Below are 53,444 nucleotides of genomic sequence, written 5' to 3'. Positions count from 1 at the left end.
TAACGGATCGGTGATATGAGCACCACGATCCACGACCACCTAAGTGTGGGCCGGGTCCGACATCGGACCCGGCCCTCACTTCTGACCGGTGAACTACATGGCCGATTGAGTCAAAGTCGTTCGAATCAGAACAACCGCAGTTTGTCGTCCTCGATGCCCCGCAGCGCGTCGTAGTCCAGGACCGTGCAGCCGATGCCGCGGTCCGTGGCGAGGACGCGGGCCTGCGGTTTGATCTCCTGGGCGGCGAAGACGCCCCGGACCGGCGCGAGGTGCGGGTCGCGGTTGAGCAGCTCCAGGTAGCGGGTGAGCTGCTCCACGCCGTCGATCTCGCCGCGGCGCTTGATCTCGATGGCGACGGTCTGGCCCTCGCCGTCGCGGCACAGGATGTCGACGGGGCCGATGGCCGTCATGTACTCGCGGCGGATGAGCGTGTAGCCCTCGCCGAGCGTTTCGATGCGGTCGGCGAGGAGCTCCTGGAGGTGCGCTTCCACGCCGTCCTTGATCAGGCCGGGGTCCACGCCGAGTTCGTGCGAGGAGTCGTGGAGGACTTCCTCCATCGTGATGATGAGCTTCTCGCCCGCCTTGTTGATGACGGTCCAGACGCCCTCCTCGTCGCCGGAGCCCTCCTTCAGGGTGCAGGGCGGCGACATCCAGTTGAGGGGCTTGTAGGCCCGGTCGTCAGCGTGGATCGAGACGCTGCCGTCCGCCTTCACCAGGATGAGGCGGGGGGCCGACGGGAGATGGGCGGTGAGCCGGCCCGCGTAGTCAACGGAGCAGCGGGCAATGACGAGACGCATGGTCCGCAACGCTACTCGACGGGCAGAGGTCCACGCGATTCGCCCTGGAAGACGCCTGTTCGGTCGTGGCTGATTGTGGGCCTACTGGGAGTTCGCTATGTGCGCATTCTCCTGGTGCCGTCACCGTACGTTGCTTACCGTATAAACGGGAGGTCGCGATGCGTGTACTCAGAGTGTTCGATATCGCGAATGTCCCTTACCTGTCCGGCAACCCCCGAGGTCTGGGGGTGCGAGAGGAGAACCCATGTCGCTCGACGTCTCACCGGCCCTACTCGAGAAGGCCGAGCGAGGCGAGGTCGACGAAGCAGAATTCGTCGACTGCGTCCGGACCTCCCTGCCCTACGCATGGGAGATGATCAGCTCCCTGGTGGCTCAGCTGAAGGTGGACGGCGGCAACTTCGCCGACAACCAGACGCCTCCGCCGGACGAGCAGGCGCGTGGCCAGCTGCTGCGTGCGCTCGCGAGTGACGCGATACGCGGCGCGCTGCAGCGGCACTTCGGTGTGCGGCTGGCCTTCCAGAACTGCCATCGGGTGGCGGTGTTCCCGCTGGACGCCTCAGTGGACGACACGCTGGCACGCTTCACCTCGGTGCGCAGTCAGCTGCTGAATCAGTCGCCGGAATTCCGAGACTGCTGACGTGACGCCGTGATGCCGCATCGCTTGCCGCTCCGTACGCGGGAGGTGCATCTGTACGGGGCGGCAGGCTCCCCCGGGTCCCCGGGCCGACGGCGGGACGTGGATCGTGGGTGGGTGGGTGTGAGCGTCGGGTCAGGGAGACCGAGTTGTCCGGGCCGCGGGGCGGGACAAGCCGGTCGTGGGGCCCTGGAGACCCTTGGTGGGCCCAGGGCGCCCGCACCCTCTCCCGGGCCCACGCCGTCCGCGGTGACCTGACTCAGCCGAGGTGGGGGAGTACCTCGGTGCCGAGCCGTTGGACGTTCTCCTCTGTCGCCGCCAGGTCGCCGGAGCCCTCGACGAGGAGGGCGAAGCGGGAGATTCCGGTGCGCTCCGAGGTGGCCGCGAGACGGTCGGCGCACAGGCGCGGCGTGCCCACCGGGTGCAGCCCGCACAGGAGTTCCGTGTACGCCAGCGGGTCCCGCATCGCGCGGGCGCGGCCGTCGACCGTCACATGCGCGTCCAGCCCCTGCCTCAGCCAGCCCGGCATCGCCTTGAGGAGAGTCTCGACGGCGTCGGTGCGACGGTCCGCGATCTGGCAGACGCCGGCCGACACATGGGCCGCGCCGAGGATCTCGTCCGTCGAACGGCCCGCCACACGCGCCAACTGTCGCCACAGGGACACCATTTCGGCCTTCTCCTCGTCACCGACATGCATACCGAGGAGCATCGGCAGCCCCCGCTCGGCGGCGAGCCGCACGCTCGCCGGTGAGGTGCAGGCGACGACGACCTCGGGGCCGGGGGAGCCGCTCAGCGCCTCCGACGGCCGGGGCACGACGGGCACTTCGCGGAACCTGAACCGCTCACCCCGCCCTTCCACGGACGGCTCGCGCAGCCAGCGCACCAGCAGATCGAGTGATTCCGGGAACCCCTTCTCGTACGCCTCCAGGCCCGCGCCGAAGACCTCCAGGTCCACCCAGGGCCCGCCGCGCCCCACGCCCAGTGTGAAACGGCCGCCGGACGTCACGTGCAGCAGCGCGGCCTGCTCGCCGAGGGCTACGGGGTGGACGGTGGGCAGTACGCTGACCGCCGTACCGACGCGGATGCGGCTGGTGCGGCCCAGCAGCAGGGCGGCCAGGGTGACCGCCGACGGGCACGTCCCGTACGACACGAAGTGGTGCTCGGCCAGCCACACCGCGTCGAGCCCGGCCTCTTCGGCGACCTCGGCCGTGCGCACCGCGCGGTGCAGGGCCTCCCCCTGGCCCTGGCCAGGGAACTGGGCCGCCAGTACAAAACTTCCAACGTGCATGGTGCTTTCCTGCTTCCTCGGCTCCGACGCGGAGCTCCCCCACCGGCATAACCGTCCGACACGTGCCGAGGACACGGCCTGTCGGGGAGATTTGCGGATTGTCTGCAGAATGGGCCGACGGGAGGGTGGTCTGAGGGGGTTGGTGGGGTACGGCTACCCCTGTCCGCTCCGCGTAGGCTGGAGAAGACCCTGCTCCCTGTATAGCTCCGTGAGGTGTCCTGTGTCCCCGCGTCGCAACCGTCCCAAGGGTTCCGACCCCTCCGACCGGAGCGCGGAGGACGACCGCTCCGGGCGGTACGGCGGCTGGCAGTCCACGGAGAGCTGGCAGGGCGAGGAGTGGAGCGTGCGTCATGTGGCGGGCGCCAGCGCCGAGGGCAAGACCTACCGCTGCCCGGGCTGCGACCAGATGATCCCCTCCGGCGTCCCGCACGTGGTGGCCTGGCCGGAGCACTCGGGCGTCGACGAGCGCCGCCACTGGCACAAGGCCTGCTGGAACGCGAAGGACCGCCGCACCTCAAGGGTGCAGCGGTCCCGTAACGCGCCCAGGTTCTAGGCGACTTCAGGTCGCAGCGGCCTCACACGTCCCGGCGCTCCAGCAGCACGAACGCGGCGGCGATCGCCGCCGCCGTCACTCCGGCGAGCAGGCCGAGCTGCGCGCCGCCGCTTCCGTTCCCGTTGTCCAGCGCGAAGACCCTGGCGAGGGCGTTGGGAGCGGCGTACTCCTGCATCTTCTCGCCGATCGTGCGCATGCTCTGCGACATCATCAGGAACGCGGGCAGGATCGCGGGCACCAGCACGAGGCCGAGCATCGTGGTGATCGCGCCTGCCGAGTGCCGCAGCATCGAGCCCACCGCGAGCGACAGGACGCCGAGCAGCGAGACGTACAGCGCGCCCTTGACGACCGTGCCGCCCCACGAGACGTGCGAGGAACCGCTGTGCATGGCCGAGGTCATGAGGCCGACCAGGCCGATGGAGAACACCGAGACGGTGAACGCCACCGCGAAGAAGATGATCAGCTTGGCGGTGAGCACCCGGTGGCGCTGCGGCGAGGCCGTGAAGGTCGTGCGGATCATGCCCGTGCCGTACTCGGAGGAGACGACCAGGACGCCCAGCGTGATCAGGCAGATCTGGCCCAGGATCAGCCCGAAGAAGGCCGGGATCGTGTACGGCACGTCGCCGAAGTCGGAGTCCTGGGTCTGCGCGGCGACCAGGAAGCCGATGCCGACCACCAGGAGCAGGAAGATGCCGAGCGTCCACAGCGTGGAGCGCACCGACTTGATCTTCGTCCACTCGGAGGTGAGCGCGTGGCCGAGGTGGGTGGGGGTGACCGGGATCGGCGAGCTGTACGAAGTGCCGGGCGCCGCCTGCCAGGTGGGGGCAGCGGCGGCCTGCTGCGGCATCGGGGGCGGGGGCGTGCTCATCGGGCGTCCTCGGGCTTGGTCAGGTCGGGGGCGGCGGGCGCGGCGGGCGCCGGGGGCGCGACGGGCGGCTGCGCCGGGGTCTGGGGAGCGGGCTGGGCGTACGGGTTGACGTCCGCGGCACCCGGCGCACCCGGGGTGCCCGGAGCGCCGTAGGGGCCCGCCTGCGGGGCGCCCTGCGGCATCGCGAACGGCTGCCCGCCCTGCTGGGGCGGCGGAGGCGCGTACCAGCCCGGCTGGCCCTGGCCCGCGACCGGCAGCTGCGGCGGCGGCATGGCACCCGGCGGCAGCTCCTGCTGGAGCCCGGCCTTCTGGTCGATGGTCGAGCGGTAGTCGACGGCACCCTGCGTCATCCGCATGTACGCCTCCTCCAGCGAGGCCTGATGCGGAGAGAGCTCCCACAGGCGTACGTCGGCGGAGTGCGCGAGGTCGCTGATGCGGGGCAGCGGCAGGCCCATCACGCGCAGCGCGCCGTCCTGCTCGGGCAGCACCTGGCCGCCCGCCTCGGTGAGCGCGGCGGTCAGCTTCTCGCGCTGCTGCGGCTCGGTCTCCGGGGTGCGGACCCGGGCGAAGTCGGCCGAGTTGTGCGAGATGAAGTCCTTGATGTTCTGGTCGGCGAGCAGCTGACCGCGGCCGATCACGATCAGGTGGTCGGCGGTCAGCGCCATCTCGCTCATCAGGTGCGAGGAGACGAAGACCGTGCGGCCCTCCGCCGCGAGCGCCTTCATCAGGTTGCGGACCCAGAGGATGCCCTCGGGGTCGAGGCCGTTGACCGGCTCGTCGAAGAGCAGCACCTGAGGGTCGCCGAGGAGCGCGGCGGCGATGCCGAGCCGCTGCCCCATGCCGAGCGAGAAGCCCTTGGAGCGCTTCTTGGCCACGTCCTGCAGCCCGACCACGCCGAGCACCTCGTCGACCCGGCGGGCCGGGATGCCCGACAACTGGGCGAGGCAGAGCAGGTGGTTGCGGGCGTGCCGGCCGCCGTGTACGGCCTTGGCGTCGAGGAGCGCGCCGACCTGGCGGGGCGCGTTGGGCAGCTTGCGGTAGGGGAAGCCGCCGATGGTGACCTGCCCCGAGGTGGGGTTGTCGAGGCCGAGGATCATCCGCATCGTCGTCGACTTGCCCGAGCCGTTGGGCCCGAGGAAGCCGGTGACGGCACCCGGCCGCACCTGGAAGGAAAGGTTGTACACGGCCGTCTTGGCGCCGTAGCGCTTCGTCAGGCCGACTGCCTCGATCATGCTCCGCACCCATCGAAAGGTTCAGGACGTCGGGGCGCACGCCCCCGTAAGGGTTAGGAGGATATCGGGGCGCTGACGGTTCCGCTCAAGAGAAAGTAAAAATGTGCAGGTCACGCGGGGGACGGTTGGGGTAAAGGTCTTACCTGGAGCCTTACTCGCACCCCAGTCTTTGTCAGGTACCCGTCCTGCCTGGTCAGGCTGGAAACGGAACCTCCGCACCCGATACCAAGCAGGCCTCACGCCCGACGGGGAAGCGAGTCGTCCAGCGGCGGCAGGTCGTCGTACAGCCGCAGCTCGGACGCGTCGTCGACGTACGGCAGGAAGTCCGTCTGCGGCAGTACCCAGCCCTCCTCACCGAAGACCAGCGTGCCCCGCTCGCGCAGCGCGCGGTCGGCTCCCGCACGCCGCACCCAGGTGGCCGGGTCGGGACCGAGCAGTTCGCGCAGCCGGGCGGACCCGGCCAGCAGCGCCGCGAGCAGCTCCGCCTGGTCGCCGCCGCCCGGACGCGGCTGCCCGGTGGCCGGATCGGCGAGCACCCCGTGCGCGCTGAAGTAGATGTACGCGCCGCCGAGCCGCTCCCCGGAGGGCATCGTCATCGCGAACGCGTCGCCCGGGAGTATCGCCCGCCGGTAGTCAGGGAACTCGGTGTCGTCGACCGCCTTCAGCTGCGTCGAGTCCAGCCAGGTGACGACGAGCGTGGTCTCGGCGCGCGGGTCGACGTACGGCGTCCCCGCCACGTACCCCGCCGGACTGATGTGCCCTGAGCAGCCCACCCCGATGCCGTGCACCCGCACCGGCACCATCGGCACCGTCGCCGGGATGCCGAGCCGGGTCAGCTTGTGGGCGACCTGCCCGGGGGAGGCGTTGGAGCCGACGGCGATCACCGGGTGGCGGTGCCCGGTGCCGACCTGGCCTAGGTCGGCGAGCGCCTCGTCGAGCCGCTGCTGCTCCTGGCGCTCCTCCACGTACCACTCGCCGAGCCGCAGCGGCCGCACGTCGAGCTGGAGCAGTTCGCCGCCGGTGAGCAGCGAGGGCTCGGTGGTGGGACGGCCGGGATAGGTGAGCGGCTGCTTCGCGGGCACGTCGTCCAGGCCCAGCGCCTGCAGGCTTCGGTCCTTCGTCGTCACGGTGACGCCCTTCGGGGGTGGTCGCGCGATAGGGGCAACAGCCTTCCACGCGAGGTGTACCCGGGGCGGGGCCCGGTCTCCCCGTCCGGACGGGGTTGGCCGGAACGGACACCGGGAATCATGCCGTCCCATTGTACGAGTGGGGGCGAAGTGGGTTACGGGGGAAGTGAGTTGAGGTTGATGAGACGCGGGTGGAGTCGGGTGGGGTCCTCGGGGCGGGGCCGGGCCCATCCGCGCTTCCGTACGTCCGTTCGCTGGTGGATCGCCGGACGTACCGTCCACGCCCTCCTTCTGATGACGCTGGGCGCGCTGGCCGGGCTCTCCGTCGTCATCGCGACCGCGTGGACGCTCACCGAGCACTCGCCGCGGTCGATGGCGCAGCGGTTCTCGAACGGGGAGCGTCTCTTCGACCTGAGTCTCGCGGTGCTGCGGGCGAGTGTCGGTACGGACAATCTCAGCCCCGAGCCGGACAGCACCGCGCACCAGTTGCTCGCCACGGTCGCCTCCGTCACGGGCTCCCTGGTGCCCGCGGTGCTGCTGGGCATCGTCCTGATCAAGATGTTCGCGCTGCGGCCGTTCGTCTGGCGGCAGCGGGCCAGCATCTCGCACGCCTGGACCGCGGACTTCCCCAGCTACTCGAGGCGCCACGCCGACAGCGAGGACGCGATCGTCGCCGTCCGCTTCTACAACCGCTTCGACAACCTGTCCGTCGTGGATCTGCGCGCCCGTGCCCATCTGCGCTACCTGGAGCGCTCCCCGCACGACGGCAGCCTGGTCATTTACAAGCAGTGGCTGAAGGTGCTGGACGCGCAGGGCGAACCGGCCGACGAGCGGTACTGGCTCGCGGTCGAGCGCGGGGCGCCGTTCACCGTGTGGATACCGGTCGAGGCACCGGTGGCCGAACTGCCGTTCCGGCGTATCCAGGGCAAGGAGCTGTCCGGCTCGTACGGCGTCAAGCTCCTCGTCCGGCTGACGGCACGGACGGTGGGCCTGGGCACCGAGGTCGCCGACGAGCGCTGGTTCGACCTGGAGGCGGGCGATTTCGAACTCGGCCGCTTCGTGCCGCTCCAGCCGGACCTGGACAAGGACGTGTGGCGCTGGGAGGGCTGGACGGACTTCGACGCCCTGGAACCCCACCCGAACGGCGAGGACCCCAGGCCCTGAATGACCAGAGGACCCGAGGCCCTGAGTGTGCTGAGGAATCCAGGCCCGGAGTGTCTACGCGTCCCGCCTCTTCAGCAGCACATAGCCGCCGAGGAGCGCCGCGACCACCCACAGCACCATGATCGCGAGGCCGCCCCAGGGGCCGTACGGGGTGTCGTCGCCGATCGGGGTCACCACCCGCATGATCTTGCTGCCGGCCTGGTCGGGCAGATAACGGCCGAGCTTCTTGGTCGCGGACACCGCGCCGAGGATGTTGGAGATCAGGAAGAAGAACGGCATGAGGATGCCGAGCGAGAGCATCGGGCTGCGCAGCATCGTCGCGACACCCATCGAGAAGACCGCGATCAGCGTCATGTAGAGGCCCCCGCCGATCACCGCGCGCAGCACCCCGGAGTCGCTGATCGACGCGCTGTGCGTGCCGAGCGCCGCCTGTCCGAGGAAGAAGGCGACGAAGCTGGTGATCATGCCGACGACGAAGGCGAGCCCCGTCGCCACCGCGATCTTGCTGAAGAGGAACGTGCCGCGCTGCGGGACCGCGGCCAGCGAGGTGCGGATCATGCCGGTGCTGTACTCGTTGCCGACCACGAGCACCCCGAACACGATCATCGCGAGCTGACCGAGGGTCATCCCCGCGAAGCTGATGAACGTCGGGTCGAAGGAGAGCCGGTCCTTCTCGCCCATCTTGTCGAACTCGTTCTTCGACAGCAGCGAGATCAGGATGCCCAGCGCGATCGTGACCACCGCGGCGAGACTGAGCGTCCAGACGGTCGACGCGACGGACCGGATCTTGGTCCACTCGGACTTGAGGACCTGGGTCGCCGCCATGCTCAGGTCTCCTTGTTCCAGCCGCCACCCCACTGCTGGGGCGGGGCGTCGGTGTGCGCGTGGTACTCCACCGACTCCGCGGTCAGCTGCATGAACGCCTCCTCCAGGGAGGCCTGCTGGGGGCTCAGCTCGTGCAGCACGATCTGGTGCTGCGCGGCCAGCTCACCGATCTGCTCCGACTTCGCGCCGTCCACCTCCATCGCCCCGCTGCCGCTCTCGACGACCGTGATCCCCGCCCCGTGCAGGACGTCGAGCAGCCGCTCGCGCTGGGGGGAGCGGATACGGACGTACGACCGCGAGTTCTGCGCGATGAAGTCGGCCATGGAGGTGTCCGCGAGGAGGCGGCCCTGGCCGATGACGACGAGGTGCTCCGCGGTCAGCGCCATCTCGCTCATGAGGTGACTCGACACGAAGACCGTACGGCCCTGGCCGGCCAGCGACTTCATCAGGTTGCGGATCCAGTGGATGCCCTCGGGGTCGAGGCCGTTGACCGGCTCGTCGAACATCAGGATCCGCGGGTCGCCGAGCAGCGCGCCCGCGATGCCGAGCCGTTGGCCCATGCCGAGCGAGAAGCCCTTGGCCTTCTTCCTGGCCACCGAGGTGAGGCCCACGGTGTCCAGGACCTCGTCCACCCGCGCCTTGGGGATGCCGTTGCTCTGGGCGAGACAGAGGAGGTGGTTGAAGGCGCTGCGGCCGCCGTGCATGGCCTTGGCGTCCAACAGAGCGCCGATGTACTTCAGCGGGTCCTTGAGGTGGTCGTAGTGCTGCCCGTCGATGTGTACGTCGCCCGCGGTGGGGCGGTCGAGGCCGAGCATCATCCGCATCGTCGTGGACTTGCCCGCGCCGTTCGGACCGAGGAACCCCGTGACGATGCCGGGTCTGACGGTGAAGGTCAGATGGTTGACCGCCACCTTCTCGCCGTACCGCTTGGTCAGCCCCTCTAGCTCGATCATGCGGACACGGTAGGACGCGCTCCGGGGCCGTGCCACTTGGGCGCCCGTGTGTTCGCCGGGTGTTCACCGTCTCCGACCGCCGCGCCGTCGTGGCTTGTCGCGCCCACGCGGCGGAGCCGCGAAATGTCACAGCCCCGCGCCCCTCACAGGGCACGCCAACGGCCCGCGCTCCCGAGAAGAGAGCGCGGGCCGGAGTGCTGCCGGAAACTGCCCGAACCTACCGGGACTGCTGGGCCGGAACCCCGCGGGAGATCGGCTCGTCCTCGGCCGGCGTGGTCGCGGCGGCCACCGCGGCGCCCGTGAGCGTCGCGAGCATCTCGCGGACGTTCGTGAGCTGAGCGTTGATCGAGTCGCGACGGTTCGTCAGCGCCGCCAGCTCGCGCTCGGATTCCGAGCGGATGCGGTCGGCCTTGGCGTTCGCGTCGGCCACGATGTCCTCGGCCTGGCGCTGAGCCGTCTCCACCGTCTGGCGGGCGCGGCGCTCGGCGTCCGTGCGCAGCTTCTCGGCCTCCAGGCGGAGCTGCTCCGCGCGGTGCTCGATCTCCGCGAGGCGCTTCTCGGCCTTGGCCTGACGCGACGCCAGGTCACGCTCGGACTGCTCGCGGCGCTTGGCGAGGTTCGTCTCGAAGTCGGCGGCGGCCTGCGCGGCCTTGGCGCGCGTCTCCTCGAAGAGGGCGTCCGCCTCCTCGCGCTTGGACTGCGCGTCCTTCTGCGCCTCCTGGCGCAGCTGGGAGGCGTCGCTCTTGGCCTTCTCGACGATCCGGACGCCCTCGTCCTCCGCCTTGGACTTGCGGTCTGCAGCGAACGATTCTGCGTCGTTGCGGACCTGCTGGGCGGCCGACTCGGCGAGCTCACGGTGCTGCTCGGACGCGCGACGGGCCTCCTCGCGCAGATCCTTCGCCTCCTCCTCGGCGAGGCGGAGGATCTTCTCGACGCGCGCGCCGAGACCCGCGTACGACGGTTCGGCGTCGGTGACCTGGGCCTGGGCGTTCTGCGTCTCGAGGTGGAGCTCCTCGATGCGCTTTTCGAGAGCAGTGATACGGGCCAGAGCGCTGTCACGGTCGGAGACGAGCTTCGAAATGCGTTCGTCCACCTGAGCGCGGTCGTACCCACGCCGCACAAGCTCGAAGCCGTAGGGGGAAGTGTCGCTCATGGGGTTCCTGTCGAATGAGACCGGTGAGGTGATAGGGGGAATCCTAGGGGCCAAAGCGGTGTGTCATCGAGCGGATACGTGTTTGATCTGGAGAATGAGACTCCTTTTGGGTGGCTAACTGTCAGAGGGCTTGCCAGAACCTGTGGCAAAGGTCCGTACAAAGCACGGAATGGGTGGTTCTGGCTAGCCCTCTGACGACTTGCCACTCGAACGAGTTGCGCCGGCGGTAGCGCCCGCTTTGATCCCACCGTCCTTGCCTGCGGACGGGGCCTCAAAGGACTCCAACGCCTCCAGAACGTCCTGGACACGGGAGATCTCGGCATTGATGTCCTCGCGCCGGCGGATCAGCACCTCCAGCTCGCGCTTGCCCTCCTCGACCGCGGCCCGCGCCTCGCGGATGGCCTCGGCCTTGATATCCGTCGCCTCCGCGATGAGCGAGCTCTTCTTCTGCTCGGCCTCCTTGAGGAGCCCCTCGGCCTTCTTGACCGCGGCGATACGGACCTTGCTCGCCTCGGAGTTGGCCTCCGAGACCAGGTCCTTCGCCTTCGCCTCGGCCTCGGCGAGCTGGCCCTCGGCGGCCCGCACCAGCGTGTCGCAGCGCTCGCCGGCCGTCTTCATCGCCTCGGCCGACTCGCGTCTGGCCCGCTCGTGCAGCTCCTCGATCTCGGTGGTGATGCGGTCGCGCAGCTCCTCCGCCCGCGCCCTTATGGCGGTCGCGTCCCGACGCGCGCCGACCAGCAGCTCGTCCGCGTCCGTACGGGACCGCTCCACCAGGGTGTTGCCCTCGACGGTCGCCTCGGAGACCAGCCGCTCGGCCTCGTTGCGTGCCGCGCCCACCATCGTGTCGGCCTGCGACTCCGCGTCCGCCGTGGTCTTCTGCGCGCTCTGCTGCGCCTCGGCGAGCAGCTTGTCCGCCTCGGACGCCGTCTCCGAGATGAGGGTGTCGACCTGCTCGGCCGCCTCGGAGCGCCGCTTGTTGGCCTCCCGGCGTGCCGCGTCCAGCGTCCGGTCGGCCTCCTCGCGGGCACCGGACGTGAGCCGCTCGGCCTCCGCCGCCGCCTCGGCCTTGACCCGCTCGGACTCGCTGCGGATCCGCTCGGCGTGCTGCTGCGCGGAACCGACCGTCTCGGCGGCCTCGGCGCGCAGCCGCTCCGCGTCCCCGGTCGCGTCCGAGACCAGCCGCTCGGCCTTGGCCACGGACTCCGCGCGTACGCGCTCGGCCTCGGCGTTCGTCTCGTTCGTCAGCCGCTCCGCCTCGGAGCGCGCCTCGTTGATGAGCGTGTCGACCTGCGTGGCCGCGTCCGAACGGATCCGGTTCGCGTCCTCCCGGGCCTCGGCACGGCTGCGCGAAGCGTCCTGCTTGGCGTTCGCGATGGTGTCGGAGGCCTCGGTGCGCACCCGCTGGGCGTGCTCGGCGGCTTCCGAACGCAGCCGCTCGGACTCGGCGATCGCCTCCGAAACCGTGCGTTCCGCGAGCGACTTTGCGGCGTCCGTCTCCTCGGCCGCCTCGCGCCGGATGCGGCTCGCGTCCTCGGAGGCCCGCTCCCGCTCCGCGTACGCGTCGGCGCGGACCCGGTCCGCCTCCTCCTGCGCCTCGGTCCTGGTCCGGTCCGCCACGTGCTCGGCGGCGCTGCGCAGGCCGGTGATCTCCTCCTGGGCCTGCTCGTGCAGCCCCGCCACGGCGTCGCGTACCTGCTGCGCGGTCTGTTCGGCGCTGGAGACCATCTCGGTCGCGCGCCGGTCGGCCTCCTCGACCAGCCGTACGGCCTCGGCCTGGGCCTCGTCGACACGGTTGCGCGCGGAGGCGAGGAGCTCCTCGCTCTGCTCGCGGGCCCGCTCGCGCTCCTGGTCGGCCTCCTGGCGCGCGGAACCGAGGAGCTCCTCGGCCTCGCGGCGGCGCCGGGCGGCCTCCTCCTGGGCGGCGGCCAGCGTCTCCGCGCCCTCGGTGGCCAGTCGCTCGGCCGCGGCCTGGGCCTCCGTCCGTACCCGGTCGGCGCTGTCCTGGGCCTCCGACTTCAGCCGCTCGGCCTCCGCCGCGGCCTCCGAACGCAGTCGTACGGCGATGTTCTCGCCCTCGGCGCGCGACGCGGAGGCGTCCGCGGCGGCCTCGTTGCGCAGCCGCTCCGCCTCCGCCTCGGCCTGCGCCTGGAGCGTACGGATTCGCTCGGCGGCCTCCGAACGCAGCCGGTCGCTCTCCTCGGCGGCCTCGCGGCGGATCCGCTCGGCGTCCGCCCGTGCGTCGCTCAGCGCCTGCTCTGCCGAGGCGAGCCGCTGCTCGGCCTCGGTGTGCAGCCGGGTCAGCTCCTCTGCGGCCTCCGTCCGGCGGGCCGCTATGGCGCGCTCGGTCTCCTCGCGCAGCGCCTCGGCGGCGCGCTCGGCCTCCGCCTTGATCGTGTCGGAGAGTTCGACGGCCTCCTCGCGGTTGCGCTCGGCCTCCTTGCGCGTGCGCTCCAGGGTCTCCTCGGCCTGGCGGCGCAGCGTCGTGGCACGCTCGATGGCCTCGGTGCGCACCCGCTCGCTGTCGCCGGTGGCCGTGTTCCGCAGCTCGTCCGCGTCCGCCTTGGCCTTCGCGAGCAGCTCTTCGGCGGTCTTGGCCGCCTCCTCGATCTGCTGGACGGCCTCGCGCCGGGCCTCGGAGCGGATCCGCTCGCCCTCGGCATTGGCGTCGGAGCGCAGCTGCTCGGCCTCGCCGCGCAGCCGGCGCGCCTCCTCCTGCAGCTCGACCGTCTTGGCGCGGTACTCCTTGGTGTCGTCCTTCGCCGTGCCCTTGAGCTGCTCGGCGATGTCATGCGCCTCGGCACGCAGCCGGTCCGCCTCGGACTCCGCCTCGGTGCGGATCCGCTCGGCCTCCTCGGCCGCCGCCTTCCTGGTCGCCTTGGCGTCCTCGGACGCCTTGTCCAGGACGTCCTCGGCGGTACGGGCCGCCTTGGAGAGCTGGGAGGCGGTCTCCTCGGCGGTGAGGCTGCGCGCGGTCTCCTCGGCCTCCGCGACGATCTTCTCGGCCTTGGTCTTGGCGTCCGCGACGGCCTGCTCGGCGTCGGACTTGGTGGTCTCGGCCTCCTTGGTGGCCTCGCTGACCAGCCGGGCGACCTGTTCCTTCGCCGTCCGCGTGCGCTGCTCGTTCGCCGACTCGGCGCTCGCCAGGGCCTTGGCCGCGGCCTCCTTCGCCTCGGTGACGACCTTGTCCGCCTCGGTCCGCGCCTCGCGCAGCGCCGACTCGGCCTCCGTCATGCGCTGCTCGGCGGCCCGGCTCAGCTCGGTGGCCTGGCGGCGGGCGCTGTCCGACTCGGTCGCCGTGGAGCTGCGCAGCTGCTCGGCGTGGTCGGTGGCCTCCTGGGCCTGCGTCGACGCGGCGTTCAGCAGCCGCTCGGCGTCCGTGCGGGCCCGGCGCAGCAGCGCCTCGGCCTCCGCACGGGCCGACTCGGCGTCGTTGGTCAGCCGCTGGCGGGCCTCGGCGGCGACCCGCTCGGCCTCCGCGCGGGCGGTGCTCAGCGCCTGGTCCGCCTCCGTGCGCGACTCCTCCAGGAGCCGACGGGCCTGCTGCTCGCTGCGGGCGCGCAGCTGCTCGGCCCACGCCACGTTCTCGTTGACGTGCGACTCGACGGTCTGACGGCGCTCGGCCAGCTCCTGATCGAGCTGCTGGCGGCGCGCGACCGCCTCCTGGTGCAGCTCGGCCTGCAGCCGGGCGGCCTGCTCGGCGTGCTCCTGGAGGATGCGCTGCGTCTGCGCCCGGGCCTGGCTCATCTCGCGCTCGGCGTCGGCGCGCAGCTGATCGGCCTGGATCTGGGCATTACGGAGCAATTGCTCGGCCTGATAGCCGAGGTCGCCACCGCTCTCGTAGGCAGGCCGGGTCGCCAGACTGCGGCGCGCCTCGTGCAGCTTGGCGCGCAGCACCTCGACCTGATAGCCGAGGTCCTCGGCGTGCTGGACGGCCTTCTCCCGCTCGGTCTTCAGCCGTTCCATCTCGGCCTCGAACCGAGAGAGGTGGTCGACGTCAGCCGCCGGCTCTCGCTCCTGGCGTTCGTAGCCCCGCACTGCGCGGTCCCATCCGTCCCCTGGTCGCAAGTCTCTCCAAACGAACCCCGTCCATCCGCCGAACGGGGCCCCCGGGGAATGGTGTCAGATCAACAGCGGAGCACGGGCTGTCGCCCCGACGCTCGTCCCCCGAAACCTGGACCCCGGCCCTTGACCACGCCGTCCTCAGGACGGCATGACCTCAGGGCCCGTCGCCGGACAGGCCCCGGGCCGCCCCGAAATGGCAGCGGCCGCCCCCAACCCTACCGGCCCAGATATACGGAGGTCAGTGCTCAGGTGACTCAACAGGCGCCGAAGTGACCAGTTCTGTCAGGACACCATGGCAATCCTTTGGGTGAAGGAACGTGATTCGTGACCCCATGGAGCCGCGTCGGGGCTCGTCGTAGAGGACGCGTACGCCTTTGTCCCGGATGTCGGCGGCATCGGCGTCGACGTCCGCCGTACCGAACGCGATGTGATGGACACCTTCGCCGTTCTTCGCCAGCCACTTCCCGACGGCCGAGTCCTCGCGGGTCGGCTCCAGGAGCTGCAGGTAGGAGGCGCCGCCGTCGGACGTCTCATTGATCTTGAGCATGGCCTCGCGTACGCCCTGCTCCTCGTTGATCTCGGAGTGGAAGACCTCGAAGCCGTACGTCGCCCGGTAGAACTCGACAGTCGTGTCGAGGTCGAAGCAGGCGATACCGATGTGGTCGATTCGCGTCAGCATGGAGTCAGTGCAGCGCTCATACGGCGGTTACGCAACGTGCGCGCGATCACACTGACTGCCGGATGACGGGTGGCCTACCGCTCAGTACATTCAAGTAAACCCTCGTTCACTCCTCGGCTGTGCAGCCGGTAAGGGGATCGCACCTCATGTCTGGAACGAACAGCAGTACCTCGGTGATCGTCGCGGGCGCTCGTACGCCCATGGGACGGTTGCTGGGCTCGCTGAAGTCCTTCTCCGGGGCCGACCTCGGAGGCTTCGCGATCAAGGCCGCCCTCGACCGTGCGGGGATCGGCGGTGACCAGGTGCAGTACGTGATCATGGGTCAGGTGCTGCAGGCCGGGGCGGGGCAGATCCCGGCACGCCAGGCCGCGGTCAAGGCGGGCATCCCGATGAGCGTCCCGGCGCTCACGATCAACAAGGTGTGTCTGTCCGGTCTCGACGCCATCGCGCTCGCGGACCAGCTGATCCGCGCGGGTGAATTCGACATCGTGGTCGCGGGCGGCCAGGAGTCCATGACGAACGCGCCCCACCTGCTCCCCAAGTCCCGCGAGGGCTTCAAGTACGGCGCGATCGAGATGCTCGACGCGATGGCGTACGACGGCCTCACCGACGCCTTCGAGAACATCGCCATGGGCGAGTCGACGGAGAAGCACAACACACGCCTCGGCATCGCCCGCCCGGAGCAGGACGAGATCGCCGCCCTCTCGCACCAGCGTGCGGCCACCGCCCAGAAGAACGGCATCTTCGAGGCGGAGATCACGCCCGTGGAGATTCCGCAGCGCAAGGGCGAGGCCGTCGTCTTCAGCAAGGACGAGGGCATCCGCGCCGAGACCACGGTGGAGTCGCTGGCCAAGCTGCGCCCCGCCTTCACCCGGGACGGCACGATCACTGCGGGCACCTCCTCGCAGATCTCCGACGGCGCCGCGGCCGTGGTCGTGATGAGCAAGACCAAGGCGCAGGAGCTCGGCCTTCAGTGGATCGCCGAGATCGGCGCGCACGGGAACGTCGCCGGTCCGGACAACTCCCTCCAGTCCCAGCCCTCGAACGCGATCCTGCACGCCCTGAAGAAGGAGGGCCTCGACGTCTCCGACCTCGACCTCATCGAGATCAACGAGGCGTTCGCCGCGGTCGCCGTGCAGTCAATGAAGGACCTCGGCGTATCCACGGAAAAGGTGAACGTCAACGGTGGTGCCATCGCCCTCGGTCACCCGATCGGGATGTCCGGCGCCCGCCTCGTGCTGCACCTCGCCCTGGAGCTCAAGCGGCGCGGCGGTGGGGTCGGCGCGGCGGCGCTGTGCGGTGGCGGTGGGCAGGGTGACGCGCTGATCGTGCGGGTACCCAAGGCCTGAAGCCGTTGTCTCTTTCCGTACGACCCTGGTGCGTACGACTCTGAACGACCTCGGTGCGTACGACTCTGAACGGATCTGAACGGAGCTGTGATGCAGGACGTCTCCTCGCTGGTGGCCCAGGCCAGGGAAGGCAGGCCGCGGGCCGTGGCCCGGCTGATCTCCCTGGTGGAGGGGGCGTCCCCGCAGTTGCGCGAGGTCATGGCGGCGCTGGCCCCACTGACCGGCAATGCGTACGTCGTCGGGCTCACCGGCTCTCCGGGCGTGGGCAAGTCGACCTCGACCTCGGCGCTGGTGACGGCGTACCGGCGGCAGGGCAAGCGGGTCGCTGTCCTGGCCGTCGACCCGTCCTCGCCGTTCTCCGGAGGCGCCCTGCTCGGCGACCGTGTCCGTATGTCCGAGCACGCCTCCGACCCCGGCGTCTACATCCGCTCGATGGCCACGCGAGGCCATCTGGGCGGTCTGGCCTGGGCGGCCCCCCAGGCCATCCGCGTCCTCGACGCGGCGGGCTGTGACGTGATCCTGGTGGAGACGGTCGGTGTGGGCCAGTCGGAGGTGGAGATCGCCTCCCAGGCGGACACCTCGGTGGTCCTGCTCGCCCCCGGTATGGGCGACGGCATCCAGGCGGCGAAGGCCGGAATCCTGGAGATCGGCGACGTGTACGTGGTGAACAAGGCCGACCGGGACGGGGCCGACGCGACCGCGCGCGAGCTGAACCACATGCTCGGGCTCGGCGAGTCCCGGGCTGCCGGGGACTGGCGGCCGCCGATCGTCAAGACGGTCGCGGCGCGGGGCGAGGGCATCGACGAGGTCGTCGAGGCCCTGGAGAAGCACCATGCCTGGATGGAGGAGCACGGTGTTCTCGCCGAGCGCCGCCTCGCCCGGGCGTCCCAGGAGGTCGAGACGATCGCGGTCACGGCGCTGCGTCAACGTATCGGTGACCTCCATGGTGACCGCCGCCTGAGCGCGCTCGCGGAGCGGATCGTGGCGGGGGAGCTGGATCCCTACCGGGCGGCGGACTCGTTGGTGGAGGGCCTGACAGAGGCCTGAGCCGGGGGGTTCCTCGCCCCCGCCGCCCCTACCCGTCCCTGGTGGCTCCGCCCCCAGACCCCCGGGTGGGTTCTTCGCCTGCGGGCCGGTGGGGGCTGGTCGCGCAGTTCCCCGCGCCCCTTGAGGGCGCCGGGGCGCACCTTTTGGCCTCGCTCTACGCCGCCCTGCTCGCGGCCCTCGCGACAGCGGCCTGGCGGCCCGGAACACCCGCACCCGCCCTCGGCGCCCTCGCCGTGACCGCAGGCGCCTGCACGCCGCCCCTCGGCCCCACGGTGCGCGCCCTGTGGGGCGAGGTCATCGAGGACAAACGGGTCCTGTGGCGGGCGTACAGCCTGGACGGCATCGCCGAGGAGATCCTCTTCGTCTCGGGTCCGCTGCTGGTGGGCGCGGTCGTCCGGTTCGCACCCCCGGCCGCCGCGCTCGCGCTCTGCGCCCTGCTGGCGGCAATGCCCTGGGCGGCATCCTGAACGGCGCCGTCGACTGGCGTACGGCCGCACGGGTGCGGCTGCCGCTGCTGGCGGGCGGTCTGGGCCTCGCCCTGGCGGCCGCGGGCCTCGCTCCAGGCCTCGGCACCCTGACCCGCGCCGTGGCCTGCGCCGGTTTCTTCGTCGCCCCGGCCCTCACGACGTCGTACCTGATCGCCGACGAGGCGGCCCCGTCGGGCCGCCGTACCCAGGCCGGAGCCTGGGTCAACACCGCGGTGAACGCCGGAAGCGCTGGCGGCACCGCGGGAGTAGGCCTTCTGGTGGGCCACCTACCCCTGGGCCTCTGCTTCGCCCTGTCGGGGACGGTGGCGGTGGCGGCGGGACTCCTCTCCGTGCGCCGGGCGGACCCGCGCCCCCGGAGGGGCGCGGGGAACTGCGCGATCAGCGCCGGACGGCCCGCAGTCGCACAGCGGCCCGCACGCGCGGAGCAGCAGCCATCACGGGTAGGACGGCCCGCCGCCTCTCACGCACTCAGCGGAGCGTTACGGCTTGCCTCGCTGCCCCCGCAAATGCTCCGCGATCGGCCGCAGCGACTTGTGCAGTTCCTCCAGGGCCTCCGGGGACAGCAGGTCCATGAAGTGCCTGCGTACGGACGCCACGTGGTGCGGGGCGACCTTCTTCATCGTCTCCATGCCGTGCTCGGTGAGGACGGCGAACAGTCCCCGGCGGTCGGACTCGCAGTTCTCGCGCCGGACCAGGTCCGCGTTCTCCATGCGGGTGATCTGGTGCGAGAGCCGGCTCTTGGACTGGAGGGTGGCGGCCGCGAGATCGCTCATCCGCAGCCGGAACCCCTCCGACTCGGAGAGGTTCACCAGGATCTCGTAGTCGTTCATCGTCAGCCCGAACGGCTGCAGATCCCTTTCGAGCTGGTACGTCAACAGCCTGTTGACCTCCAGGTGGGTGCGCCAGGCGCACTGCTCCGCATCGGTCAGCCAGCGCGTGGCCGTCTCGGTCTCCATGAATCAAGTCTACCTAAAATGTTGAAAGGCGAACTAGTGAGGGTGGTGTGACTGCGCGCACGCGTTCGACGTCACACTCCGCAGACTACCGCTCACAGACCGAAGCGACGCTGGAGGTCTCCGAGCTGTCCGGGAAGACGCGGTGTGCCGACTTGCTGACCGTGCTGCCCCTGGTGACCGGGTACCCCGCCGCCGCCGGGTACGCCCGGCTCACGCGGAACGGCCCCCGTGGCCTGCTCGGCCATGAGGACCTCCGTGGACTGCAGCAGGACCGTGCCGGCCCCTACGAACTCGAACTGGTGCTCCTCTCCGGAGGCCCCGCCGAGGCCTGTCAGTGCACGTAGACCGCCCATCAGGCCTGTCATGTACCCGTGGTCATAGTGATGGCACGGGGACGGGCAGTCGGCCCAGCCGACAAGCGCTTGCGGATCCACCCGGATGGGAGGCTCCATGAACACCACCGGACCGTTAGAGGCCGCTACGAACTTGCCGGTTCCGATCAGCGTCAAAAAGCCCGGCACGATCGATTGCTTGAGCGCGAGACTTGGCTGAAAAGCGAGCAGGTTGCCAGAGCGAATGGTCAGGTTGCCTTCGTCCAAGTCATACGAATTCACGTCGAAGGCCCGGTCGGCGAGGAGCATCTTGCCCGAGCCCTCCGCCACCACCCAGTCGCTTGCGTGCAGAGGCGAATGGAAAGATGTGCGCACGAGACGGTCCAGTCGGCCGTGCCCGATGCCGTTGAAGTCCATCGACCCGTAGTAGGCGATCATCTTGCCCTTCTGCAGGAACCACTGGCTCCCCTTGAGCTCCACGCAGAAGGTGTACTTGTTGACGTTGTCGTCGACCGGCAGGGTCATCGGGTCGTAGATCACCGGGCCGCCCGGAGTCCCGTACGCGCTCACAGCTTCTCCTCCGAGGCCTGGACGTACACCGCACCACTGCCGCTCAGCTCCAGCTGGAACGCCTCGCCCGAGCCGCGGCCCACCATGTCGCGCCAGCCGAGCGCCGTGGACAGCTTGTTGCGTACGTCACCGTGGTGCGCCACATACGCCTGAGGGTCGACATGGACGGGGCGCTGAGGGGAGATGGGGACCTCGATCACGCCCCCGTGGGCCATCACGGCCACCGCGCCGTGCCCCTTGAGGGTGGTCGTGAAGAGCCCCTGTCCCGTCACCTGGCCGCGGACCATGCCCATGACCCCGCCCTGCGAGCCGAGGAACATCGTGCCCTGCTGGAGGGTGCCGTCGAAGGCCAGCAGCCGGTCCGCCTCGACGTACAGGGTGTCGCCCGAGAGGTTGATCACCTGGATGTGATGGCCGCCGTGCCCGAAGAAGACCGTGCCGCTGCCCTCGACGGTCATCAGCGGGGTGGCCTCATTGGCGACCCGGCGGCCGATCATCGACATGATCCCGCCCTGGCCGCCCTGGACGTTCGGTGTGAAGGAGACCTCGCCCTTGTAGGCGAGCATCGCGCCGCGCTGACTGAACAGGCGCTGGCCGGGCAGGACCGTCGCCTCGATCATCTTGGAGTTCACTTCGCGGAACGGCATGTCACAGGTCCCCCGCGATCGTGTTGCGCTCACTGGGCTGTACGTAGACCAGTCCGTCGCCCTCGAAACGGATCTGGAAGGCCTCGCCGCCGCCCTCGCCCATGAACGTGCGGAATGTCACGCCGGCCTGGAAGGACTGCCGGACATTGCCCTGGTGCGCGATGTACGCCCCCGGGTCGACCGTCAGTGGGTACTGGGAGCTGACACGCAGCACCACCGCCGGGCCGTCGGACGTGATCGCCGCCTGGCCGTGGCCCTCGACGGTGGTCGTGAACAGCCCGTTGCCCTGGGAGGCGCCTCTGAGGCCTGTGAAGGACGTGCCCGTCCGCAGGCCCGCGTCGGTCGCGAGCAGGTTGCTCGACTCGACGTACAACTTGTCCCCCTGGAGGTTCACCAGGTTGATCTCGCAGGCCCGGTCCGCGAACCAGCAGGTCCCTTGCCCCTTCACCTCCATCACCGTCATCTGCTCACCGGTGATGCGCCGGGTCACCATCCCGCGGATCCCCTCCCCACCGCCGCTCAGCTTCTTGAACGCCATCTGACCGTCGTACGCGACCATCGAGCCGTTCTTCGCCTTCACGGCGTCCCCGGTCATGTCGACGGCCAGCACCTTGCTGCCTTGAAGTCGGAACATCGCCACGTGGTGAAGGTAGCGGCAGGGTGGGAACGCGGACAGGGCCCACGGGTGGATCTCACCCCTGAGCGGACCCTTAGGGGCCAAGCGGACATCCCCGCCCCGCACCCCGGGGCGGAGATGCCCCGGCTCGGGTGCCACAATGGTGGACGCTTGTGCTTGCGTTCACAAAGCGGCTCCCCGCCGAAAGCGAATCTCCCACCGAAGGTGACCCGTGGACATAAAGACCGCCACCGCCCTCCGCCGCCTCCGCCTGGTCTCGGCCCCCGAGGCCGTCTCCTTCCTGCTGCTGCTCCTGTGCTCGGTGCTGAAGCGGACCACGGACTTCAACGGGGTGCCCGTCATGGGTTCCATCCACGGGATCCTCTTCATCCTGTATGTGATCTTCTGGGCGGACGCCTGGAGCCGCGCCAAGTGGAGCAAGAAGACGGCGGCCCTCTACTTCGTCCTCTCCGTGCTGCCCACCGGCGGTTTCTTCGCCGAGCGCAAGCTCCGGCGCGAGAGTGAGGACGCGGTCATCGCCTCCCGCGCCCGCCGCGAGGGAGTCGTGGAGTCCTCATGATCGTCGCCTTCTCCGTGACGCCCCTGGGTGTCGGCGAGGACGTGGGGGAGTACGTCGCCGACGCCGTCCGGGTCGTTCGTGAATCGGGGCTGCCGAACCGCACCGATGCCATGTTCACCTCCATCGAGGGGGAGTGGGACGAGGTGATGGACGTGGTCAAGCGCGCCGTCGCCGCCGTCGGGGCACGGGCGCCGCGCGTCTCCGTCGTCCTGAAGGCGGACATCCGCCCCGGTGTGACGGACGGTCTGACCTCCAAGGTGGAGACCGTGGAGCGGCACCTGTCCGCGTAGGCCTTCGGCGAGAAGACCCGAAACCCCGGTCCTGTGGGCCGGGGTTTCTCGCGCCCGACTGTTTGAGCGATCGCTCAAAGCCCGGTAATCTCAGGCGCGTTGATTGAGCGATCGCTCAAAAGTGGTCACTGATCTGGGGGTTCGGTAAATGGGGCTCTACGTAGAGACACATGTACGAGGCGATCTCGACGACCTGTGGGCACGGACGCAGGACCCCGCGCAGCATCAGCGCTGGGACCTGAGGTTCACCTCCATCGACTACCTCCCGCGCGTCGAGGGCGAGCCGCAGCGCTTCCGGTACGCCACCCGGGTGCTGCCCTTCCTGACCGTCGCCGGGACCGGCGCCTGCGCCGGGGAGAAGGAGCGTCCCGACGGCACCCGCACCTCCGCCCTGCGCTTCGCCTCCCCGCACCCGCTCTCCCTCCTCGCCGAGGGCAGCGGCTACTGGCGCTACGTCCCCGACGCCGACGGCGTCCGCTTCCTCACCGGGTACGACTACCGCCCGCGCTGGGGCCGCTTCGGGGCGGTGGCCGACCGGCTCTTCTTCCGCCCCCTCATCGGCTGGGCCACGGCCTGGTCCTTCGACCGGCTGCGGATCTGGCTGGAGCGGGGCATCACGCCGGAGCGGGCGCTGCGCCACTGGCTCGCCGAGTGCGCCGTGCGCGGCTTCGTCCTGCTGGCCGCCTGCTCGGGCACGGTGTACGGCGCGCTCGTGGACGCGGCGGGCCCGCTGGCGCCGCTCGCCCTCTACTCGACCCCCGTACTGGCCGTCGTCGCCGCCCTCCTGGCCCTCTTCGCGCCTCCGCTGTCCGGTACCCCGGCCGCCCGCCGCTGCCAGCGCACCGCGATCGCGCGGGTCCGCGCCCCGCGCGTCCTCGCCACCCTGGAGCAGCGGTGACACCCTCCATCTTCCGCACCGCGATGGGCGCCGACTTCGACCGTCTCCACCCCGAGTTGCGGCGGCGCTTCTCCGTGGGCCTGGCCGGCGGCGAGGTGTGCACCGGCCACGGCGTCATGGACCGCGTCTGGCACGGGAGGGGCTTCGTGAAGCCGTTCCTCGTCCTCGGCGGCACCCGCAACATCCTCGTCCCGCGTGGGGGCCGGAACGTGCCCTTCATGATCGAGAATGTGCCCTACGCCGACACCTTCGGCCGTGAGACGGTGAGCTTCGTGCGCACCTTCGACCTGCCCGGCCGCTCCCGCCGCTTCGACGCCCAGATGGTGCTGAGCCCCAAGGGCGACCGCGTCCTGGACTACCTCGGCACGCATCAGCACCTCGCCAGCGAACTGCACTTCCGTGCCGAGCCCGACGGTTCCCTGCTGATCCGTTCCGGCGAACACCGCTTCCGTGAGGGCCCGGTGGACGTCCGCGTCCCCGAACTCATCGGCGCCGACGCCGAGGTACGTGAGTCCTTCGACGACTCCACGGGCCGCTTCCACATCCAGGTCCGGGTCGTGAACCGGCACTTCGGTCCGCTCTTCGGCTACGAGGGCAGCTTCCGGGCGACGTACACCGACGTCCGTACCCGCGGGGTCCGGCCCGGACTGCGGCCCGTCCGCGAGGAGGCGCGCGCGTGAGCGAGGCGACCCGGGCGAAACTGCTGGAGGGCGCCCTGCGGACGCTCACCGAGCAGGGGATCGCGAAGACCTCGGCCCGTACGATCGCGGCGACCGCCGGGGTCAACCAGGCCCTCGTCTTCTACCACTTCGGGTCCGTGGACGAGTTGCTGTCGGCCGCGGTCCGGTACGGGGCGGAGCAGCGGGTCGCGAACTACCGGGAACGGCTCGCCGAGGTCGGGTCGCTGACGGAACTCCTCGCGTTCGGGCGGGAGATGCACGAGGTGGAGCGGGCCGAGGGGCATGTCGCCGTCCTGGGGCAGCTCCTCGCCGGGGCGCAGACGGACGCGCGTCTGGCGCCCGCGACCTCGGCGGGGCTGGACCTGTGGATCACCGAGATCGAGCGGGTCCTGGTCCGGGTCCTCGCGCCGACCCCGCTCGGCGAGTTCGCCGATCCCGCCGGGCTGGCGCGTGCCGTCGCCGCGTCCTTCGTCGGCATCGAGCTGTACGAGGGGGTCGACCCCGAGGGTTCCCGGGCCGCCCTCGACGCCCTGGAACAACTGGCCGCCCTGGTCACCGCCCTCGACACCCTCGGCCCGGTCGCCCAACGAGCCATCCGCCATCACCTGCGCCGCCACACCCCCCACACCCCCCACAACTGACCGACGCCTTCGTCAGCCCCGCCCCCTGGCGCCCCTCCGGTCCGAACGGCTTCGCCTCGGGCGTCGGAGGGCTATCGCTCCGGAGCCGATGTGAGTGCCATCCCCAGGGGAGTGCGCTCGTACAGGACCTGGTGGCCGTAGCGGCGTGAGGTGAGGAGGCCTCCGGCGCGCAGGACCGTGAGATGGGCGGAGACGGACGACGGGGCGAGGCGGAGGCGGTGGGCGAGGGCTGTTGTGGTGGTGGGTTCGTCCAGGGCCGTGAGGACGGTGGCCCTGCCCCGTCCGAGGAGTCGCACGAGGGCGTCGGGAGTGTGGTCCGTCGGTTCGGCCCACAGACCGCCGATGCCGCGGGCGGGGTAGGCGAGCGTGGGCTGCCAGGGGGGATCGAAGGAGCTGACCACCTCCGGCCAGATGAAGACGCTGGGCACCAGAATCAGGCCCTGGCCCGCGAGGTCCCGCTCGTGCCGGCCCTTCCACTCGATGGTCAGCGTGTGGGAGCGCCAGCCGAACCGACGGTCTATCTCCGGCAGCAGCCCGCCCAGACCGACTTCCGCGAGCCGCCGCGAGTGGAACGCGATGTCCGCCTCCAACAGGGCGCGCAGCCGCGGCCAGTCCGGCTCGACGAGCGCGTGCCAGGCCGTCTCCATCAGGTCGGCCAGCTCCTGGACCATGCGCGTCGGGTCCTTCAACAGCGCCCGGCCTCGGGATGATTCGAGAGCGCCTGGAGTGTCCGCGAGCGACCTCGCGGCCTCCTCGCGGGCCGCCTCTGGGTCGGCCGCGCGGACCGCGGCGATCTCCTCCTCGAAGGTGGCCGCCGGACCGATCGGGGGCGGGCAGAGCCAGTCGGGGCAGTAGCCCCGCTGCGGCATCAGCAGCCACAGCGGTGCGAGGTCGAGTCCGGCGGCGGCCGCGCGGATACGGCGCAGCCAGTGCGCGTGGTAGCCGTGCCGCGCGGGACGGTTGAGCGTGCGGACCGCCTCCTGCGTCTCCCACAGGGGCGACACGGCGAATCGGCAGTTGAGGAGGTCGTCCTCCCCGAAGTGCAGAAGCGAAGGCAAGGAACGGCACCCCCTGAAGATTCGGCCTGAGGATTCGGCACGAAGATCTGACCTGAAGATCTGAGCTGAAGATCTGACCTGAAGATTCGGCTGGAGCCGAAACTCTACGGGCCGGCCCGACGGGTGAGCACGCTGTTGCCCATGCCGGAAGCAGAGATGGCGGAGACGAAGGCCACAACGACGCTCCCCGACCCACCGACCACCCCGCAGGACGCCTCACCGACCACCCCACCGAACGCGCCCGAAGCCACGGGATACGGCCGAGTCTTCGCCGTACGGGAGTTCCGCGCCGTCTTCGCCGCCCACGCGTTCTCGCTGCTCGGGCTCGTGGTCAGCGAGCTCGCCCTGTCCGTCCTGGTCTACGACCTGACGGGCTCGCCCCTGATGAGCGCCCTGACGTTCGCGCTCGGCTTCCTCCCGTACCTCGTCGGCGGCACCCTCCTCGCCGGCGCCGCGGACCGCTTCCCGGCCCGCCGGGTCCTCGTGGTGTGCGACCTGGTGTGCGCGGGCTGCGTGGCCGTCATGGTGGTGCCGGGCGCGCCCATCGCCGTACTGCTGGCCATGCGCTGCGCGCTCGCCGTCGTCTCACCGCTCTTCCAGGGGGCGCGGACGGCGACGCTGACCGATGTCCTCGGCGACGGAGACCTGTTCGTACTGGGCCGCTCCCTGCTGCGGATCGTCTCGCAGGGCGCGCTGCTCGCCGGGTTCGGGCTCGGCGGCGTGCTGCTCACCGTCGTGTCACCGCGGGGTGCGCTGTTCATCACGGTGTGCACCTTCCTGACCTCCGCCGCGGTGCTGCGGTTCGGCACCCGGCGACGGCCCGCGCGCGCCCGTCAGGGGGGTGCGCTGGTGAAGGACTCGCTCCGCGGTACCCGCCAGATCCTCGCCGACCGGCGCGTACGGGCCCTGCTCCTGCTGTTCTGGGTGCCGCCGATGTTCGCCGTCGCGCCGGAGGCACTGGCCGCGCCCTACGCCGACGGGCTCGGCGCCGGATCGGCCGGGCTCGGCCTGCTGATGTGCGCCCTGCCGGTCGGCACGATCGCGGGGGAGCTGTACGCGGGTTCAAGGCTGCGGCCCGCGACCCGCACCCGGCTCGCCCTCCCGCTCGTCTGTGTCACCCTGCTGCCGTACGTCGGTTACCTCCTGCGGCCGGACCTCGGCTGGTCGCTGGTCCTGCTGCTGCTCGCGGGCACCGGATCCGCGTACTCGCTCGGCCTGGACCAGTGGTTCGTGCGGGCCGTGCCCGAGGAGCTGCGAGGGCGGGCGATGACCCTGAACACCGCCGGGCTGATGACCGTCCAGGGGGTGGGGATGGCGCTGTCGGGGGTGGCGGCGGAGTTCGCCGGGGTGCGGGCGACGGTCGCGGGCGCGGGGGTGCTCGGCACCGTCTGCTGCGTCCTGCTGGCGGTGGAGGCGCGGCGTACGGAAGGGGCCGCGACCCCCGCCGCAGAGGGGACCGGGACCGAAAGGCGAGACGGGGCTGACCAGCATATGACCGGCGGGTAAGGTCTTATGCCGTGCCGAAGCCGCTCAGTCTTGCCTTCGATCCCATCGCCCGCGCCGACGAACTCTGGAAGCAGCGCTGGGGATCCGTGCCGTCCATGGCCGCGATCACCTCGATCATGCGCGCGCACCAGATCCTGCTCGCCGAGGTCGACGCGGTCGTCAGGCCGTACGGACTGACCTTCGCGCGCTACGAGGCACTGGTCCTGCTCACCTTCTCCAAGGCCGGCGAGCTCCCGATGTCCAAGATCGGCGAGCGCCTCATGGTGCACCCGACCTCCGTCACGAACACCGTGGACCGGCTGGTGAAGTCCGGGCTCGTCGACAAGCGGCCCAACCCCAACGACGGGCGCGGCACGCTCGCCTCCATCACCGAGAAGGGCCGTGAGGTCTGTGACGCGGCGACCCGCGACCTGATGGCGATGGACTTCGGGCTCGGGGCCTACGACTCCGAGGAGTGCGCGGAGATCTTCGCGATGCTGCGGCCCCTGCGCATCGCCGCGAGCGACTTCGACGAGGAATAGACGAGGAATAGACGAGGGACGCAGGAGCACAGGGGCGGAGACGCGCCGGGGCGGGGGTGCTCGTAGATCGCGCAAAAGGGGTCGTTACGCTCATCCCCATGAAGAAGAGCGTGCTGACCCGCTACCGAGTGATGGCCTACGTCACCGGTGTGCTGCTGGTCCTGCTGACCCTCGGTGTGATCGCCAAGTACGTGCTCGACATGAACGGTGCCGTGGACTTCACCCGCGTCGTCGCCATCGCGCACGGCTGGCTCTACGTCGTCTACCTGGTCTTCGCCTTCGACCTGGGCTCCAAGGCGAAGTGGCCGGTCGGCAAGCAGCTGTGGGTGCTGCTCGCGGGCACCATTCCGACGGCCGCATTCTTCGTGGAGCGGAAGATCACCCAGGAGCTGGAGTCGAAGATCGCGGAGGACTCTCCCGTGGTCGCCAAGGCCTGACCCTTACCGCCACGGGAGTGGTCCGTGGCGGTTCCCCATCGACATTTACTAGGACGTCCTAGTAAATTCGAAGCATGGACGCTGACCCCATCGAAGAGGGCCGCCGCCGCTGGCAGGCCCGGTACGACACCTCGCGCAAGCGTGAGGCCGACTTCACCACGCTCTCCGGTGATCCGGTGGAGCCGGTGTACGGACCGCGGCCGGGGGACAGGTACGACGGCTTCGAGCGGATCGGCTGGCCCGGCGAGTACCCCTTCACCCGCGGCCTGTACCCGACCGGCTACCGAGGGCGTACGTGGACGATCCGCCAGTTCGCCGGGTTCGGGAACGCGGAGCAGACGAACGAGCGCTACAAGATGATCCTCGCCGCGGGCGGCGGCGGACTGTCGGTCGCCTTCGACATGCCGACGCTCATGGGACGCGACTCCGACGATCCGCGCTCCCTCGGCGAGGTCGGGCACTGCGGGGTCGCGATCGACTCGGCGGCCGACATGGAGGTCCTGTTCAAGGACATCCCGCTGGGTGACGTCACGACGTCGATGACCATCAGCGGACCGGCCGTACCCGTCTTCTGCATGTACCTGGTCGCGGCGGAACGGCAGGGCATCGACCCGTCCGTCCTGAACGGCACCCTCCAGACCGACATCTTCAAGGAGTACATCGCCCAGAAGGAGTGGCTCTTCCAGCCCGAGCCGCATCTGCGCCTCATCGGCGACCTGATGGAGCACTGCGCCGCGAAGATCCCCGCCTACAAGCCGCTGTCCGTCTCCGGCTACCACATCCGGGAGGCCGGCTCCACGGCCGCGCAGGAACTGGCGTACACGCTGGCGGACGGGTTCGGCTACGTCGAGCTGGGGCTCTCGCGCGGCCTCGACGTGGACGTCTTCGCCCCCGGCCTCTCCTTCTTCTTCGACGCGCACCTCGACTTCTTCGAGGAGATCGCCAAGTTCCGGGCGGCGCGGCGGATCTGGGCGCGGTGGATGCGGGACGTGTACGGGGCGAAGTCGGACAAGGCGCAGTGGCTGCGCTTCCACACGCAGACCGCGGGTGTCTCGCTGACGGCGCAGCAGCCGTACAACAACGTCGTCCGTACGGCGGTGGAGGCGCTCGCGGCGGTTCTCGGCGGCACGAACTCCCTCCACACCAACGCGCTGGACGAGACGCTCGCGCTGCCCTCCGAGCAGGCCGCGGAGATCGCCCTGCGGACGCAGCAGGTGCTGATGGAGGAGACAGGCGTCGCCAACGTCGCCGACCCGCTGGGCGGTTCCTGGTACGTCGAGCAGCTCACCGACCGGATCGAGGCCGACGCGGAGAAGATCTTCGAGCAGATCAAGGAGCGGGGGCTGCGGGCGCATCCCGACGGGCAGCACCCGATCGGTCCCATCACCTCCGGCATCCTTCGGGGCATCGAGGACGGCTGGTTCACCGGGGAGATCGCCGAGTCGGCGTTCCAGTACCAGCGGGCGTTGGAGAAGGGTGACAAGCGGGTGGTGGGCGTGAACGTCCATCACGGGTCCGTGACCGGGGATCTGGAGATCCTGCGGGTCAGTCACGAAGTGGAGCGGGAGCAGGTACGGGAGTTGGGAGTGCGGCGGGACGGGCGCGACGACGCGCGCGTACGGGCCGCCCTGGACGCGATGCTTGCCGCCGCGCGGGACGGGTCGAACATGATCGTGCCCATGCTGGATGCGGTGCGGGCCGAGGCCACGCTCGGCGAGATCTGTGACGTGCTCCGGGACGAGTGGGGTGTGTACACGGAACCGGCAGGCTTCTGACCCCCTGGGGCTCCGCCCCGGACCCCGGATGCCCCGGCCGGGCGGAGTCCTTTGTGTGCGGGTGTGTGGGGGCCGGTCGCGCAGTTCCCCGCGCCCCTGAACGCCTCGGCCCGTCCGGCGTTCGAGGGCGAGGAGAGTTGGGTCAGGTGGTGGGTGTTGTGCCGGTCAGGCCCAGGAGGAGCATTTGGGTGAACGCGCGGACCCACTCCTCGTCAGCCGGCTCCCCGCTGACGAGAGTGCGGTGCACCACCGCCCCCGCGACCACGTCGAAGATGAGGTCCGCCGTACGCGCGGCGACCTCGGGGTCGGACTCCGGAGGGAGCTCGCCGCGCGCGGTGGCCCGGGCCCGCCCCTCCACGACGAGCCGCTTCTGGCGGTCGACGATGGACGTGCGGATGCGTTCGCGCAGCGGCTCGTCACGGGTTGACTCGGCCACCACCGCCATCAGGGCCGTCGCGGTCTCGGGACGGTTCAGGAGCGCCGCGAACTGAAGCACCACGCCCTCGATGTCGGCGGCGAGGCTCCCGCGGTCGGGGAGTTCCAGTTCGTCGAAGAGGACGGCCACCGCGTCGACCACGAGCTCGTTCTTGCCCGCCCAGCGACGGTAAAGGGTCGTCTTGGCGACCCCGGCCCGCGTCGCCACGTCCCCCAACGTCAGCTTGGACCAGCCCAGTTCGACCAGCGCCGCCCGCGTCGCCTTCAGGATCGCGGCGTCCGCGGCAGCGCTGCGCGGGCGTCCCGTGCGGGGGGTGGTGGTGCGACTCTGCATGTCAGGACCTTATCCGCCGTCCCGGGCGGCCAAATCAGGCGGTTGTGTGAAGTCGTGAGGGAGATCACCGGGGTATGGCGGACAGGGGAGCCGTGGGACAGTTACGCTACGAGCCGTAGCGAAAGCTCGTACACGGTGACTCGTGGACGGGTGACAACCACTGGCGCCGGGTGGGGACCCGGTGCCCGACAGCACGGATCGAGTCGGGTCGCGTCGTAAAGCGGCCCGGCTTTCACAGCGCTTTTCACACGTGCGCGAGGAAGGGGGAGGATGTACTCATGCAGCCACGGAACATGTCCATGAGCGGAGTCGTCGACCTCGCCGCGGTGAAGGCGGCCCAGGAGGCCAAGGCGAAGGCGGAGCAGGCGCGCGCCGAAGCGGCCAGGCAGGGCGGCGGAGGCGGGGCCGTGTCTCCCGCCGGCCTCGTCATCGATGTCGACGAGGCGGGATTCGAGCGCGATGTCCTTCAGCGGTCCACCGAGGTCCCGGTCGTCATCGACTTCTGGGCCGAGTGGTGCGAGCCCTGCAAGCAACTGAGCCCGGTGCTCGAACGGCTGGCCGTCGAGTACAACGGACGGTTCGTCCTTGCCAAGATCGACGTCGACGCCAACCAGATGTTGATGCAGCAGTTCGGGATCCAGGGGATCCCGGCCGTGTTCGCCGTCGTGGCGGGGCAGGCCCTGCCGCTCTTCCAGGGTGCGGCCGCAGAGGCGCAGATCCGCGGGACCCTCGACCAGCTCGTCGAGGTCGCCGAGCAGCGCTTCGGCCTCACCGGCGTGACCGTCGACCCCGACGCCGAGCCCGACAGCGCCCCGGCGGTGCACGAGGTGCCCGCAGGGCCCTACGACGCGCTCCTGGAGGCCGCCGTACAGGCCCTGGACGCGGGTGACTTCGGCGGTGCCGTACAGGCGTACAAGAACGTGCTGAGCGACGACCCGGGCAACACGGAGGCCAAGCTCGGCCTCGCGCAGGCCGAGTTGCTGCAGCGCGTACAGGGCGCCGACCCGCTCCAGGTGCGCAAGGACGCCGCCGAGAAGCCCAAGGACGTACCGGCGCAGATCGCGGCCGCGGACCTCGACCTGGTGGGCGGGCACGTCGAAGACGCGTTCGGGCGGCTCATCGACACGGTGCAGCGCACGGCGGGCGACGACCGGGATGCCGTACGGCTGAGGCTGTTGGAGCTCTTCGAGGTCGTGGGTGGCGACGATCCGCGGGTGATCGCGGCGCGCCGGGCGCTGGCGAGAGCGCTGTTCTGATCGGCTCCCGGACCGGGTTCCGCCCGGTGTTCTGACCTGTTCCTAAACGCCGGGGCGTGTGATGCCCAGGTGAAAGATTTGCCGAGAGAGCGGCAGGTGGCCGCGCTTTACCAAAACTTGGTAAACGCGGCCGCTGTTACTTGGAGTAAGTCAGGGGCGTTGATCTGTCGGATTTTGTCCATGGATCAACTGTTTTGGTGTCCCCCTTGGTGCCACCCAGAGTTGTCGACCGATACCGCCGGGTCGTTGTTCGGTTATCCGGCCGTTACTAGCCAGTAACGAACCCCCTTGTGCGGGCGGCGAGAATGCACCACGATCGGCGACGCTCGGTCCATTCCCCCCTACCCCGACAACCAATCGGGTCAAGGGGTTTTCTGGGTCCCCACCGAGTAGGGGCGGCGGCAGTGGCGCCGGCCCTTGGACAGGGGGGTCTCTGCCGTTCGGCGGAGCCTGTCCAGCAGGTTGTGCGTGATGCGTGTCAGGCGCGACCAGTGGTTGTCGCTCGGGGGTGATCGCCGGTGATGTCGGGCGCAGTTGGCGCTCGACGAGTACGGGCGCTCTCCTTCCCGAGGACGTAGCACTTCTCCCATCCCTGCCCGGCTGAGCCGCCGACATGGGTCAGTCAGGGCCAGGAGATGTACGTCCGAGAAGGAGGAAATATGGAGTCCCAGGTGCGTGGCGGGACCAGATGGAAGCGGTTCGCGGTCGTGATGGTGCCCAGCGTGGCCGCCACGGCAGCGATAGGTGTCGCCCTCGCGCAGGGCGCTCTCGCCGCGTCGTTCAGTGTGTCGGGTCAGTCGTTCAAGGTGACGGCGGACTCGCTCCACGGAGAAGGCTTCTCGCAGTACGGAGCCATCGACTCGGGGTACACCCTCGACGGTCAGAAGACGGCTCACCCCGTCGCGGTCTCGGCGTTCAAGTCCGCGTCGATCACCAACATGTGCCAGTCCGTGGTCACCCCGAACATCCCGCTGCTCGGATCGGTCAGTCTGGTCCTGAAGGCGGGCGGCGGTGGCACGCCGGTCCAGGCCGAGAACCTGTACATCGACGTCGAGGACCTGCAGGCCGACGCGGTGTTCCACAACATCGACATCGGTGTTGCGGCCAAGGACGCCAGCAAGGGTCCGGGCATCAGCAAGGGCGACCAGGCGAACCCGTACGGATTCGCCCAGCAGGCCGACTCTGCCGACCTGACCGATGTGAAGCAGACGGCGTGGGCGACCACCGCCGGTACGTTCAAGCTCAGCGGCCTGAAGATGTCGCTGTCCAAGGGCGTCAAGGAGTGCTACTAGGCACTCCAGGGGCGGGCGGGGGAGCCGGCAGCTGCCCCGCCCGCCCCACCTTTTCCCGCAGTACGTGAACTACTCAAGCGCGTACGCCACACAGTAAAGCCGTTCCAGGGAGCCGTTTCCATGAGCGCCGAGTCACCCGGGCAGAGCGAGCACTACCTCCAAGTCTTCCGGCGGAACTTCCGTACCTGGAGGGGCGATCGCCCGTTCTGGGCCGGCTTGTTCATCCTGCTCGGCGGCTTCCCCATCGCCTACTTCCCGTACGCGAACCTCCAGATCGGCCATCTGACGCTGGCGATGTCCACCACCGCCGGCGCGGGCTCCCTGATCATCGGCGTGCTGCTCTGGGTCCTGGGCATCAGTCTCTGGTTCCAGAAGCACGTACGGACCTTCGCCGGGGTCGCCGCGATCCTGCTCGCGCTGGTCTCCATCCCGGTGTCCAACCTCGGTGGCTTCCTCATCGGCTTCCTCTTCGCCATGACCGGCGGCGCGATGGCGGTCTCCTGGGTTCCTGGCGAGCCCGGCGAGGAACAGGGTGCGCCGGCGCACAAGAGTGAGGGCGGCGCCCCGGACGCCCTCGACACCACCCCGAACACCCCGCACCTGCCGCAGAGCCCGGAGTCCACGGGCATCCAGCACGGTGCCGACAGCGCGGGCCCCGCGGTCGCCGACGAGTCGGGCGAGCCCAGGGACCTGTCAGGAATGAGCTCCGCTCACGGGGCGAACGGGAGGCACAGTGCCGGCTGACGAGGTGATCCGCGGGACCGAGGTGGACGAGTCCCGGGTGAGAACCGGGCCGCGTCACGCGGCCCCGAGGAAGCCGCTGTTCACCAGGTTCCACGTGCCCGCGGGCAAGGCCGTCGCCATCGCGGCGATGCCGACCGCGGTCCTCATGGGGATGGGGTTCACGCCGACACTCGCCCAGGCCGACGACCACTCGCCCGCCAAGAGCCTGACGGCCGACGAGTACCAGAAGTGCGTCGAGGCCGTGGACGGCAAGGACACGTCGGCCAGCCCGACCCCCTCCGCCTCGGCGTCCTCCTCTTCCTCGGCGAGCGCTTCCGCGTCCGCCGACAAGCCGGAGCCGACCCCCTCGGCCAGTGCGTCCTCGTCGCCGGACAAGACCTCTTCGTCGGATTCAGGTTCCGACGACAAGGCCGGGTCCACGCCGACGCCGTCCGCGAGCAAGTCGGCGCAGAGCAGTGGCGGCGGCACCGCGGCGACCCCGTCGGCGTCCGCGAGCAGCGGGGGCGACCTGCTGGGCACCATCGGCGACGCGATCACGGGCATCTTCACCGGCGGCAGCGACTCCACGGCGAGCGCCACCGCGAGCTCCACGCCGTCGGCCTCCGCGCCCGCCTCGGCGAGCGCGACCAAGGACTCCGGCGACAAGACCACGTCCGACACGGTCAAGGACACCACCGGCAAGGTCGCCGACACGGTCAAGAACACCGTGAAGGACACGACCGACACGGCGACCAAGGCGGCCGAGGGCACCACCAAGGCGCTCAAGGACGCGACCGACGCGGCCACCTCGTCCCCCAGCCCGTCCGCGAGCTCCACCACCAACGCGGCGGACTGCCCGGTCGCCACCGACGCCGAGGGCGGCGTCGACAACCCGGTGACCCTGCCCGACGACCCCTGGTACCTGAACGCCAGTTCGCTGCTCCTCAAGGGCGCGGACTACCAGGGCATCGTGAAGGTGAAGACCGCCAACGGCACCGTCAAGAAGGTCCTGAAGTACGTCATCTCCGACGGCACGGACATCGGCGACCTGCACCAGACGGTGAACGACAAGCAGTCCGGCAAGACGTACCACGTGCAGGCCGGCAGCGGTACGACGTCCACCATCCGTGACGGCAAGACGGTGATGTACACCGAAAGCATCTCCGGCAACCTGCTCGGCCTGATCCCGATCACGTTCAGCCCGGACAACCCGCCGCCGCTGAACATACCGCTGATCTACTTCACCAAGGTGAAGGTCGTACAGGCCGGCCAGTTCGGCGGCACGCTGACCATACCCGGGCTGCACCAGTACGTGACCGGCTGACGGCCGGTCACGACCAAGACCCGTTCGGGAGCCGCACAAAGGACTGTGGCCCGGTTCCTCCGCTCAGTCGGAGGGCCGGGCCACAGTCCTGTGAGCCCGGAGGCGTATCAGCAGTCGGCCGACGTGCTGCCGTAACCACCCGTGATCAGCACACACCGAGGGCGCCCCCTGTCGCAGGAGGCGCCCTCAGTGGCGTACGGGGGCCGCGGGTCAGGCGGTGCGGCCGCTCTCGCCCAGGTGGTGCACCCGGACCATGTTGGTGGTGCCGGGGACGCCGGGGGGCGAGCCGGCGGTCATCACGACGATGTCGCCGTCGTTGAACCGCTTGAGCTTCTGGAGCTCGTGGTCGACGAGGTCGACCATCTCGTCGGTGCTCTTCACGAACGGCACGACGTGCGACTCGACGCCCCAGCTCAGCGCGAGCTGGTTGCGGGTGCCCTCGTCGGTGGTGAAGGCCAGGATCGGCTGGGCCGCGCGGTAGCGGGAGAGCCGGCGGGCGGTGTCACCGGACTTGGTGAAGGCGACCAGGCCCTTGCCGCCGAGGAAGTCGGCGATCTCGCAGGCGGCACGGGCGACCGAACCGCCCTGCGTGCGCGGCTTCTTGCCGGGGACCAGGGGCTGCAGACCCTTGGAGAGGAGCTCTTCCTCGGCCGCCACGACGATCTTCGACATCGTCTTGACCGTCTCGATCGGGTACGCGCCCACGCTCGACTCGGCCGAGAGCATGACCGCGTCGGCGCCGTCGAGGATCGCGTTGGCGACGTCGGAGGCCTCGGCGCGGGTCGGGCGGGAGTTGGTGATCATCGACTCCATCATCTGGGTCGCGACGATCACCGGCTTGGCGTTGCGGCGGCACAGTTCCACGAGGCGCTTCTGCACCATCGGGACCTTCTCGAGCGGGTACTCGACGGCCAGGTCACCACGGGCCACCATGACGGCGTCGAACGCCGCGACGACGGCCTCCATGTTCTCGACCGCCTGCGGCTTCTCGACCTTGGCGATGACGGGGACCCGGCGGCCTTCCTCGTCCATCACCTTGTGCACGTCGTTCACGTCGCCCGCGTCACGCACGAAGGACAGGGCGACCATGTCGCAGCCCATCCGCAGCGCGAAGCGCAGGTCCTCGACGTCCTTCTCGGACAGCGCCGGTACGTTCACGGCCGTGCCGGGCAGGTTGATGCCCTTGTGGTCCGAGATCACACCGCCCTCGATGACGACCGTCTTGACCCGGGCACCGTCGACCTCGACGACCTTCAGCTCGACGTTGCCGTCGTTGATGAGGATCGGGTCGCCCTTGGAGACGTCACCGGGCAGGCCCTTGTAGGTCGTGCCGCAGATGTGCTTGTCGCCGGGCACGTCCTCGATGGTGATGGTGAACTCGTCACCGCGCACCAGCTCGACGGGTCCCTCGGCGAAGGTCTCCAGACGGATCTTCGGGCCCTGCAGGTCGGCGAGGACGCCGATGGCCTTGCCGGTCTCGGCCGCGGCGGCCCGGACCCGGTCGTAGCGGCTCTGGTGCTCGGCCTGCGTGCCGTGGCTGAAGTTGAAGCGGGCCACGTTCATGCCGGCTTCGATCAGCGCGACGAGCTGCTCGTGGGAGTCGACCGCGGGGCCGAGAGTACAGACGATTTTCGAACGGCGCATAGGGCGATCCTATCGGTTTGTTTCGCTACGGAATATTCCGTCTGGCGGAAGATACAAAGGGGCGCGCTGCCGCTCAGGTGAGGTTGCACGGTGTCGCCCGTTCGAGGTGGCGTGGTGCCGCTCAGATGAGGTCGTGGGACGCGCCCACGAGTGCGTAGGTCTGCGTGGCGATCTCCAGTTCCTCGTCGGTCGGCACCACGGCGACCGCGACCCGTGCGCCCTCGGGGGAGACGAGTCTGGGCCCGTCCCCTCGAGCCGCGTTCAGGTCGGCGTCGACCGCCAGGCCGAGTTCCTCCAGGCCGGCCACCGCGGCCTCGCGCACCGGAGCGGCGTTCTCGCCCACTCCGGCGGTGAAGGCGATCGCGTCCACCCGGCCCAGTACCGCGTAGTAGGCGCCGATGTACTTCTTCAGGCGGTGGATGTAGATGTCGAAGGCGAGCCGCGCCTGTTCGTCACCCTCGTCGACACGGCGACGGATCTCCCGCATGTCGTTGTCGCCGCACAGACCGATCAGGCCGCTCTTCTTGTTCAGCAAAGTGTCGATCTCGTCCGTGGACATCCCGCCAACACGCGTCAAATGGAAGATGACCGCGGGATCCACGTCGCCCGACCGCGTGCCCATGACCAGTCCCTCCAGCGGCGTGAGCCCCATGGAGGTGTCCACGCAGCGGCCGCCCCGTACGGCGGAGGCGGACGCGCCGTTGCCGAGGTGCAGCACGATGACGTTCACGTCCTCGGGGGCCTTGCCCAGGAGTTCGGCCGTCGCCCGGGACACATACGCGTGCGAGGTGCCGTGGAAGCCGTAGCGCCGGATGCGGTACTCGTCGGCGGTCTTCACGTCGATCGCGTAGCGCGCCGCCGACTCCGGCATCGTCGTGTGGAAGGCGGTGTCGAAGACGGCGACCTGGGGCAGGTCGGGGCGCAGCGCCTGGGCCGTACGGATACCGATCAGGTTCGCCGGGTTGTGCAGCGGGGCGACCGGGATCAGCCGCTCGATCTCGGCGAGCACGGCCTCGTCTATGACCGTGGGCTCGGTGAACTGCTTCCCGCCGTGCACCACCCGGTGGCCGATCGCGGCCAGCTCGGGGGAGTCCAGGCCGAGGCCGTCCTTGGCCAGCTCCTCGGCGACGGCCTTGAGCGCGGCGGCGTGGTCGGCGATGGGGCCGGTCGTCTCGCGGGTCTCGCCCGTGGTGAGCGCCGTGTGCTTCAGCCGGGAAGTGCCCTCGCCGATGCGCTCGACGAGGCCCATGGCGAGACGGCTGCTGTCGCGCATGTCGAGCAGCTGGTACTTCACCGACGAGGAGCCGGAGTTGAGGACGAGGACGCGGGTGGCGGTCACGGCGGGGGTGCCTTCTGGGTGGAGGACGGTGGTGGTCATGCCCTGCTCGGAGTCTGGGCCTGGATCGCCGTGATCGCGACCGTGTTGACAATGTCCTGTACCAGCGCGCCGCGGGACAGGTCGTTGACGGGCTTGCGCAGGCCCTGCAGGACCGGGCCGACGGCGATCGCGCCGGCCGAGCGCTGTACGGCCTTGTAGGTGTTGTTGCCGGTGTTGAGGTCGGGGAAGATCAGCACGGAGGCCTGCCCGGCGACCTCGGAGTCCGGCAGCTTGGTCGCCGCGACGGTCGGTTCGACCGCGGCGTCGTACTGGATGGGCCCCTCGATCTTCAGGTCGTCGCGACGCAGCCGCACCAGGTCGGTGGCCTCGCGCACCTTGTCGACGTCGGCGCCCGACCCGGACGTACCCGTCGAGTACGACAGCATCGCGATCCGGGGCTCGACGCCGAACTGTTCGGCGGTGGCGGCCGACTGGATGGCGATGTCGCAGAGCTGCTCGGCGTTCGGGTCGGGGTTCACCGCGCAGTCGCCGTAGACCAGGACCTTGTCGGCGAGGCACATGAAGAAGACGGACGAGACGATCTTGGTGTCCGGCTTGGTCTTGATGATCTCGAAGGCGGGCCGGATGGTCGCGGCGGTGGAGTGCACGGAGCCGGAGACCATGCCGTCGGCGAGCCCCTCCTGCACCATCAGCGTCCCGAAGTAGTTCACGTCGGCGACGACGTCGTACGCCAGCTCGACGGTGACGCCCTTGTGGGCGCGCAGGACGGCGTACTTCTCGGCGAAACGCTCGCGCAGCTCGGAGGTGACCGGGTCGATCAGCTGGCAGCCGCCCAGGTCGATGCCGAGGTCGGCGGCCTTCTTGCGGATCTGGTCGACAGGACCGAGCAGCGTCAGCTCGCACACGCCCCGGCGCAGCAGCACCTCGGCGGCGTGCAGGACGCGGGCCTCGGTGCCCTCGGGGAGCACGACGCGGCGCTTGTCGGAGCGGGCCTGTTCGAGGAGCTTGTGCTCGAACATCATCGGGGTGAGGCGGTCGCTGCTCGGCGCGGAGACGCGCCTGAGGAGGTCGCTGGTGTCGACGTACCGCTCGAAGAGGCCGAGGGCGGTCTCCGCCTTGCGGGGGGTAGCGGCGTTCAACTTCCCCTCCAGGGAGAAGAGTTCGGCCGCGGTGGGGAAGGAGTTCCCGGCCACCGAGATCACCGGGGTGCCAGGGGCGAGACGGGCCGCGAGGGTGAGGACCTCGTCGCTGGGCCGCTCGTTCAGGGTGAGGAGCACGCCGGCTATGGGCGGGGTGCCGGCGCTGTGCGCGGCGAGCGAGCCGATGACCAGGTCGGCGCGGTCGCCCGGGGTGACCACGAGACATCCCGGGGTCAGGGCGTTCAGGAAGTTCGGCAGCATCGCGCCGCCGAAGACGAAGTCGAGCGCGTCCCGGGCGAGGCCCGCGTCGTCGCCGAGGAGCACCTTGCCGCCGAGGGCGTGGGTGATCTGCGCGACGGTGGGCGCGGAGAGGGCGGGCTCGTCCGGCAGGACGTAACAGGGGATGGGCAGACGGTGGTCGATCCGCTCGCTGATCTCGGCGCGGTCGGCCGGGGCCACCCGGTTCACGACCATGGCGAGGACGTCGCAGCCCAGACCGTCGTACGCGCGGTAGGCGTTGCGCGTCTCGGCGCGCACGGACTCGGCGGTCTGCCCGCGTCCGCCGACCACGGGGATCACGGAGGCGCCGAACTCGTTCGCGAGCCGCGCGTTCAGCGCCAGCTCGTCCGGGAACTGGGTGTCGGCGAAGTCGGTGCCCAGGACGAGGACGACGTCGTAGTCGCGGGCGACGAGGTGGAACCGGTCGACGAGGGTGGAGACCAGCTCGTCCGCGCCCTGCTCGGCCTGGAGCGTGGACGCCTCGTGGTAGTCCATGCCGTACACGCTCGCCGGGTCCTGGGTCAGCCGGTAGCGGGCGCGCAGCAGCTCGAAGAGCCGGTCCGGGCCGTCGTGGACGAGTGGACGGAAGACGCCCACCCGGTCGACCTGGCGAGTCAGGAGCTCCATGACCCCCAGCTCGACGACCTGGCGGCCGTCGCCGCGGTCGATCCCGGTCACGTAGACGCTGCGGGTCACGCGTGCTCTCCATCCGTTGCGGCGCTGGGTGGTTTCGGGGCTCGGAAAAATGGCCCACTGGGGTGAGCGGAACCCTCTTGACAATACCTCTGAGGGTAGCTAGGGCGCCCGCCAGGACAAACGGCCTGGTGGGGAGGAGAGAATCGTCGGTGCCCTTCGTCTCGTGAAACAATCGGACCGGCTCACACGTACCAGCAGCGAGCAGGAGACACAGCACGATGCGTATCGGAGTTCTCACCGCAGGCGGCGACTGCCCGGGCCTGAACGCCGTGATCCGGTCGGTCGTGCACCGAGCGGTCACCAATTTCGGGGACGAGGTCATCGGCTTCGAGGACGGCTACGCGGGCTTGCTCGACGGCCGCTACCGCACCCTCGACCTCAACGCGGTCAGCGGCATCCTCGCCCGTGGCGGCACGATTCTCGGCTCCTCGCGGCTGCAGCGCGACCGGCTCCGCGAGGCCTGCGAGAACGCGCAGGACATGGCCCGCGAGTTCGGCATCGACGTGCTGATCCCGATCGGCGGCGAGGGCACGCTGACGGCCGCCCGGATGCTGTCGGACGCGGGGCTGCCGGTGGTCGGTGTCCCCAAGACGATCGACAACGACATCTCGTCGACGGACCGCACCTTCGGATTCGACACCGCGGTGGGTGTGGCCACGGAGGCCATGGACCGCCTCAAGACCACCGCCGAGTCCCACCAGCGCGTGATGGTCGTCGAGGTCATGGGCCGACACGCGGGCTGGATCGCCCTGGAGTCCGGCATGGCGGCCGGCGCCCACGGCATCTGCCTGCCCGAGCGCCCCTTCGACCCGTCCGACGTGATGGCGATGGTCGAGGAGCGCTTCGCCCGCGGCAAGAAGTTCGCGGTCATCTGCGTCGCCGAGGGCGCCCACCCCGTGGAGGGCACCATGGACTACGGCCATGGCGCCATCGACCAGTTCGGCCACGAGCGCTTCCAGGGCATCGGCACGGCGCTGGCGTACGAGCTGGAGCGGCGCCTCGGCAAGGAGGCCAAGCCGGTCATCCTCGGCCATGTGCAGCGGGGCGGCACCCCGACCGCGTACGACCGGGTGCTCGCCACGCGGTTCGGCTGGCACGCGGTGGAGGCGGCGCACCGGGGCGACTTCGGGCGGATGACGGCGCTGCGCGGCACGGATGTGCTGATGGTGCCGTTGGCGGAGGCGGTCACGGAGCTGAAGACGGTGCCGAAGGACCGGATGGACGAGGCGGAGTCGGTGTTCTAGGTCGCACCGGCTCGGGTCGCACGACCTCGGGTCGAGCGGACTCAGTACGTGCTTCTACTCAGTACGTGCTTCTTTGGAGCATCGCCCAGAAGTGATCGACGATCCGGTCGAGGAAGTCGCGGCCGGAGTCGTCGGCGTCCGCGGCGGCCGATCCGCCGCCCCAGCTGAGCGTGACGACCATCTGCCCCTGGTACTCGGTGTGCATCTCCTGGAGGACGTCCTCCAGGAGGCGCCGGTCCAGCGGGATCATCTTCCCGACCGGACGGACATACGCCTGCCAGCGCGTCGTCACCGCGCTGCGCAGCAGCTCGGCCAGCTTGGTGTCGCGTCCGGTGACGGTGATGAAGTCCCGCAGCGACAGTTCGAGGGTGTCGGCGAGGGCGACCGACTGCCGGTCGTTGCCGCGCCACTCGTCGGCCTCCTCCATCCGCTGGTAGGCGAGGAGTTCGAGGCCGACGGTACGGGCGATGTCCTCCTGGGCCAGCCCGCGTGACACGCGGTGCTCGCGCAACGTCCTTGGCGCGCCGATGAGTTCACCCGGTGAGCACCACAACACGCCTGCCAGCGCGGTGAGTTCTGGCCCACTGGGGGTGGTCGTCCCTCTCTCCCAGGCCGCTACGAGGTCGGGGGTGACGTACGGCAGCCCGTACGAGGCTCGCATTCCGTACGCGACGTGCTCGGGGCCCATGCCGAGGGCAGCCCGCAGTCTGCGGGCGGCCGGAGCGTTGAAGGGCGGGGTGGGCTGAGGGGCTTGCGGTCGCTGCACGCGCACAAAGTATGGGGCCGGGGCGGTGGTGACTACGGTCTGTTCGGCCACAATCACGGATCGTACGAACATACGGTGTTGCCCTCGCCGCCCCTTCCCGTCACGGTCACCAGGCGCCTCGGCGAGACCGGCCCGGCTCTCACCCCTTGACCGCGCCGCCCAACGCGAACCCCCCGCCCAGCCGCCTGGACACCAGCACGTACAGCAGGATCACCGGCGTCGAGTAGATGACCGAGAACGCGGCCAGCTGCCCGTAGACCACCGTCCCCCGATTTCCGAAGAAGTCGTTGATGCTCACGGACGCCGGCATCTGGTCCGGTGTCAGCAGGAGCATGAACGGGACGAAGAAGTTCCCCCACATCATCACGAACGAGAAGACCGTCACCACCGCGACCCCCGGCCCCATCAGCGGCAGCACGATCCGTACCAGGGACTGGAGCGACGACGCCCCGTCCGTCCACGCCGCCTCCTCCAGTTCCTTCGGCACGCCGTCCATGAAGTTCTTCATCAGCCAGATGGCGAAGGGGAGTTGGGACGCGGCGAAGAAGAAGATGGTGCCCTGCACGGTGTCGATGAGGTTCACCCGTACGAACAACGCGTACACCGGGACCATGATCGCCGTGATCGGCAGGCACGTCGCGAAGAGGATCGTCAGCAGGAAGGGGCGGTTCAGGCGCGAGCGGAACCGCGACAGCGGATACGCGGCCAGCGCCGCGCACACCACCGTGAGCAGCGTCCCGCCCCCGCACAGGATCAGACTGTTGAGCAGCGGTGTGTAGGTGATGTCCGGTTTCAGGACCGCGTCGAAGTTGTCCAGTGTGAGGCCGTCCGGAACCTTCACCCTGAGGCCCGCGTGCGGGTCGAGGGCCGACAGGACCACCCAGGCGAGGGGGAGGGCGAAGGCGGCGGCCACCGCCAGCAGGCCCGCGTCGGCGGCCAGCCGGCGGCCGGTGCGGCGGGACCTCAGTGTCGTACGGACCGACATGTCACACCTCCGTCCGCAGCAGCCGCATGTACACCAGCGAGAACAGCGAGCCGACCACCAGCAGGAGCAGCGCCACCGCGGTGCCGTATCCGATCATGCTCTTCTGGAAGGCCTGCTCGTACATGAAGAGCGGCAGCGTCTGGCTCCTGTTCCCCGGGCCGCCCCTCGTCATCACCCAGATCAGCCCGAACACCGACAGCGTCTGAAGGGTGTTGAGCATCAGGTTCGTGCCGATCGAGCGGCGGATCATCGGCAGCGTGATGTGCCACATACGGCGCCAGCCACCCGCCCCGTCCACCTCCGCCGCCTCGGTGATCTCCTTCGGTATCTCGTTCAGGGCCGCCGAGTACACCAGCATGGAGAAGGCCGTCCCCCGCCAGACGTTCGCGAACGACACCGCCAGGATCGGCAGCGTGAACAGCCAGTTCTGGGTGGGGAGGTGGAGCCAGTCCAGGATCGCGTTCAGCGTGCCTTCCCGTCGGAAGAACGCGTACAGCAGGAACCCCGCCACCACCTCCGGCAGCACCCACGCCGTGATCACGATCCCGCCCACGACCGTCCGCACCGGCTTCGACGCCCGCTGCATCAGCGATGCCAGCGCCAGGCCCAGCGTGTTCTGGCCGACCAGTGACGACAGGACCGTGAACACCAGCGTCAGCCAGACCGCGTTCAGGAACGCGTCGTCCTTGAACGCCGCCCGGAAGTTCTCGAAGCCGACGAAGGACGAGTGCGCCTGGCCGGTGAGCTGGAGGTCGGTGAAGGCGATGTACGCGCAGTACGCGATCGGGCCCGCCAGGAAGAGGAGCAGGAGGGCGACGGCGGGGGTGAGGGGGAGGGCGCGGGTCAGGGTGCGGCGCAGCCTCACTTCCTGATCACCTGGTTGTCGGTGGCCGTCTTCAGCTCCTCGTCGTACCCGCTCGCCGCCTTGTCGACCGAGCTGTCACCCGTCGTCACGCCCTCCATGGCCTCCTGGACGGCCGTCGAGACCTTGGGATAGGCCGGGTACGCGGGGCGGTAGTGCGTGCTCGCGACCAGGTCCGTGAAGAACTTGATGCCGGGCTGCGCCTTCACGTATCCGGGGTCGGAGGCCACGTCCCCCCGCACCGCGATGCCGGAGTTGGCGATGTACCACTTCTGCGCGTTCGCCTTGGTCTGCATCGTCTCGATGAACTTGAAGGCGAGGTCCGGGTTGGACGCCTTGGCGGGGATCGACCAGGTCCAGCCGCCGGACATGCTCACCTTGCCGGGGGCCTGGCCGGATTGCGTCGGCATATAGGCGAGGCCGAGTTTCTGCGACCACTCGGGCCACTCGTGCCCCGCGCCCTTCAGCCAGTCCTGCGGGAGCCAGCTGCCGTCCAGGTTGATGCCGAGCTTGCCCTTGGGCATCAGTTCGCCGCGGACGTTCGTGGGGAAGTTCGGGTCCAGGGCGTCCGAGACATCGGGGCCCAGCTTCTCCTTGTAGACCGTGTGCACGAAGGTGAGCGCGTCCTTGAAGGCCTGGCTGCCCGCGATCCACTTCTTCGACGCGGTGTCGTACAGGGGGTCCGAGGTTCCGTCACCTGTCCCGTACAGCAGCATCTCGAAGCCCTGCATGGTGGCCGCCTCGCCCGCCGGCTTGCCCGTGTAGACGTTGAGCGGGGTGACGCCGGGGACCTTCGCCTTGATGGTGCGTGCGGCGGCCAGCACCTCGTCCCACGTCTTCGGCTGCCAGTCGGCGGGCAGGCCCGCCTTCTTGAAGATGCCCTTGTCGAACCAGAGGCCCCGGGTGTCCGTGCCGTCCGGGACGCCGTACGTCTTCCCGTCCTGCGCCTTCGCGGCCGACTTCGCCGTGTCGATGAACTGGTTCCAGTCCGGCCACTTGTCGAGGTAGGGGTCGAGGGGCTTCAAGTACCCGCTCGTGATGTCCGAGTTGATGAGGAAGGTGTCCTCGTAGACCAGGTCGGGAGCCGTCTTGGGGGATCTCAGCATCTGCTGGAGCTTGGTGTAGTACTCGGAGTCCGGGGCCTTGATCGGGACGAGTTCGACCTTCTTGCCGGGGTTGGCCTTCTCGAACTCCTTCTTCATCTCCCCCAAGTAGGTGTCCATGACGCGGATCGAGTTGTCCGTGGACTGCTTGAAGGAGACCTTCACGGTGTCCGGATCGCTTCCGGAGCCCGATCCGCAGGCGCTGAGCGCGGTCGCGGTGAGCAGAGTGGCGAGGAGTAGCGGGGCGGCGGTGGGGCGCACGGGCACGACCTCCTACTGGCCGACGTCATTGGTGGCCGAGTTGTCTGCCCGGTGAACGTAAGAGCGTGGACTAGTCCACGTCAATGACCTTGCAGCGGCTCGTGACCTTGCGGCGTTCACCGAGATGGGCCTGTGATGTCTCAGCGGGACATGAGTCCCACCGGGTCTCATGTCCCACTGAGAGCCAAGCGACCCCGAAGAAGTGAAGGCACGCCCCCACGCCGCCCGGCACGCCCCCACGCCGCCCGGCACGCACTCTCGCCGCACCGGCCAAAGGCCCAAGTAGCTCCGCTACGAGGACCTTCGTCCGGCACGCCGACAGCACGCACCGAACGACGCGGGAACGCACCCGCACTTCCCCCGAGCCGCTGGCCCGCCGAGAACTTCCCCTACGCGCTGCCGCTGACCCTCGGGCACGAGGGCGCGGGCACGGTCGCCGCGCTCGGCGACGGGGTGAGCGGGCTGAAGGAAGGCGATCCGGTCGCCGTGTACGGGCCGTGGGGCTGCGGCCTCTGCGCCAAGTGCGCCGAGGGCAAGGAGAACCACTGTCTGCGCGCCGACGAGGTCGGCATCCGCCCGCCGGGGCTCGGCGCGCCCGGTGCGATGGCCGAGTACCTGATCGTCGACGACGCCCGTCACCTCGTACCGCTCGACGGTCTCGACCCGGTCGCCGCCGTGCCCCTCACGGACGCCGGGCTGACCCCGTACCACGCGATCAAGCGGGCACTGCCCAAGCTGCTGCCCGGGTCCACCGTCGTCGTCATCGGTACGGGCGGACTCGGCCACGTCGCCATCCAGTTGCTGCGGGCGATGACCGCGGCCCGGGTGATCGCCCTCGACGTCAGCGAGGACAAGCTCACGCTCGCCCGGAGCGTCGGGGCGCACGAGACCGTCCTGTCCGACGCCGGGGCCGCGGCGAAGGTACGGGAACTCACCGGCGGCATCGGTGCCCAGGCCGTGTTCGACTTCGTGGGCGCGGAGCCGACCGTGCGGACCGCAGGGGCGCTCGCCGCGGTGGAGGGCGAGATCAGCATCGTCGGGATCGGCGGGGGTGCCCTGCCCGTCGGCTTCGGCGCGCTGCCCTCCGAGGTGTCGGTCCACGCCCCCTACCGGGGCTCCCGCGGCGAGCTGATCGAGGTCCTCGACCTCGCCCGCACCGGCGCCGTCTCCGTGCACACCGAGACGTACTCCCTCGACGAGGCACCCCTCGCGTACGAGCGGCTGCACGCCGGGAAGGTGAAGGGCCGAGCCGTGATCCTGCCGAGCGGCTGACGCCCCGCGCGCTCAGCCCTTGACCCACCGGTACTGCAACTCCGGCCGCCCCACCTGCCCGTACTGCGGAGCGCGCGCCGCCCGTCCCGCGTCCACCAGGTGCTCCAGATAGCGCCGGGCCGTGATCCGGGAGATGCCGACCGACTCCGCGACCCCGGCCGCCGTCAGGCCCTCGGTGCTGTCCCGCAGCGCCCGGGTGACCCGCTCCAGGGTCGGCGCGCTGAGGCCCTTGGGGAGGGCGGCCGGGCTCGGGGCGCGCAGGGTGGCCAGGGCGCGGTCCACCTCGTCCTGGCCACTCGCCTCGCCCACCGCCGCGTGGAACTCGGCGTACCGGACGAGGCGGTCGCGCAGGGTGGCGAAGGTGAAGGGCTTCAGGACGTACTGGACGACCCCGAGCGAGACCCCTTCCCGTACGACCGCGAGGTCCCGCGCGGACGTCACCGCGATCACGTCCGCGTGATAGCCGGCGGCGCGCAGGGAGCGGGCGAGCTGCAGTCCGTGCACGTCCGGCAGGTGCAGGTCGAGCAGCAGCAGGTCCACCGGCGTACGGTCCAGCGCGCGCCGCGCCTCCGCTCCGGTGTGCGCCTTGCCGACCGCCGTGAAGCCGGGCACCCGGCCCACGTACATGACGTGCGCGTCGGCGGCGACCGGGTCGTCCTCGACGACGAGTACGCGGATGGGGTCGGCGGTCATACGTCGCCTCCAGGCAGGGCGTGCTGGGCGGACTCGGGCTCGGCGGCGGCCCCTTTGGCGGTAGCCCCTTCGGTGGTGGCCGGGGCCGGTTCTCCGGCGGCCCCCGGCACGGGTTCGGCGGGGGCGCCCGGGGTAACCGTAGGCAACGGCAGCCGCGCCTCGAACTCCGCCCCGCCCCCGCGCGCCTCCGCCACCGTCAGCGTGCCGTAGTGACGGCTCACGGCCTGACGTACGAGGGCCAGTCCGAGGCCCCGGCCGCCGGGCCCCGCCGGTTTGGTGGACCAGCCGCGCTGGAAGACCGCCTCCGCGTGGGCGGGGTCGACTCCCGCGCCCGTGTCGGCGACCCGCAGGACCAGGCCGGAGTCGTCCGTGAAGGCCGTGACGGTCACCCGTGCCCCCACCGTCCCCTGCGCCGCGTCCATCGCGTTGTCGATCAGATTGCCCAGCACGGTCACCAGGTCACGGGCCGGCAGGCCGGTCTGGAGCAGCCCGTCGTCGATACCGCTCTCCTCCGACACCACCAGTTCCACGCCCCGCTCGTTCGCCTGGGCCGCCTTGCCCAGCAGCAGGGCGGCGAGGACCGGCTCGCTGACCGCCGAGATCACCTCGTCGGTGAGCGTCTGGGCGAGTTCGAGCTCGGCGGTGGCGAACTCGACGGCCTCCTCGGCGCGCCCGAGCTCGATCAGCGAGACCACCGTGTGCAGCCGGTTCGCGGCCTCGTGCGCCTGTGAGCGCAGCGCCTGGGTGAAGCCGCGCTCGGAGTCCAACTCACCCATCAGGGACTGGAGTTCGGTCACATCGCGCAGGGTGACCACCGTGCCGCGCCGCTCGCCGCCGGACACCGGGGAGGTGTTCACGACCAGCACGCGCGACGCCGTCAGATGCACCTCGTCCACCCGTGGCTCCGCCGACAGCAGGGCGCCGGTGAGCGGTGCGGGCAGCCCGAGATCGGCCACGGAGTGTCCGACGACCTCGTCCGTCACCCCCAGCAGCTCCCGCCCGCCGTCGTTCATCAGCGCCACCCTGTACTGCCCGTCCAGCATCAGCAGCCCCTCGCGCACGGCGTGCAGCGCGGCCTGGTGGTAGTCGTGCATCCGGCTCAGCTCGGCCGCGTTCAGGCCGTGCGTGGAGCGGCGCAGCCGGGCGTTGATGACGTACGTGCCGATGCCGCCGAGCACGAGTGCGCTGCCTGCGACGCCGACGAGGGCCGTCACCTGCTCCTGCACGCGCTGCGTGATCGCCTCGACCTTGATGCCCGCGCTGACCAGCCCGACGATGTGGCCGTTGTCCAGGATCGGGGTGACGGCGCGGACGGACGCCCCGAGGCTGCCCGTGTATGTCTCCGTGAAGGACTTGCCGTGCAGGGCGGGTCCGATGTGCCCGAGGAAGTGCTTGCCTATCAGCGTCTCGTCGGGGTGGGTCCAGCGGATGCCCCGCGGGTTCATGATCGTCACGAAGTCCACGCCGGTGTCCCGCTGCACCTGGAGCGCGTACGGCTGGAGATCCTTGGTGGGGTTCGTGGTGCGGATGGCATCGCGGACTGAGGGCGCGTCGGCGACCGAACGGGCCACGGCCATGGCCTGGCGGCCCGCCGCGTCCTCGGCCTGGCCGCGGTCGCTGACGTAGCTGAACAGCGCGTACCCGGCGACGAGCACCGCGATGAGCACGGCCTGCATGGCGAAGAGCTGGCCGGCCAGGCTGCGGGGTCGCGGGACGGCGAGGAAGCGCATGTCGTTCAGTCTGCCTCTCCTTGTAAGTGTGAACTAAATGAACGGAAGGGTGACCGCCCTCACAGGGCGGGAGATAGTCACCGCATCCCCGGAGTGAGCCGCACCCCGGGATCTCCCCCCGAGTGAGCCGCACCCCGGGATCCTCCCGGAGCAGGCCGCACACCGGGTTCCGCCGGACGTGAGCCGCACGCCGGATGATGCCGATGACGTCGTCAAGGAGGGCAGCCGTGGCCAGCACCCAAACGGCACCTGCCGCACCCGCAGCCAAGCGGGATCGCACCCACTATCTCTACATCGCGGTGATCACCGCCGTTCTGCTCGGCATCGGCGTCGGGTTCGCCGCGCCGGACTTCGCCAAGGAGCTCAAGCCGATCGGTACGGGCTTCGTGAGCCTGATCAAGATGATGATCTCCCCGATCATCTTCTGCACGATCGTGCTCGGTGTCGGCTCGGTACGGAAGGCCGCCAAGGTCGGCAAGGTCGGCGGTCTCGCGCTCGGCTACTTCATCTGTATGTCCTTCGTGGCGCTTGCCATCGGCCTGGTCGTCGGCAACATCATCCACCCGGGCAGCGGGATGCATCTGACCGAGGCCGTGAAGGGCGTCGGGCACACGCAGGCCGCGGCCGCCACCGAGGGCCCCGTCGACTTCATCCTCGGGATCATCCCGACCACCTTCGTCTCGGCCTTCACCGAGGGCCAGGTGCTCCAGACCCTGCTGATCGCCCTCCTCGTGGGCTTCGCGTTGCAGGCCATGGGCCGTGCGGGACAGCCGGTGCTCAAGGGTGTCGAGCACATCCAGAAGCTGGTCTTCCGCATCCTCGGCATGATCATGTGGGCCGCGCCCGTCGGTGCCTTCGGCGCCATGGCCGCCGTCATCGGCGAGACCGGCATGGACGCGCTGAAGGCGCTGGGCACGATCATGCTCGGCTTCTACATCACCTGTGCGCTCTTCATCGTCATCGTGCTCGGCACGCTGACGAAGCTCGTCGCCAAGGTCAGCCTCTTCCAGCTGCTGAAGTACCTCGGCCGGGAGTTCCTGCTGATCGTCTCCACCTCGTCGTCCGAGTCCGCGCTGCCGCGGCTCATCGCCAAGATGGAGCACCTGGGTGTCAGCCGCCCGGTCGTCGGCATCACCGTGCCGACCGGCTACTCCTTCAACCTCGACGGCACGATGATCTACCTGACGATGGCCTCGCTGTTCATCGCCGACGCGATGGACCAGCCGATGAGCATCGGTCAGCAGATCGGCCTGCTGCTCTTCATGATGGTCGCCTCGAAGGGCGCGGCGGGTGTCTCCGGCTCCGGTATCGCCGTCCTGGCCAGTGGTCTGCAGTCGCACAAGCCCGCGCTGGTGGACGGTGTCGGTCTGATCATCGGTATCGACCGCTTCATGAGCGAGGCGCGTGCGGTCACCAACTTCGCGGGCAACGCGGTCGCCACGCTGCTGATCGGTACGTGGACCGGTGAGGTCGACAAGGAGCGGGTGAACCGGGTTCTCGCCGGTGAGCTGCCGTTCGACGAGAAGACTCTGCTGGACAACGACGAGGACGAGGTCGTCACCGCGGAGGTGCCCGAACAGGGCGGGGAGAAGGAGCTGGCGAAGGCGTAAGCGCCGTTTGGAGCTGCGGGTCCGTTGTGGCTGGTCGCGCCCACGCGGCGGAGCCGCATGGTGACACAGCCCCGCCCCCCTCCGGGGCGCCCCAAGCCGCCGGGCGGCCAGGTTCTCCCCCCGTAGACCTGGCCGCTCGGTGTTTTGCCGAAGAAGTGCGAAGAAGAACCTCAACAGCTCAATCGCTCAGCTTGGTCACCAGTTCGGTGGCTCTGGAGGCGGGTACGCCCGCCGCGGTCAGCATGGTGATCGCGGCGGAGCGGCCCGCCTCTTCCGGTGCCAGCAGGCCGTCGTTCACCGCCTCCATGAGGGCGAACAGCATCTGCTCGTGCACGTACGCCAGTGCGGGAGCCGGCAGCGCGGACTCGAACACGCCCTGGTCGAGGCCGCGCCGCAACAGCTCCGCGCAGGCCTCGCGCACCGGCGTCAGCCGCTCGCGGATGCCCTGGACCGTGACGCTGCGCTGGGCGAGGGCGACCAGCAGCCGGTAGCGGTCGGCGATCTCCCAGACGGCGAGCGTCGAGCGGACCAGCGATTCCGCCGGGTCCCGGCCACTCTCCCGGCCCGCCGCGTGCGCCGCGGCCACCGCCTCCACCGCGCCGTCGGTCAACGTGCTGATCAGCACCTCGCGGCTAGGGAAGTGCCCGTACACCGTGCGCCGTACGACGCCCGCGGCCCGTGCGATCTGGTCCATGGACGCGTCGGGGTCGCGCAGCAGCTCCGCGAGCGCGACGTCGAGGATGCGGCGGCGGTTCGCATCCGCGCGGCTGGCACTACCCGTGGTCATGGCTGCCATTCTGCACGCCCCCGGAGCCGCGCGAGGTGATCACTCGTGCCCTCCACAAGGGCTCCACCTCCTCCATTTGCACAGCGGTGTGCATCGACGTACATTGCACATGGTTGAGCAATTGCACGTCAGTGTGCAAGAGGAACGAGAGAGAGGGCGACCGTAGTCATGCGTCTCGTCATGAACGAACCGGTCGAGGGGATGGGCCGGCCCTACGCCCGGCGCTGGTGGGCGCTGCTGGTGCTCTGCCTGAGCCTGCTGATCATCGTGATGGCGAACACCGCCCTCACGGTCGCGGCCCCCGACATGACCCAGGACCTGGGCCTGTCCAGCGCGGACCTGCAGTGGGTCATCGACGGCTACACCGTCCCGTACGCCGCGCTGATGCTGCTGCTCGGCGCGATCGGCGACAAGTACAGCCGGCGCGGCGCCCTCATCCTGGGGCTCGTCGTCTTCGGCGGGGGCGCGGTCGCGGGCTCGCTCGTCGACAGCTCCACCGGGGTCATCGCGGCCCGTGCCGTCATGGGCGTCGGCGCCGCCCTGATCATGCCCGCGACGCTCTCCCTGCTCGCCGCGACCTTCCCGCGCGAGGAGCGGGCGAAGGCGATCACCTTGTGGACCGCCACCGCCGGACTCGCCATCGCGGCCGGGCCACTGGTCGCCGGTGCGCTGCTGGAGCACCACGGCTGGTCGTCCACGTTCCTGATCAACGTGCCCATCGCCGCGCTCGCGATCGTCGGCGCCCTCGTCCTCGTACCGCCGTCCAGGGCCGCGCACCACCACCGCATCGACCACGTCGGCGGCCTGCTGTCCGTGGTCTGGATCGGCTCGCTGGTCTACATGATCATCGAGGGGCCGCACTTCGGATGGGGCGTCAAAGCCGTGACCGCCGCGGTCGTCGCGGGTGCCGGCCTCGTGGCCTTCGTGGTGTGGGAGCTGCGCCACCCGCGCCCGGTCGTCGACGTACGCCGCTTCGCCCACCGCCGGTTCGCCGGCTCCAACCTCGCCGTCGCCCTCTTCTTCCTGGCCGTCTTCGGCGCCTTCTACTACCTCACCCAGCACCTCCAGTTCGTCCTCGGCTACGACGCGCTGGACACCGGGGTGCGGATGCTGCCGCTCGCCGGGGCCGTGTTCGTCGGCTCGGCGCTCACCGGGTACCTCACCCCGCGCGTCGGCATGAAGATCACGGTCACCGCGGGCATGGTCGGCGGCACCACGGCGCTCGCGCTGCTCACCAGGGTCGACGCGGCATCCTCGTACGGCGATTTCGTGCTGCCCCTGACCATCCTGGGCCTCGCGATCGGGCTCGCGCTCTCGCCCTGCACGGACGCCATCATGGGCGCGTTCCCCGAGGCCGAACTCGGCGTCGGCGGCGCCGTCAACGACACCTCGCTGGAGCTCGGCGGCTCACTCGGCATCGCGATCCTCGGTTCCGTGCTGGCGAGTTCGTACTCCTCGCACCTCTCGGACGCCACCGCGGGCAGCAAACTCCCGGCGGGCGCCCTGTCCACGGCACAGGACTCGGTCGGCGCGGGCTACGCGGTCGCCCAGGGCATCGGTGACAGGGCCCGGCAGCTCGGTGACCAGGCCGCGCGGGCGGGGCACGCCGGGAACACCGAGAAGGCCGCACAGCTGAAGGCGCAGGCCGACCAGCTCGCCCACGGGGCGCAGCGGATGGCGGACGCCGTCGGTTCGTCCTTCTCGGACGCGGTGGCGCACACCAGCCTGATCGGCGCGGTGATCCTGGGAGTGGGGACCGTGCTGGTCGCCGTCCTGCTGCCCCGGAGGGGCGGTGCGCACCCGGGGGAGGCCCTGGAGCAGGTGGCGCAGGAACAACCGGAACTCACCGGCGCGGCGACGCGCTGAGCGCATCCTCGCCCGCCTCGGAACCGTGACCCTCGGGCCTCCGTCTCGTAGAACATGCACTACCGTGCCGTGCCGGAC

General features: G+C 70.0%; 48 protein-coding genes and 1 pseudogene. 23 read left to right on the top strand and 26 right to left on the bottom strand.

The window, feature by feature from the left end; translation table 11 throughout:
- Positions 1-125: 125 nt before the first annotated feature.
- A complete protein-coding gene (gene nucS / locus ACFVWD_RS41155; protein WP_060901300.1) occupies positions 126-797 on the bottom strand; it encodes an endonuclease NucS in 672 nt (223 codons plus the stop codon).
- Positions 798-1,041: 244 nt separating this feature from the next.
- Here nucS and ACFVWD_RS41150 point away from each other — a divergent pair, with 244 nt between their 5' ends.
- Entirely contained in the window at positions 1,042-1,434 is a 393-nt protein-coding gene (locus tag ACFVWD_RS41150; RefSeq protein WP_101400700.1) for an SCO5389 family protein, read from the top strand.
- A 256-nt stretch (positions 1,435-1,690) separates the two neighbouring features.
- Here the strand turns inward: ACFVWD_RS41150 and ACFVWD_RS41145 are convergent, their stop codons facing one another.
- Entirely contained in the window at positions 1,691-2,719 is a 1,029-nt protein-coding gene (locus tag ACFVWD_RS41145; protein ID WP_389603069.1) for an LLM class flavin-dependent oxidoreductase, read from the bottom strand.
- A gap of 220 nt (positions 2,720-2,939) precedes the next feature.
- Here ACFVWD_RS41145 and ACFVWD_RS41140 point away from each other — a divergent pair, with 220 nt between their 5' ends.
- Positions 2,940-3,272 (top strand): hypothetical protein, encoded by a 333-nt coding sequence (locus ACFVWD_RS41140; protein WP_054233208.1) that lies wholly within the window; start codon positions 2,940-2,942, stop codon positions 3,270-3,272.
- A 22-nt stretch (positions 3,273-3,294) separates the two neighbouring features.
- On the opposite strand, the gene ACFVWD_RS41135 is transcribed toward ACFVWD_RS41140, so the two are convergent.
- The 3 genes from ACFVWD_RS41135 to ACFVWD_RS41125 all read right to left on the bottom strand — a co-directional run bounded on the left by ACFVWD_RS41135 (position 3,295) and on the right by ACFVWD_RS41125 (position 6,499).
- Complete coding sequence (locus ACFVWD_RS41135) at positions 3,295-4,140, bottom strand: ABC transporter permease (protein WP_389603068.1); 846 nt, start codon at positions 4,138-4,140, stop codon at positions 3,295-3,297.
- Positions 4,137-5,372: an ABC transporter ATP-binding protein gene (locus ACFVWD_RS41130; protein ID WP_389603067.1), complete on the bottom strand. Its 1,236-nt coding sequence runs from the start codon at positions 5,370-5,372 to the stop codon at positions 4,137-4,139. Before ACFVWD_RS41130 ends, ACFVWD_RS41135 begins: the two co-directional genes overlap by 4 nt.
- Before the next feature lie 236 nt (positions 5,373-5,608).
- Positions 5,609-6,499 (bottom strand): hypothetical protein, encoded by an 891-nt coding sequence (locus ACFVWD_RS41125; protein WP_248003129.1) that lies wholly within the window; start codon positions 6,497-6,499, stop codon positions 5,609-5,611.
- 201 nt (positions 6,500-6,700) lie between these two features.
- On the opposite strand from ACFVWD_RS41125, the gene ACFVWD_RS41120 reads away from it, so the two are divergent.
- Positions 6,701-7,663: a hypothetical protein gene (locus ACFVWD_RS41120; RefSeq protein ID WP_389603066.1), complete on the top strand. Its 963-nt coding sequence runs from the start codon at positions 6,701-6,703 to the stop codon at positions 7,661-7,663.
- A gap of 54 nt (positions 7,664-7,717) precedes the next feature.
- On the opposite strand, the gene ACFVWD_RS41115 is transcribed toward ACFVWD_RS41120, so the two are convergent.
- The 5 genes from ACFVWD_RS41115 to mce all read right to left on the bottom strand — a co-directional run bounded on the left by ACFVWD_RS41115 (position 7,718) and on the right by mce (position 15,335).
- Positions 7,718-8,488, bottom strand: a complete 771-nt coding sequence (locus tag ACFVWD_RS41115; protein WP_389603065.1) for an ABC transporter permease — start codon at positions 8,486-8,488, stop codon at positions 7,718-7,720.
- 2 nt (positions 8,489-8,490) lie between these two features.
- On the bottom strand, positions 8,491-9,441 hold the full coding sequence (locus ACFVWD_RS41110) for an ABC transporter ATP-binding protein (RefSeq protein WP_389603064.1): 951 nt from the start codon (positions 9,439-9,441) through the stop codon (positions 8,491-8,493).
- Between the two features lie 217 nt (positions 9,442-9,658).
- Positions 9,659-10,594: a cellulose-binding protein gene (locus tag ACFVWD_RS41105; protein ID WP_095852560.1), complete on the bottom strand. Its 936-nt coding sequence runs from the start codon at positions 10,592-10,594 to the stop codon at positions 9,659-9,661.
- 183 nt (positions 10,595-10,777) lie between these two features.
- The gene (gene scy, locus ACFVWD_RS41100; RefSeq protein WP_389603063.1) at positions 10,778-14,629 is read right to left on the bottom strand and encodes a polarized growth protein Scy; all 3,852 of its coding nucleotides are present in this window, start codon (positions 14,627-14,629) and stop codon (positions 10,778-10,780) included.
- Between the two features lie 265 nt (positions 14,630-14,894).
- The gene (gene mce / locus ACFVWD_RS41095) at positions 14,895-15,335 is read right to left on the bottom strand and encodes a methylmalonyl-CoA epimerase (protein WP_389603062.1); all 441 of its coding nucleotides are present in this window, start codon (positions 15,333-15,335) and stop codon (positions 14,895-14,897) included.
- Between the two features lie 146 nt (positions 15,336-15,481).
- Here mce and ACFVWD_RS41090 point away from each other — a divergent pair, with 146 nt between their 5' ends.
- The 3 genes from ACFVWD_RS41090 (at position 15,482) to ACFVWD_RS41080 (ending at position 18,198) form a co-directional block, all read left to right on the top strand.
- The gene (locus ACFVWD_RS41090; protein ID WP_075028945.1) at positions 15,482-16,684 is read left to right on the top strand and encodes an acetyl-CoA C-acetyltransferase; all 1,203 of its coding nucleotides are present in this window, start codon (positions 15,482-15,484) and stop codon (positions 16,682-16,684) included.
- A gap of 90 nt (positions 16,685-16,774) precedes the next feature.
- A complete protein-coding gene (meaB, locus tag ACFVWD_RS41085) occupies positions 16,775-17,731 on the top strand; it encodes a methylmalonyl Co-A mutase-associated GTPase MeaB (RefSeq protein WP_389603061.1) in 957 nt (318 codons plus the stop codon).
- A gap of 65 nt (positions 17,732-17,796) precedes the next feature.
- Positions 17,797-18,198, top strand: a complete 402-nt coding sequence (locus tag ACFVWD_RS41080; protein WP_389603060.1) for a hypothetical protein — start codon at positions 17,797-17,799, stop codon at positions 18,196-18,198.
- Positions 18,199-18,698: 500 nt separating this feature from the next.
- On the opposite strand, the gene ACFVWD_RS41075 is transcribed toward ACFVWD_RS41080, so the two are convergent.
- The 4 genes from ACFVWD_RS41075 to ACFVWD_RS41060 form a co-directional block, all read right to left on the bottom strand.
- Positions 18,699-19,175, bottom strand: coding sequence for a MarR family winged helix-turn-helix transcriptional regulator (locus ACFVWD_RS41075; RefSeq protein WP_054233196.1), 477 nt, complete (start codon positions 19,173-19,175; stop codon positions 18,699-18,701).
- A gap of 92 nt (positions 19,176-19,267) precedes the next feature.
- Positions 19,268-20,077 (bottom strand): AIM24 family protein, encoded by an 810-nt coding sequence (locus tag ACFVWD_RS41070; RefSeq protein WP_389603059.1) that lies wholly within the window; start codon positions 20,075-20,077, stop codon positions 19,268-19,270.
- Positions 20,074-20,724 (bottom strand): AIM24 family protein, encoded by a 651-nt coding sequence (locus tag ACFVWD_RS41065; protein ID WP_075028947.1) that lies wholly within the window; start codon positions 20,722-20,724, stop codon positions 20,074-20,076. The genes ACFVWD_RS41070 and ACFVWD_RS41065 overlap by 4 nt, the downstream gene beginning before the upstream one ends.
- A gap of 1 nt (position 20,725) precedes the next feature.
- Positions 20,726-21,358 (bottom strand): AIM24 family protein, encoded by a 633-nt coding sequence (locus ACFVWD_RS41060; RefSeq protein WP_075028948.1) that lies wholly within the window; start codon positions 21,356-21,358, stop codon positions 20,726-20,728.
- 214 nt (positions 21,359-21,572) lie between these two features.
- Between ACFVWD_RS41060 and ACFVWD_RS41055 the strand changes: the two genes are divergently transcribed.
- The 5 genes from ACFVWD_RS41055 (at position 21,573) to ACFVWD_RS41035 (ending at position 24,429) form a co-directional block, all read left to right on the top strand.
- On the top strand, positions 21,573-21,920 hold the full coding sequence (locus ACFVWD_RS41055) for a DUF3817 domain-containing protein (protein ID WP_389603058.1): 348 nt from the start codon (positions 21,573-21,575) through the stop codon (positions 21,918-21,920).
- Positions 21,917-22,210 (top strand): MTH1187 family thiamine-binding protein, encoded by a 294-nt coding sequence (locus tag ACFVWD_RS41050; RefSeq protein WP_389603057.1) that lies wholly within the window; start codon positions 21,917-21,919, stop codon positions 22,208-22,210. Before ACFVWD_RS41055 ends, ACFVWD_RS41050 begins: the two co-directional genes overlap by 4 nt.
- A 148-nt stretch (positions 22,211-22,358) precedes the next feature.
- Positions 22,359-23,108, top strand: coding sequence for a hypothetical protein (locus tag ACFVWD_RS41045; RefSeq protein ID WP_389603056.1), 750 nt, complete (start codon positions 22,359-22,361; stop codon positions 23,106-23,108).
- A 23-nt stretch (positions 23,109-23,131) separates the two neighbouring features.
- Entirely contained in the window at positions 23,132-23,788 is a 657-nt protein-coding gene (locus ACFVWD_RS41040) for a DUF4166 domain-containing protein (protein ID WP_389603072.1), read from the top strand.
- Positions 23,785-24,429, top strand: a complete 645-nt coding sequence (locus ACFVWD_RS41035) for a TetR/AcrR family transcriptional regulator (protein WP_389603055.1) — start codon at positions 23,785-23,787, stop codon at positions 24,427-24,429. The genes ACFVWD_RS41040 and ACFVWD_RS41035 overlap by 4 nt, the downstream gene beginning before the upstream one ends.
- 71 nt (positions 24,430-24,500) lie before the next feature.
- On the opposite strand, the gene ACFVWD_RS41030 is transcribed toward ACFVWD_RS41035, so the two are convergent.
- Positions 24,501-25,487 (bottom strand): DUF5937 family protein, encoded by a 987-nt coding sequence (locus ACFVWD_RS41030; RefSeq protein WP_389603054.1) that lies wholly within the window; start codon positions 25,485-25,487, stop codon positions 24,501-24,503.
- A 141-nt stretch (positions 25,488-25,628) separates the two neighbouring features.
- Here ACFVWD_RS41030 and ACFVWD_RS41025 point away from each other — a divergent pair, with 141 nt between their 5' ends.
- The 4 genes from ACFVWD_RS41025 (at position 25,629) to ACFVWD_RS41010 (ending at position 29,726) form a co-directional block, all read left to right on the top strand.
- Positions 25,629-26,993 carry an MFS transporter gene (locus tag ACFVWD_RS41025; protein ID WP_389603053.1) on the top strand — a complete coding sequence of 455 codons (1,365 nt, stop codon included), beginning with the start codon at positions 25,629-25,631 and terminating at the stop codon, positions 26,991-26,993.
- A gap of 11 nt (positions 26,994-27,004) precedes the next feature.
- Positions 27,005-27,514: a MarR family winged helix-turn-helix transcriptional regulator gene (locus ACFVWD_RS41020; RefSeq protein WP_389603052.1), complete on the top strand. Its 510-nt coding sequence runs from the start codon at positions 27,005-27,007 to the stop codon at positions 27,512-27,514.
- 98 nt (positions 27,515-27,612) lie between these two features.
- On the top strand, positions 27,613-27,951 hold the full coding sequence (locus ACFVWD_RS41015) for a DUF3817 domain-containing protein (protein ID WP_099920619.1): 339 nt from the start codon (positions 27,613-27,615) through the stop codon (positions 27,949-27,951).
- Positions 27,952-28,025: 74 nt separating this feature from the next.
- Positions 28,026-29,726: a methylmalonyl-CoA mutase gene (locus ACFVWD_RS41010; RefSeq protein ID WP_389603051.1), complete on the top strand. Its 1,701-nt coding sequence runs from the start codon at positions 28,026-28,028 to the stop codon at positions 29,724-29,726.
- 142 nt (positions 29,727-29,868) lie between these two features.
- Here the strand turns inward: ACFVWD_RS41010 and ACFVWD_RS41005 are convergent, their stop codons facing one another.
- A complete protein-coding gene (locus tag ACFVWD_RS41005; RefSeq protein WP_389603050.1) occupies positions 29,869-30,495 on the bottom strand; it encodes a TetR/AcrR family transcriptional regulator in 627 nt (208 codons plus the stop codon).
- A gap of 278 nt (positions 30,496-30,773) precedes the next feature.
- On the opposite strand from ACFVWD_RS41005, the gene ACFVWD_RS41000 reads away from it, so the two are divergent.
- The 4 genes from ACFVWD_RS41000 to ACFVWD_RS40985 all read left to right on the top strand — a co-directional run bounded on the left by ACFVWD_RS41000 (position 30,774) and on the right by ACFVWD_RS40985 (position 35,090).
- A complete protein-coding gene (locus ACFVWD_RS41000; protein WP_389603049.1) occupies positions 30,774-31,751 on the top strand; it encodes a tetratricopeptide repeat protein in 978 nt (325 codons plus the stop codon).
- A 659-nt stretch (positions 31,752-32,410) separates the two neighbouring features.
- Positions 32,411-33,043, top strand: a complete 633-nt coding sequence (locus ACFVWD_RS40995) for a DUF6230 family protein (protein WP_351701515.1) — start codon at positions 32,411-32,413, stop codon at positions 33,041-33,043.
- Positions 33,044-33,163: 120 nt separating this feature from the next.
- Positions 33,164-33,787: a DUF6114 domain-containing protein gene (locus tag ACFVWD_RS40990; RefSeq protein WP_389603048.1), complete on the top strand. Its 624-nt coding sequence runs from the start codon at positions 33,164-33,166 to the stop codon at positions 33,785-33,787.
- Entirely contained in the window at positions 33,777-35,090 is a 1,314-nt protein-coding gene (locus ACFVWD_RS40985; protein ID WP_389603047.1) for a hypothetical protein, read from the top strand. Before ACFVWD_RS40990 ends, ACFVWD_RS40985 begins: the two co-directional genes overlap by 11 nt.
- Before the next feature lie 210 nt (positions 35,091-35,300).
- On the opposite strand, the gene pyk is transcribed toward ACFVWD_RS40985, so the two are convergent.
- The 3 genes from pyk to pta form a co-directional block, all read right to left on the bottom strand.
- Entirely contained in the window at positions 35,301-36,734 is a 1,434-nt protein-coding gene (gene pyk / locus ACFVWD_RS40980) for a pyruvate kinase (protein WP_389603046.1), read from the bottom strand.
- Positions 36,735-36,855: 121 nt separating this feature from the next.
- On the bottom strand, positions 36,856-38,073 hold the full coding sequence (locus ACFVWD_RS40975; RefSeq protein WP_389603071.1) for an acetate kinase: 1,218 nt from the start codon (positions 38,071-38,073) through the stop codon (positions 36,856-36,858).
- A 35-nt stretch (positions 38,074-38,108) separates the two neighbouring features.
- Positions 38,109-40,187 carry a phosphate acetyltransferase gene (gene pta / locus ACFVWD_RS40970; RefSeq protein ID WP_168495657.1) on the bottom strand — a complete coding sequence of 693 codons (2,079 nt, stop codon included), beginning with the start codon at positions 40,185-40,187 and terminating at the stop codon, positions 38,109-38,111.
- Between the two features lie 218 nt (positions 40,188-40,405).
- On the opposite strand from pta, the gene ACFVWD_RS40965 reads away from it, so the two are divergent.
- Entirely contained in the window at positions 40,406-41,431 is a 1,026-nt protein-coding gene (locus tag ACFVWD_RS40965; RefSeq protein WP_054233176.1) for an ATP-dependent 6-phosphofructokinase, read from the top strand.
- 58 nt (positions 41,432-41,489) lie between these two features.
- Here the strand turns inward: ACFVWD_RS40965 and ACFVWD_RS40960 are convergent, their stop codons facing one another.
- The 4 genes from ACFVWD_RS40960 to ACFVWD_RS40945 all read right to left on the bottom strand — a co-directional run bounded on the left by ACFVWD_RS40960 (position 41,490) and on the right by ACFVWD_RS40945 (position 45,414).
- Positions 41,490-42,119: an XRE family transcriptional regulator gene (locus ACFVWD_RS40960; protein ID WP_389603070.1), complete on the bottom strand. Its 630-nt coding sequence runs from the start codon at positions 42,117-42,119 to the stop codon at positions 41,490-41,492.
- Positions 42,120-42,336: 217 nt separating this feature from the next.
- On the bottom strand, positions 42,337-43,182 hold the full coding sequence (locus ACFVWD_RS40955; protein ID WP_389603045.1) for a carbohydrate ABC transporter permease: 846 nt from the start codon (positions 43,180-43,182) through the stop codon (positions 42,337-42,339).
- A gap of 1 nt (position 43,183) precedes the next feature.
- Positions 43,184-44,047 (bottom strand): carbohydrate ABC transporter permease, encoded by an 864-nt coding sequence (locus tag ACFVWD_RS40950; RefSeq protein ID WP_079174127.1) that lies wholly within the window; start codon positions 44,045-44,047, stop codon positions 43,184-43,186.
- Complete coding sequence (locus tag ACFVWD_RS40945) at positions 44,044-45,414, bottom strand: extracellular solute-binding protein (RefSeq protein ID WP_389603044.1); 1,371 nt, start codon at positions 45,412-45,414, stop codon at positions 44,044-44,046. Before ACFVWD_RS40945 ends, ACFVWD_RS40950 begins: the two co-directional genes overlap by 4 nt.
- A 363-nt stretch (positions 45,415-45,777) precedes the next feature.
- On the opposite strand from ACFVWD_RS40945, the pseudogene ACFVWD_RS40940 reads away from it, so the two are divergent.
- Positions 45,778-46,680, top strand: a pseudogene (locus ACFVWD_RS40940) (NAD(P)-dependent alcohol dehydrogenase); the annotation flags it as partial.
- Between the two features lie 12 nt (positions 46,681-46,692).
- On the opposite strand, the gene ACFVWD_RS40935 reads toward ACFVWD_RS40940, so the two are convergent.
- Together ACFVWD_RS40935 and ACFVWD_RS40930 are read right to left on the bottom strand one after the other, a co-directional pair.
- A complete protein-coding gene (locus ACFVWD_RS40935) occupies positions 46,693-47,373 on the bottom strand; it encodes a response regulator (protein ID WP_389603043.1) in 681 nt (226 codons plus the stop codon).
- Positions 47,370-49,103, bottom strand: a complete 1,734-nt coding sequence (locus ACFVWD_RS40930; RefSeq protein ID WP_389603042.1) for an ATP-binding protein — start codon at positions 49,101-49,103, stop codon at positions 47,370-47,372. The genes ACFVWD_RS40935 and ACFVWD_RS40930 overlap by 4 nt, the downstream gene beginning before the upstream one ends.
- 194 nt (positions 49,104-49,297) lie before the next feature.
- Between ACFVWD_RS40930 and ACFVWD_RS40925 the strand changes: the two genes are divergently transcribed.
- On the top strand, positions 49,298-50,713 hold the full coding sequence (locus ACFVWD_RS40925; protein ID WP_389603041.1) for a cation:dicarboxylate symporter family transporter: 1,416 nt from the start codon (positions 49,298-49,300) through the stop codon (positions 50,711-50,713).
- A gap of 178 nt (positions 50,714-50,891) precedes the next feature.
- Here the strand turns inward: ACFVWD_RS40925 and ACFVWD_RS40920 are convergent, their stop codons facing one another.
- Positions 50,892-51,509, bottom strand: a complete 618-nt coding sequence (locus ACFVWD_RS40920) for a TetR/AcrR family transcriptional regulator (protein ID WP_079065042.1) — start codon at positions 51,507-51,509, stop codon at positions 50,892-50,894.
- A 159-nt stretch (positions 51,510-51,668) separates the two neighbouring features.
- On the opposite strand from ACFVWD_RS40920, the gene ACFVWD_RS40915 reads away from it, so the two are divergent.
- A complete protein-coding gene (locus ACFVWD_RS40915; protein WP_389603040.1) occupies positions 51,669-53,366 on the top strand; it encodes an MFS transporter in 1,698 nt (565 codons plus the stop codon).
- Positions 53,367-53,444: the final 78 nt, after the last annotated feature.

It is taken from the genome of Streptomyces sp. NPDC058086, assembly GCF_042885015.1.
Lineage (GTDB): Bacteria > Actinomycetota > Actinomycetes > Streptomycetales > Streptomycetaceae > Streptomyces.
Note: the sequence above shows the minus strand (reverse complement) of the source record. Positions and strands in the feature narration are given on the sequence as shown.

Coding starts and splice junctions, on each gene's coding strand:
- ACFVWD_RS41135 (WP_389603068.1), bottom strand. CDS start 4,140: ATGAGCACGCCCCCGCCCCCGATGCCGCAGCAGGCCGCCGCTGCCCCC.
- ACFVWD_RS41025 (WP_389603053.1), top strand. CDS start 25,629: ATGCCGGAAGCAGAGATGGCGGAGACGAAGGCCACAACGACGCTCCCC.
- ACFVWD_RS41050 (WP_389603057.1), top strand. CDS start 21,917: ATGATCGTCGCCTTCTCCGTGACGCCCCTGGGTGTCGGCGAGGACGTG.
- ACFVWD_RS41115 (WP_389603065.1), bottom strand. CDS start 8,488: ATGGCGGCGACCCAGGTCCTCAAGTCCGAGTGGACCAAGATCCGGTCC.
- ACFVWD_RS41045 (WP_389603056.1), top strand. CDS start 22,359: ATGGGGCTCTACGTAGAGACACATGTACGAGGCGATCTCGACGACCTG.
- ACFVWD_RS41145 (WP_389603069.1), bottom strand. CDS start 2,719: ATGCACGTTGGAAGTTTTGTACTGGCGGCCCAGTTCCCTGGCCAGGGC.
- ACFVWD_RS40990 (WP_389603048.1), top strand. CDS start 33,164: ATGAGCGCCGAGTCACCCGGGCAGAGCGAGCACTACCTCCAAGTCTTC.
- ACFVWD_RS40965 (WP_054233176.1), top strand. CDS start 40,406: ATGCGTATCGGAGTTCTCACCGCAGGCGGCGACTGCCCGGGCCTGAAC.
- ACFVWD_RS41060 (WP_075028948.1), bottom strand. CDS start 21,358: ATGTTCCGACTTCAAGGCAGCAAGGTGCTGGCCGTCGACATGACCGGG.
- ACFVWD_RS41000 (WP_389603049.1), top strand. CDS start 30,774: ATGCAGCCACGGAACATGTCCATGAGCGGAGTCGTCGACCTCGCCGCG.
- ACFVWD_RS40920 (WP_079065042.1), bottom strand. CDS start 51,509: ATGGCAGCCATGACCACGGGTAGTGCCAGCCGCGCGGATGCGAACCGC.
- nucS (WP_060901300.1), bottom strand. CDS start 797: ATGCGTCTCGTCATTGCCCGCTGCTCCGTTGACTACGCGGGCCGGCTC.
- ACFVWD_RS41005 (WP_389603050.1), bottom strand. CDS start 30,495: ATGCAGAGTCGCACCACCACCCCCCGCACGGGACGCCCGCGCAGCGCT.
- ACFVWD_RS41010 (WP_389603051.1), top strand. CDS start 28,026: ATGGACGCTGACCCCATCGAAGAGGGCCGCCGCCGCTGGCAGGCCCGG.
- ACFVWD_RS41075 (WP_054233196.1), bottom strand. CDS start 19,175: ATGGAGACCGAGACGGCCACGCGCTGGCTGACCGATGCGGAGCAGTGC.
- ACFVWD_RS40925 (WP_389603041.1), top strand. CDS start 49,298: ATGATGCCGATGACGTCGTCAAGGAGGGCAGCCGTGGCCAGCACCCAA.
- ACFVWD_RS41105 (WP_095852560.1), bottom strand. CDS start 10,594: ATGAGCGACACTTCCCCCTACGGCTTCGAGCTTGTGCGGCGTGGGTAC.
- ACFVWD_RS41090 (WP_075028945.1), top strand. CDS start 15,482: ATGTCTGGAACGAACAGCAGTACCTCGGTGATCGTCGCGGGCGCTCGT.
- ACFVWD_RS41065 (WP_075028947.1), bottom strand. CDS start 20,724: ATGCCGTTCCGCGAAGTGAACTCCAAGATGATCGAGGCGACGGTCCTG.
- ACFVWD_RS40935 (WP_389603043.1), bottom strand. CDS start 47,373: ATGACCGCCGACCCCATCCGCGTACTCGTCGTCGAGGACGACCCGGTC.
- ACFVWD_RS41015 (WP_099920619.1), top strand. CDS start 27,613: ATGAAGAAGAGCGTGCTGACCCGCTACCGAGTGATGGCCTACGTCACC.
- ACFVWD_RS40930 (WP_389603042.1), bottom strand. CDS start 49,103: ATGCGCTTCCTCGCCGTCCCGCGACCCCGCAGCCTGGCCGGCCAGCTC.
- ACFVWD_RS41040 (WP_389603072.1), top strand. CDS start 23,132: ATGGGCGCCGACTTCGACCGTCTCCACCCCGAGTTGCGGCGGCGCTTC.
- ACFVWD_RS41150 (WP_101400700.1), top strand. CDS start 1,042: ATGTCGCTCGACGTCTCACCGGCCCTACTCGAGAAGGCCGAGCGAGGC.
- ACFVWD_RS40915 (WP_389603040.1), top strand. CDS start 51,669: ATGCGTCTCGTCATGAACGAACCGGTCGAGGGGATGGGCCGGCCCTAC.
- meaB (WP_389603061.1), top strand. CDS start 16,775: ATGCAGGACGTCTCCTCGCTGGTGGCCCAGGCCAGGGAAGGCAGGCCG.
- ACFVWD_RS40960 (WP_389603070.1), bottom strand. CDS start 42,119: ATGGGCCCCGAGCACGTCGCGTACGGAATGCGAGCCTCGTACGGGCTG.
- ACFVWD_RS40995 (WP_351701515.1), top strand. CDS start 32,411: ATGGAGTCCCAGGTGCGTGGCGGGACCAGATGGAAGCGGTTCGCGGTC.
- ACFVWD_RS40955 (WP_389603045.1), bottom strand. CDS start 43,182: ATGTCGGTCCGTACGACACTGAGGTCCCGCCGCACCGGCCGCCGGCTG.
- ACFVWD_RS41130 (WP_389603067.1), bottom strand. CDS start 5,372: ATGATCGAGGCAGTCGGCCTGACGAAGCGCTACGGCGCCAAGACGGCC.
- ACFVWD_RS41110 (WP_389603064.1), bottom strand. CDS start 9,441: ATGATCGAGCTAGAGGGGCTGACCAAGCGGTACGGCGAGAAGGTGGCG.
- mce (WP_389603062.1), bottom strand. CDS start 15,335: ATGCTGACGCGAATCGACCACATCGGTATCGCCTGCTTCGACCTCGAC.
- pyk (WP_389603046.1), bottom strand. CDS start 36,734: ATGCGCCGTTCGAAAATCGTCTGTACTCTCGGCCCCGCGGTCGACTCC.